This is a genomic window from Phormidesmis sp. 146-33 (assembly GCF_052939515.1).
This window is the reverse complement of record NZ_JBJPHU010000032.1, coordinates 11,645-67,994: the sequence shown is the minus strand read 5'-3', so window position 1 is coordinate 67,994 and position 56,350 is coordinate 11,645. Positions and strand designations below refer to the sequence as shown.

At 49.3% G+C, this 56,350-nt stretch carries 57 protein-coding genes and 1 tRNA gene; 23 read left to right on the top strand and 35 right to left on the bottom strand.

Features of this window, described 5'->3' with window-relative positions; translation table 11 throughout:
* Nucleotides 1–41: 41 nt before the first annotated feature.
* The 3 genes from ACJ2PR_RS15105 to ACJ2PR_RS15095 all read right to left on the bottom strand — a co-directional run bounded on the left by ACJ2PR_RS15105 (nt 42) and on the right by ACJ2PR_RS15095 (nt 1,847).
* Complete coding sequence (locus ACJ2PR_RS15105; RefSeq protein WP_446877593.1) at nt 42–623, bottom strand: Uma2 family endonuclease; 582 nt, start codon at nt 621–623, stop codon at nt 42–44.
* 65 nt (nt 624–688) lie between these two features.
* Nucleotides 689–1,459, bottom strand: coding sequence for a Uma2 family endonuclease (locus ACJ2PR_RS15100; RefSeq protein WP_446877592.1), 771 nt, complete (start codon nt 1,457–1,459; stop codon nt 689–691).
* A 193-nt stretch (nt 1,460–1,652) separates the two neighbouring features.
* Entirely contained in the window at nt 1,653–1,847 is a 195-nt protein-coding gene (locus ACJ2PR_RS15095) for a type II toxin-antitoxin system VapB family antitoxin (RefSeq protein WP_446871008.1), read from the bottom strand.
* Nucleotides 1,848–2,672: 825 nt separating this feature from the next.
* Between ACJ2PR_RS15095 and ACJ2PR_RS15090 the strand changes: the two genes are divergently transcribed.
* The 3 genes from ACJ2PR_RS15090 (at nt 2,673) to ACJ2PR_RS15080 (ending at nt 4,594) form a co-directional block, all read left to right on the top strand.
* A complete protein-coding gene (locus tag ACJ2PR_RS15090) occupies nt 2,673–3,800 on the top strand; it encodes a M12 family metallopeptidase (RefSeq protein ID WP_446877591.1) in 1,128 nt (375 codons plus the stop codon).
* 246 nt (nt 3,801–4,046) lie between these two features.
* Nucleotides 4,047–4,310 (top strand): hypothetical protein, encoded by a 264-nt coding sequence (locus tag ACJ2PR_RS15085; RefSeq protein ID WP_446871010.1) that lies wholly within the window; start codon nt 4,047–4,049, stop codon nt 4,308–4,310.
* Nucleotides 4,307–4,594 carry a type II toxin-antitoxin system RelE/ParE family toxin gene (locus tag ACJ2PR_RS15080; RefSeq protein ID WP_446871011.1) on the top strand — a complete coding sequence of 96 codons (288 nt, stop codon included), beginning with the start codon at nt 4,307–4,309 and terminating at the stop codon, nt 4,592–4,594. Before ACJ2PR_RS15085 ends, ACJ2PR_RS15080 begins: the two co-directional genes overlap by 4 nt.
* A gap of 62 nt (nt 4,595–4,656) precedes the next feature.
* Here ACJ2PR_RS15080 and ACJ2PR_RS15075 read toward each other — a convergent pair whose 3' ends face one another.
* The gene (locus ACJ2PR_RS15075) at nt 4,657–4,881 is read right to left on the bottom strand and encodes a DUF4926 domain-containing protein (RefSeq protein WP_446871012.1); all 225 of its coding nucleotides are present in this window, start codon (nt 4,879–4,881) and stop codon (nt 4,657–4,659) included.
* 10 nt (nt 4,882–4,891) lie between these two features.
* Entirely contained in the window at nt 4,892–5,203 is a 312-nt protein-coding gene (locus tag ACJ2PR_RS15070; RefSeq protein ID WP_446871013.1) for a DUF6883 domain-containing protein, read from the bottom strand.
* A 322-nt stretch (nt 5,204–5,525) separates the two neighbouring features.
* On the opposite strand from ACJ2PR_RS15070, the gene ACJ2PR_RS15065 reads away from it, so the two are divergent.
* The 3 genes from ACJ2PR_RS15065 (at nt 5,526) to psb30 (ending at nt 6,564) form a co-directional block, all read left to right on the top strand.
* Nucleotides 5,526–5,855, top strand: coding sequence for a hypothetical protein (locus ACJ2PR_RS15065; RefSeq protein ID WP_446859575.1), 330 nt, complete (start codon nt 5,526–5,528; stop codon nt 5,853–5,855).
* Entirely contained in the window at nt 5,848–6,252 is a 405-nt protein-coding gene (locus ACJ2PR_RS15060; RefSeq protein WP_446859576.1) for a hypothetical protein, read from the top strand. Before ACJ2PR_RS15065 ends, ACJ2PR_RS15060 begins: the two co-directional genes overlap by 8 nt.
* Before the next feature lie 192 nt (nt 6,253–6,444).
* Nucleotides 6,445–6,564 (top strand): photosystem II reaction center protein Ycf12/Psb30, encoded by a 120-nt coding sequence (gene psb30, locus ACJ2PR_RS15055; protein ID WP_446859577.1) that lies wholly within the window; start codon nt 6,445–6,447, stop codon nt 6,562–6,564.
* A 145-nt stretch (nt 6,565–6,709) separates the two neighbouring features.
* On the opposite strand, the gene ACJ2PR_RS15050 is transcribed toward psb30, so the two are convergent.
* From ACJ2PR_RS15050 to ACJ2PR_RS15015, 8 genes are all read right to left on the bottom strand, one after another.
* Nucleotides 6,710–7,546, bottom strand: a complete 837-nt coding sequence (locus ACJ2PR_RS15050; protein ID WP_446877590.1) for an alpha/beta hydrolase — start codon at nt 7,544–7,546, stop codon at nt 6,710–6,712.
* A gap of 21 nt (nt 7,547–7,567) precedes the next feature.
* Nucleotides 7,568–9,586, bottom strand: a complete 2,019-nt coding sequence (recJ, locus tag ACJ2PR_RS15045) for a single-stranded-DNA-specific exonuclease RecJ (protein ID WP_446877589.1) — start codon at nt 9,584–9,586, stop codon at nt 7,568–7,570.
* 49 nt (nt 9,587–9,635) lie between these two features.
* Nucleotides 9,636–10,064, bottom strand: a complete 429-nt coding sequence (locus ACJ2PR_RS15040; protein WP_446877588.1) for a hypothetical protein — start codon at nt 10,062–10,064, stop codon at nt 9,636–9,638.
* A gap of 140 nt (nt 10,065–10,204) precedes the next feature.
* Entirely contained in the window at nt 10,205–10,618 is a 414-nt protein-coding gene (locus ACJ2PR_RS15035; RefSeq protein WP_446877587.1) for a PIN domain-containing protein, read from the bottom strand.
* Nucleotides 10,619–10,620: 2 nt separating this feature from the next.
* Nucleotides 10,621–10,899, bottom strand: a complete 279-nt coding sequence (locus ACJ2PR_RS15030) for a hypothetical protein (protein ID WP_446877586.1) — start codon at nt 10,897–10,899, stop codon at nt 10,621–10,623.
* Between the two features lie 42 nt (nt 10,900–10,941).
* Nucleotides 10,942–12,048: a reverse transcriptase domain-containing protein gene (locus tag ACJ2PR_RS15025; protein ID WP_446877585.1), complete on the bottom strand. Its 1,107-nt coding sequence runs from the start codon at nt 12,046–12,048 to the stop codon at nt 10,942–10,944.
* A gap of 246 nt (nt 12,049–12,294) precedes the next feature.
* Complete coding sequence (locus ACJ2PR_RS15020) at nt 12,295–12,792, bottom strand: tetratricopeptide repeat protein (RefSeq protein ID WP_446877596.1); 498 nt, start codon at nt 12,790–12,792, stop codon at nt 12,295–12,297.
* 495 nt (nt 12,793–13,287) lie between these two features.
* Entirely contained in the window at nt 13,288–14,028 is a 741-nt protein-coding gene (locus ACJ2PR_RS15015; RefSeq protein ID WP_446877584.1) for a hypothetical protein, read from the bottom strand.
* Nucleotides 14,029–14,216: 188 nt separating this feature from the next.
* Between ACJ2PR_RS15015 and ACJ2PR_RS15010 the strand changes: the two genes are divergently transcribed.
* Nucleotides 14,217–14,471, top strand: a complete 255-nt coding sequence (locus ACJ2PR_RS15010; RefSeq protein ID WP_446877583.1) for a hypothetical protein — start codon at nt 14,217–14,219, stop codon at nt 14,469–14,471.
* Between the two features lie 84 nt (nt 14,472–14,555).
* Here the strand turns inward: ACJ2PR_RS15010 and ACJ2PR_RS15005 are convergent, their stop codons facing one another.
* Nucleotides 14,556–15,029 carry a CRR6 family NdhI maturation factor gene (locus ACJ2PR_RS15005; RefSeq protein ID WP_446870850.1) on the bottom strand — a complete coding sequence of 158 codons (474 nt, stop codon included), beginning with the start codon at nt 15,027–15,029 and terminating at the stop codon, nt 14,556–14,558.
* 62 nt (nt 15,030–15,091) lie between these two features.
* Nucleotides 15,092–16,579 carry an ATP-binding protein gene (locus ACJ2PR_RS15000; protein ID WP_446877582.1) on the bottom strand — a complete coding sequence of 496 codons (1,488 nt, stop codon included), beginning with the start codon at nt 16,577–16,579 and terminating at the stop codon, nt 15,092–15,094.
* A gap of 639 nt (nt 16,580–17,218) precedes the next feature.
* Here ACJ2PR_RS15000 and ACJ2PR_RS14995 point away from each other — a divergent pair.
* Both ACJ2PR_RS14995 and ACJ2PR_RS14990 read left to right on the top strand, forming a co-directional pair.
* Nucleotides 17,219–17,449, top strand: a complete 231-nt coding sequence (locus ACJ2PR_RS14995; protein WP_446859593.1) for a hypothetical protein — start codon at nt 17,219–17,221, stop codon at nt 17,447–17,449.
* 32 nt (nt 17,450–17,481) lie between these two features.
* Nucleotides 17,482–17,739, top strand: coding sequence for a hypothetical protein (locus ACJ2PR_RS14990; protein ID WP_446877581.1), 258 nt, complete (start codon nt 17,482–17,484; stop codon nt 17,737–17,739).
* Between the two features lie 69 nt (nt 17,740–17,808).
* On the opposite strand, the gene ACJ2PR_RS14985 is transcribed toward ACJ2PR_RS14990, so the two are convergent.
* The 3 genes from ACJ2PR_RS14985 to ACJ2PR_RS14975 form a co-directional block, all read right to left on the bottom strand.
* A complete protein-coding gene (locus ACJ2PR_RS14985) occupies nt 17,809–18,894 on the bottom strand; it encodes a tetratricopeptide repeat protein (RefSeq protein ID WP_446877580.1) in 1,086 nt (361 codons plus the stop codon).
* A gap of 221 nt (nt 18,895–19,115) precedes the next feature.
* Nucleotides 19,116–20,006 (bottom strand): alpha/beta fold hydrolase, encoded by an 891-nt coding sequence (locus ACJ2PR_RS14980; RefSeq protein WP_446870845.1) that lies wholly within the window; start codon nt 20,004–20,006, stop codon nt 19,116–19,118.
* 91 nt (nt 20,007–20,097) lie between these two features.
* The gene (locus tag ACJ2PR_RS14975) at nt 20,098–20,595 is read right to left on the bottom strand and encodes a hypothetical protein (RefSeq protein ID WP_446870844.1); all 498 of its coding nucleotides are present in this window, start codon (nt 20,593–20,595) and stop codon (nt 20,098–20,100) included.
* Nucleotides 20,596–20,749: 154 nt separating this feature from the next.
* Here ACJ2PR_RS14975 and ACJ2PR_RS14970 point away from each other — a divergent pair.
* Both ACJ2PR_RS14970 and ntcA read left to right on the top strand, forming a co-directional pair.
* Nucleotides 20,750–20,821: transfer RNA gene (locus tag ACJ2PR_RS14970), tRNA-Gly, on the top strand.
* Nucleotides 20,822–21,336: 515 nt separating this feature from the next.
* The gene (ntcA, locus tag ACJ2PR_RS14965) at nt 21,337–22,008 is read left to right on the top strand and encodes a global nitrogen regulator NtcA (RefSeq protein WP_446859598.1); all 672 of its coding nucleotides are present in this window, start codon (nt 21,337–21,339) and stop codon (nt 22,006–22,008) included.
* Nucleotides 22,009–22,067: 59 nt separating this feature from the next.
* Here the strand turns inward: ntcA and ACJ2PR_RS14960 are convergent, their stop codons facing one another.
* On the bottom strand, nt 22,068–22,541 hold the full coding sequence (locus ACJ2PR_RS14960; RefSeq protein ID WP_446859599.1) for a hypothetical protein: 474 nt from the start codon (nt 22,539–22,541) through the stop codon (nt 22,068–22,070).
* 379 nt (nt 22,542–22,920) lie between these two features.
* Between ACJ2PR_RS14960 and ACJ2PR_RS14955 the strand changes: the two genes are divergently transcribed.
* From ACJ2PR_RS14955 to murI, 5 genes are all read left to right on the top strand, one after another.
* Nucleotides 22,921–23,082 (top strand): hypothetical protein, encoded by a 162-nt coding sequence (locus tag ACJ2PR_RS14955; RefSeq protein ID WP_446859600.1) that lies wholly within the window; start codon nt 22,921–22,923, stop codon nt 23,080–23,082.
* A 177-nt stretch (nt 23,083–23,259) separates the two neighbouring features.
* Nucleotides 23,260–24,072: a carbon-nitrogen hydrolase family protein gene (locus ACJ2PR_RS14950; protein WP_446877579.1), complete on the top strand. Its 813-nt coding sequence runs from the start codon at nt 23,260–23,262 to the stop codon at nt 24,070–24,072.
* Between the two features lie 183 nt (nt 24,073–24,255).
* A complete protein-coding gene (locus ACJ2PR_RS14945; protein ID WP_446877578.1) occupies nt 24,256–25,701 on the top strand; it encodes a cation:proton antiporter in 1,446 nt (481 codons plus the stop codon).
* A gap of 684 nt (nt 25,702–26,385) precedes the next feature.
* The gene (locus tag ACJ2PR_RS14940; protein ID WP_446877577.1) at nt 26,386–28,155 is read left to right on the top strand and encodes an N-acetylmuramoyl-L-alanine amidase; all 1,770 of its coding nucleotides are present in this window, start codon (nt 26,386–26,388) and stop codon (nt 28,153–28,155) included.
* 31 nt (nt 28,156–28,186) lie between these two features.
* Nucleotides 28,187–29,110, top strand: a complete 924-nt coding sequence (gene murI, locus ACJ2PR_RS14935; protein WP_446877576.1) for a glutamate racemase — start codon at nt 28,187–28,189, stop codon at nt 29,108–29,110.
* A 116-nt stretch (nt 29,111–29,226) separates the two neighbouring features.
* Here the strand turns inward: murI and ACJ2PR_RS14930 are convergent, their stop codons facing one another.
* The 6 genes from ACJ2PR_RS14930 to ACJ2PR_RS14905 form a co-directional block, all read right to left on the bottom strand.
* Nucleotides 29,227–29,406 (bottom strand): hypothetical protein, encoded by a 180-nt coding sequence (locus tag ACJ2PR_RS14930; protein ID WP_446877575.1) that lies wholly within the window; start codon nt 29,404–29,406, stop codon nt 29,227–29,229.
* A gap of 161 nt (nt 29,407–29,567) precedes the next feature.
* Nucleotides 29,568–31,631 (bottom strand): cation:proton antiporter domain-containing protein, encoded by a 2,064-nt coding sequence (locus ACJ2PR_RS14925; RefSeq protein WP_446877574.1) that lies wholly within the window; start codon nt 31,629–31,631, stop codon nt 29,568–29,570.
* 233 nt (nt 31,632–31,864) lie between these two features.
* Nucleotides 31,865–32,314, bottom strand: coding sequence for a tetratricopeptide repeat protein (locus ACJ2PR_RS14920; protein ID WP_446877573.1), 450 nt, complete (start codon nt 32,312–32,314; stop codon nt 31,865–31,867).
* Nucleotides 32,315–32,422: 108 nt separating this feature from the next.
* On the bottom strand, nt 32,423–33,379 hold the full coding sequence (locus tag ACJ2PR_RS14915; protein WP_446859608.1) for a DUF1517 domain-containing protein: 957 nt from the start codon (nt 33,377–33,379) through the stop codon (nt 32,423–32,425).
* 312 nt (nt 33,380–33,691) lie between these two features.
* On the bottom strand, nt 33,692–33,898 hold the full coding sequence (thiS, locus tag ACJ2PR_RS14910) for a sulfur carrier protein ThiS (protein ID WP_446859609.1): 207 nt from the start codon (nt 33,896–33,898) through the stop codon (nt 33,692–33,694).
* A gap of 27 nt (nt 33,899–33,925) precedes the next feature.
* Nucleotides 33,926–35,029 (bottom strand): thiamine phosphate synthase, encoded by a 1,104-nt coding sequence (locus tag ACJ2PR_RS14905; RefSeq protein WP_446877572.1) that lies wholly within the window; start codon nt 35,027–35,029, stop codon nt 33,926–33,928.
* Nucleotides 35,030–35,343: 314 nt separating this feature from the next.
* Here ACJ2PR_RS14905 and ACJ2PR_RS14900 point away from each other — a divergent pair, with 314 nt between their 5' ends.
* Nucleotides 35,344–37,254, top strand: coding sequence for a DUF1565 domain-containing protein (locus ACJ2PR_RS14900; RefSeq protein ID WP_446877571.1), 1,911 nt, complete (start codon nt 35,344–35,346; stop codon nt 37,252–37,254).
* Between the two features lie 108 nt (nt 37,255–37,362).
* Entirely contained in the window at nt 37,363–37,926 is a 564-nt protein-coding gene (locus ACJ2PR_RS14895) for a phycobiliprotein lyase (RefSeq protein ID WP_446859612.1), read from the top strand.
* Between the two features lie 373 nt (nt 37,927–38,299).
* Here the strand turns inward: ACJ2PR_RS14895 and ACJ2PR_RS14890 are convergent, their stop codons facing one another.
* The 4 genes from ACJ2PR_RS14890 to ACJ2PR_RS14875 form a co-directional block, all read right to left on the bottom strand.
* Nucleotides 38,300–39,016 (bottom strand): hypothetical protein, encoded by a 717-nt coding sequence (locus tag ACJ2PR_RS14890; protein ID WP_446877570.1) that lies wholly within the window; start codon nt 39,014–39,016, stop codon nt 38,300–38,302.
* Nucleotides 39,017–39,132: 116 nt separating this feature from the next.
* Nucleotides 39,133–41,400, bottom strand: coding sequence for a DUF3769 domain-containing protein (locus ACJ2PR_RS14885; protein WP_446877569.1), 2,268 nt, complete (start codon nt 41,398–41,400; stop codon nt 39,133–39,135).
* Between the two features lie 107 nt (nt 41,401–41,507).
* The gene (locus tag ACJ2PR_RS14880) at nt 41,508–41,624 is read right to left on the bottom strand and encodes a photosystem II reaction center protein I (RefSeq protein ID WP_446859615.1); all 117 of its coding nucleotides are present in this window, start codon (nt 41,622–41,624) and stop codon (nt 41,508–41,510) included.
* Nucleotides 41,625–41,712: 88 nt separating this feature from the next.
* Nucleotides 41,713–43,269 (bottom strand): hypothetical protein, encoded by a 1,557-nt coding sequence (locus ACJ2PR_RS14875; protein WP_446877568.1) that lies wholly within the window; start codon nt 43,267–43,269, stop codon nt 41,713–41,715.
* 145 nt (nt 43,270–43,414) lie between these two features.
* On the opposite strand from ACJ2PR_RS14875, the gene ACJ2PR_RS14870 reads away from it, so the two are divergent.
* Nucleotides 43,415–46,465, top strand: coding sequence for an alpha-mannosidase (locus ACJ2PR_RS14870; protein ID WP_446877567.1), 3,051 nt, complete (start codon nt 43,415–43,417; stop codon nt 46,463–46,465).
* Nucleotides 46,466–46,496: 31 nt separating this feature from the next.
* On the opposite strand, the gene psbN is transcribed toward ACJ2PR_RS14870, so the two are convergent.
* Complete coding sequence (gene psbN / locus ACJ2PR_RS14865) at nt 46,497–46,628, bottom strand: photosystem II reaction center protein PsbN (protein WP_446859618.1); 132 nt, start codon at nt 46,626–46,628, stop codon at nt 46,497–46,499.
* 90 nt (nt 46,629–46,718) lie between these two features.
* Here psbN and psbH point away from each other — a divergent pair, with 90 nt between their 5' ends.
* The gene (gene psbH, locus ACJ2PR_RS14860; RefSeq protein ID WP_446859619.1) at nt 46,719–46,922 is read left to right on the top strand and encodes a photosystem II reaction center phosphoprotein PsbH; all 204 of its coding nucleotides are present in this window, start codon (nt 46,719–46,721) and stop codon (nt 46,920–46,922) included.
* A gap of 384 nt (nt 46,923–47,306) precedes the next feature.
* Here psbH and ACJ2PR_RS14855 read toward each other — a convergent pair whose 3' ends face one another.
* From ACJ2PR_RS14855 to ACJ2PR_RS14840, 4 genes are all read right to left on the bottom strand, one after another.
* The gene (locus ACJ2PR_RS14855; RefSeq protein WP_446877566.1) at nt 47,307–48,497 is read right to left on the bottom strand and encodes a BMP family ABC transporter substrate-binding protein; all 1,191 of its coding nucleotides are present in this window, start codon (nt 48,495–48,497) and stop codon (nt 47,307–47,309) included.
* Between the two features lie 127 nt (nt 48,498–48,624).
* The gene (locus ACJ2PR_RS14850) at nt 48,625–49,650 is read right to left on the bottom strand and encodes a formamidase (RefSeq protein ID WP_446877565.1); all 1,026 of its coding nucleotides are present in this window, start codon (nt 49,648–49,650) and stop codon (nt 48,625–48,627) included.
* A 205-nt stretch (nt 49,651–49,855) separates the two neighbouring features.
* A complete protein-coding gene (locus ACJ2PR_RS14845) occupies nt 49,856–51,955 on the bottom strand; it encodes a caspase, EACC1-associated type (RefSeq protein ID WP_446877564.1) in 2,100 nt (699 codons plus the stop codon).
* Between the two features lie 11 nt (nt 51,956–51,966).
* Complete coding sequence (locus ACJ2PR_RS14840) at nt 51,967–52,338, bottom strand: hypothetical protein (RefSeq protein WP_446877563.1); 372 nt, start codon at nt 52,336–52,338, stop codon at nt 51,967–51,969.
* Nucleotides 52,339–52,522: 184 nt separating this feature from the next.
* Here ACJ2PR_RS14840 and ACJ2PR_RS14835 point away from each other — a divergent pair, with 184 nt between their 5' ends.
* Complete coding sequence (locus ACJ2PR_RS14835; protein ID WP_446877562.1) at nt 52,523–52,897, top strand: hypothetical protein; 375 nt, start codon at nt 52,523–52,525, stop codon at nt 52,895–52,897.
* Nucleotides 52,898–53,200: 303 nt separating this feature from the next.
* Nucleotides 53,201–53,779, top strand: coding sequence for a Uma2 family endonuclease (locus ACJ2PR_RS14830; RefSeq protein ID WP_446877561.1), 579 nt, complete (start codon nt 53,201–53,203; stop codon nt 53,777–53,779).
* Here the strand turns inward: ACJ2PR_RS14830 and ACJ2PR_RS14825 are convergent.
* Complete coding sequence (locus ACJ2PR_RS14825) at nt 53,776–55,347, bottom strand: bifunctional pantoate--beta-alanine ligase/(d)CMP kinase (protein ID WP_446877560.1); 1,572 nt, start codon at nt 55,345–55,347, stop codon at nt 53,776–53,778. The two genes, ACJ2PR_RS14830 and ACJ2PR_RS14825, sit on opposite strands and share 4 nt — an antisense overlap.
* Nucleotides 55,348–55,525: 178 nt before the next feature.
* On the opposite strand from ACJ2PR_RS14825, the gene ACJ2PR_RS14820 reads away from it, so the two are divergent.
* Entirely contained in the window at nt 55,526–56,284 is a 759-nt protein-coding gene (locus ACJ2PR_RS14820) for a ferritin-like domain-containing protein (protein ID WP_446877559.1), read from the top strand.
* Nucleotides 56,285–56,350 lie beyond the last annotated feature (66 nt).

The window sequence follows — 56,350 nt, the reverse complement described above, 5'->3', positions numbered from 1 at the left end:
CGCACCTCTCGCGAATTGAACCTTTTAATTGCGATCGTCCGTTACTCACTTGCGCCTGCTTGTAGCACCTGTTCTGGAGTCAGATCTAAGTTTGGAAGGGTGGAAGAAATGAGACGATCGTTCCCCTTAAAAACCGCTTCCTCATACAATCCTGCAACCAGCGTCAAAACCGTAATCTGTGCCTGCTGCGGATCGACAATCCAATACTCGGCAATGCTGCGCGCTGCATATTCGGAACGCTTGTAACGGTAATCTCGCGCTTCGTTAGTCGTGCCAGGAGAAACGATTTCGACCACGAGGGCAGGCGGTGGCATATCCGGCATCACAACGCTGCGCTTTGCTCCAGTCAGGGCAGCCGCAAGGTCTTCGGTTAGCACCATCAGGTCAGGAATCCGCGTCGTGGTTCGATAGCCATTGACCACAACCTCAGTGCCCCGTCGCAGGAGCTTGGGGTTGACGAATTGGCCGATCGCAAAGAGTAGAATCATCGCAATCTCGTTGTTTAAGTCGCTTTCAGAAGGCACTTCAGCTAATTCCCCGTTCACTAATTCATAGCGAGTATCTGTCCCGTCGTCATAGTCCAGATATTCTTCTAAGGTCATGCGGCGCGTGGTGGTTTTCATGGCGATTTTTCCTGGTGATGTACAAGCGATCGCTGGCTTAAGCTGAGTGCAATCTCCACAAATTGCTAAATCAAATCTGGGTCAACCCCTAGTTCTCTCAACCGTTCAGCCAACCTAGCGGCTTTTGCCTCTGCGACGATCGCCCGTTCGCTACCCGTCAGAAGTAAATCGCCCTGCAAACTCCACCAGCGCAACCAGCGTTGATTTTGATTCTGATAAGCGCCTTCCCAGACACCAATTTCTATTTCCATTGGCGCGATCGGATAATGTCCACGATCGTTCGCAGTCATTCGTTGATATTGCCCCCCCACGAGTTCATACATCTCCAACTCACCACTGTTGATCAAGAAGATGCCGTAGAAAGGAATCCGCACAATTCGCTCATATACCCAAAATTTGCCAGGTCTGATAATTCCACTGTCTTCCGAATAGGAAAGCGGGGTTTGGTCGTGTTCTTCGCTGCCATCGCCAGAGGCAAACTCTAGCGCGATCGTCGGGGCAATAAATTCTCGCCATAACACATACGATCGCCGAATTTCCCCTTTCAGTCTGGGCGGAACGTTGGGCACATAAAACCAGTCCGGCGCTTCCGCTCCTTTTTCAGGTGGCTCCGTTTTGCGCCAGTAGATGCCGCAGTCTTGTCCGATCGCATATTGCCCGTCTGGATGAATTCGCTCTAAAGTTGTAGCGATCGAGTCCGTCAAGATTAAAGATTGGGGATGCTCCTGAAAATTCTTCACAAACGAACCATCCGACTCTGGGAGTTGTGTGTGGTCGGGAAACTGTGGCGGCAAATCATTGGGAGCCGCTGTTGTCTGAGTTAGGGTTTCAGCCATTCACATTTCACCCCATTTAATCTAGCTTTAGCATAGCGCAGCCTCTCATCCTCTCACTTTCAGATCAACAAGCTTTACCTGACAAAAGTGTTGACTGCTAAGGGTTGTGTGTTTGGCAATTGATCGAGTCGATCGACCTGTGGTGTCGTTTGACCGTTGAAGTAATCAATCCACACACTGGAATCTACCAAAATCATTCGTTCGTTCTCAGGGTTTCTAGATCGCCGTCCCACGGTAGCTGACCTCGAAAGGAGCGAATCGCTTCCTGCCGCTTGATCTGAATCAGGGTTTTCAGGGCGAGTTCGATAACTTCCTGTTGAGCTGTTAACCCAGTCGCTTTGAGGGCATCTGCAACTAAAGCATCATCAATCTCTACGTTAGTTTTCATGACTTTAGCTGAATGGGAACTTGTCTCGATTATTTCATTATTCTTATCTGGAAGGCAATCGCTTTACCTCTCTTGAAATGCAAAGGCATGATCGTCTTTTCATCGTTGGTGCCTGGGCGGTCGCATCTCTCGCAATTCAGGTTGAATCTTCCAACCGCGATCGCCCAATCTAATCTGGATTTAGCATAGCGCAACCTGCTCATCATCTACTTTCAGGCAAACAAGCTTTACCCGACGAAAATTTTGAGAAAAGTGCAATATTTTGCGATCAAGTTTTCATTAAGACGATTAGAGGGGAGAAATTTCCTTTCAAACGATCGACAACAATTTCGATAGATTTAGCAAGATTGTGTTGGGCGATCGCAAGAAAATGTGCGACTGAATTTGAAAGGGCAGGCTAGATTAAGACCCAGACCGTAAACATCTTTGACGTAACCCTCGCAATTTCTTAGAAAAATCGTGAAATACCCATTACAGCGTTCTGTTATCGCTTTTCTTATCGCTTTCCTTCTCGCTCTCACCTGTTCAGGAATTCTACAAAGTGTCCTGGCACAAGAAATTGCAATAAGAAGACAACCGCTTAACATTGCATCAAAAACAATCTGGACAGAACCAGTTCCTGTTTGCTGGGAAACGTCAGGCTCTGATACTGAGAAAGCGTGGGTGCGTTCTTCAGTTGGAGATACGTGGGAAAGGATATCTGGAATTCGCTTCACTGGCTGAGGTGCATGTCCATCTACGTCAAATGGAATTCGTATTCGCATTGCTGATGAGGGCCCTCATACAAAAGGTTTAGGAAAGCGATTAGATGGACTAACCCCCGGTATGGTGTTAAATTTCACCTTTAATAATTGGGAAAAAAGCAACTGTAGCGCTGGTTCTAATAGAGAAAGATGTATTCGGTCAATTGCTGTACACGAGTTTGGTCATGCAATGGGTTTTGCTCATGAGCAAAACCGTTCTGATAAGCCATCATCTTGTAAAGAACCTAAACAAGGCAGCGACGGTGACACAAACGTAGGTGTATGGGATATAAGTTCTGTCATGAACTACTGCAATCCTACTTGGAACAATGGTGGACGATTGAGTGCAACAGATATACAAGGAGCAAAGCTATTCTACGGAAACGCATGGAGTGATTGGGAAAACTTAGGTGGGCAATTAGCTTCTGCTCCTACAGCAGTTTCGTGGGCATCAAACCGCATTGATGTTTTTGCTCAAGGTAAGAATAATCGTTTGTGGCATAAAGTTTGGGATGGAACCCGTTGGGGCGATTGGATGGAAGATCCTACAGGTGTTATGTCTTCTGCACCTGCGGTTACTTCTTGGAGAGCCAATCGACTTGATGTTTTTGTCCGTGGCGAGACAGGAGAACTATGGCATAAGGCATGGGGTGAATCCAAGTGGAGTGACTGGGAGAACTTAGGTGGGCAATTAGCCTCTGCGCCTGCGGCGGTTTCATGGGCACCGAACCGACTTGATGTTTTTGCTCAGGGTAAGAATAATCGTTTGTGGCATAAGGTTTGGGATGGAGCCCGTTGGGGCGATTGGATGGAAGATCCTACAGGTGTTATGTCTGATGCGCCTGCGGTTACTTCTTGGGGAGCCAATCGACTTGATGTTTTTGTCCGTGGCGATGATGATCAGTTGTGGCACAAGGCATGGGGTGAATCTAAGTGGAGTGACTGGGAGAACTTAGGTGGGCAATTAGCCTCTGCTCCTGCGGCAGTTTCGTGGGCACCTAACCGCATTGATGTGTTTACTCAGGGTAAGAATAATCGTCTGTGGCACAAGGTGTACTCTGAAAACCAATGGGGCGCTTGGATGGAAGATCCTAAGGGTGTGATGTCTTCTGCTCCTGGAGTAGCCTCTTGGAGAGCTAATCGGCTTGATGTTTTTGTCCGTGGTGATGGTGAAGAACTATGGCACAAAGCATGGGATGAATCTCAGTAGCTTCTTTATAGCAATGTTTGAGATGCAAAGGCGTGATTGCTTCCTCGTCATTAGTCATTATGCAATCGAACCCGGCTTGACCGTCATTAGCGGCACCAATCACATCGTCAGTTCTAGTCTGAAACACGATCGCTCCACCCCTTTTGAAACACCAAGGCACGATCGTTGTTCATTGTTGAGTTGAGCGATCGCGTTTCTGTTTGAATAATCTAGACGCAGAAAGCGCGATCGCTAACAACAAACATTATGATGAGAGTGACCGTCTTCACTCACTTGTCTAAATCTATGGCGGATGCCCTACGAAACTCTCGACTTCAGCAAGCGATCGAGGTTGCAGAAGCTCTATCGCTAGAAGAGCGTCAACTGTTGCTGGAGATTTTAGCGAAACGGCTGCGGCGACAACAGAGTCAACAACTGCTAGAAGAAATTCAAGAAGTTCGCCAAGATGTTGCAGAAGGTCGCATTCAGTACGGCTCTGTAAAAGACTTTCTAGCGGAGCTAGATGCTTGAGACAAATTGCCTGGAGTCCAAAATCTCTACGTGCGTTTAAGCGTATGGTGCGCCAAAACCCTCAACTGCGCCCCATGATTGAAGAAACCCTGGAACAACTTGCTGACGATCCCTTCCATCCCACATTAAAAACTCATAAGCTGTCGGGTGAGTTTGCTGGAATTTGGGCTTGCTCGATCGACTATAGCTATCGCATCCTCTTTGAGTTTGTAGCAAACCCAGGAGAAAGCGAGGAAGATGGAATTTTGTTGCTAAATCTTGGCGATCATGATGATGTGTATTAGCGATCGCTCCACACCTTTTGAAACACCAAGGCACGATCGTTGTTGAATTGAGTGATCGCGGTTTATCTTGCGGCACGAACAGTTGAAATCGAGGATGCGATCGCTTCAATTTGAGACTCAGAAACCTCAACCGTATCTTGAGGAATTAAACCTTCCAAACTGTATCCATTTTCTTGTTTATCTGAGCCTGAATAGCATTCCACGATCGTCCCAATGCTCCCCTTCATTAAATTCAGTGCAGGAATATCTTCCCGCAAAGCAACCTGAGAAAAAAGTTGAAATTTCATACCGAACCTCCTATGCCGGGAACAACGTCACAAATTGAGTCGCTTCACCTGTATCAATCCAGATTGTTTTAACTCGAATCGTAACCCCATTAGGGCTACTCAACTCTCCAGTAATTGCATACTTCTGTTCATATCGAGTTTGAACGGTTGGTATTGCTTCCAGTGAAAGAATCTGCTCTCTCAAATCTCGTTCAAGCTGTTGCCAGTTCTTGATGGTATAGCCAGCTTGAGCTAAAAACTGTGACTTATCATCCTTAGCTGACTTATCATCCTTAGCTAATGGAACCAATAGATACTCCGTCAGCTTTGCTTTTGCAACCACAGCATTTGGATCAAGCGTTGCTATAGAAGGTTAGAGAGCTTATTCCAAGCGTAACAAAAACAACGATCGTCTTTGTCATTGAGATGGTTTTTATGTAATGAACGACGATCGCTCTCCCAATCTTGACTGGGCGATCGCTCCACACCTGTTGAAACATAAAGGCGCGATCGCTTTCTCATTGTTGGTCATTGAGCGCTCTACATCTCTTGGCTGCTGAGGGGCGATCTTGTTTCCCTATTCTTTCACAGTGCGATCGCTCAATCATTTCGCAATTCGGGTAAATTGAGATGCCTTGCTACGATAAAAGACTCTGAAAAGACTAATGCCGGATCTGTACGTGGTGATTCGCAATCAAGATGATGTTGCTATGTCCTCTATTGAAGGAGAATTACTCACGGTCTTTTTGCTTCAAGATGAGATTCTCCTGCACATTCAACCTGTTGATTTATTCCTGGCAGAAGTCCTCTTCTTCAATTTACCCATTGGCAGATATCAGGTAATGGCAAGGCATCCGTTAGTGAATCCTACTCAGGCTCAACAACCTGTTCAGATTGAGCCACAAACTGCTGTAATAGGCGTAAGATTTATCTACAGCGAACCAGAACGGCAGCTTTTGAGGGTTGAATTAAGGGAGTTTAGAGTGAATGAATAATCAGTCAATCCAGGTTGGTGATCCTCGCTCTTTACGAGCTTGCCAAGTCCGGGTGGTTAGCTTAACCAAGTTTTTAGAACATGATTGGCATCAAGAGAGCGCTATCTGGTTGATGAACAGCACGCTTCAACTAGCTGAAGCAACCGCAATATTGGCAATGAAAGAGGTAGAAGCCGCTGCTGCTTTAGGACTTCCCCCACAATTTCACAATCAAGTTTCTCAAGTAGGCAGATCTTCAGAAGCTTATAGAGACAGAATAACAGCCTTAACAAGGCAGCTCTGGCAAGAACAACGAACTGAGCGCCGAGCGAGTTTAGCCCTAGAATTGGCTGAAGCTTCGGCAACGCTGGCACGGTTGATAGGCGCGGACGTGGCGCGAAGTATCGCAATAGGTTAAAGCCTTTGAAGAACGATTAACCATCATTGGAAGCGAGATCGCACCTTGATTGGCTGTCATAAAGAATCATTTTGCTCATCGTTTGAGTTTCTTTAAGTTCTGTAAATTTCCTTAAAAAGGATACGATCGACCGATAGAATATCAACTATTGCAGGATTCAATTAGACGTTATCAGGCTTGTTGGGAGGGCAGATGGAGTTTTTAAGTAACATCAACTTTGAGGCGATCGCTCAGTTGAGTTTGTTAGCGGCGATTGTAATTGCGGGGCCAGTCGTGATTTTTGTGTTGGCGTTTCGTGGCGGTGATCTCTAAAGAGATTTCAGTCATATCTACAGCTTGATGAGTGTTTCAGACAGGTTAGCAATAAGTTTTTAGTTTTAAGAGAGAGTAGCTCTACAGCCCGGTTATTACGATCGGGCTTTTTCGTGTCTTTTTGGATTTTGAACACAGCAGGCTTCTAGTCTTCTGTCTCAGGTCTCTTCTGAATCAGAGTGACGAAATTTTGCAGCGCTTTGAAGTAGGATTCGCCCGCGACTTCTGCCACATCATTGTGATCGGCTCCTGAGACCGCAAAAAATTGTTTGGGTTGATTGGCTGCATCGTAAAGAGCCTGACCATGCCAAAAAAGAATGACCTGATCGTTCTCACCGTGAATCACCAAAACGGGACAGCGCACTAGTTTGAGACGATCGCGATTGGGGAATTTGTCAAACGGAAAAATCGGAATCGGCAACACGACGCGAAATGCACTAGTGAATCCACTTTCGATGATCAGTGCGGCGATCGGCTTTTGGGTCGCGAGATGGATGGTTGGCCCGTTGCCCACTGATCGCCCAAAGGCAATGATGCGATCGCTCCTCACGCCCAGTTTTGTCGTCAGATAAGAGTAAGCCGTTTCAATATCGCGATAGGATTTTTGCTCTGAAGGCTTGCCCTGACTCGTTCCGTAGCCCCGATAATCATAGGCAAACACCGAAAATCCAACCGTACGAAGGTCTTCTAAAGTGGGGCGAATGTCACCCAGATCCTCGGCGTTACCGTGACTGTAGAGCAATGTGTAAGTTGCCCTAGGGTTGGGCAGATAAAGGGCCGAAAGCTGGATGCGATCAGGCGTTTCTAGCTTGAGAATGTCGGGACTGTCTTGATAGCTGGTGGGCTGAGGTTGAAAAATTAGACGTTCTGAGAAAAAGTAAGCAAAGATGCCCAGCGCCAGGTAGATAAAGAGCAGCGATCGCGCCAACCGTTCCAGTGTAAAATCTCCCCATAGCAAGCGATTTAGCGTTCTTTTGTTCATGGTGCGATCGCCTGTAGAAGATCAATCCTTGGAACTTTCTAATGCTTGAAGTGCGGCTTTGATCAGATGATAATACTGCGGTTGCGACACATCGACTTGTTTGGCGGCTTGCTGTGTTTTGCCCAGCGTTCCGATGCGCTGCCCTTTTTGAATTGAGAGAATTTCACCTTTGAAATTGCGAATTCTCAACTCTTTGGTGTCGCCTCGCTCCAATAATGTGCAGGTGTAATGACGCTGACTGTAAGAAAACTCAACCGCCGACTTTGCACTGGGCAACCGCACGCCCACCACTTCTAGCTGAACTGAAACCTCATCATTCCATTCATTAGTTCTGACGCGATAGGCAATATCCAGATATTTTGGCAAGGGATAATATTCGCCCCACCGCCACGCGATCGCCGTCAACTTTTGACTCGGCATCAAGACTTCTGCATCCAAATCTTCCTGGCTCACCATCATTTTTAGATGACCTTTGCCAATCAGTTTTTGGTCGCTAATTCGGACATTGGGTGTCCAAAAAACCGGATCAGGATTTTCCATGCCGCAGGGCTGAAGGGCATCAATTTGTTGATAAAAGCTCAGATCAATTTGACTCAAACTTGCTTGAGCATCGACGGTGACCAGCGGTTTGAGGTGTTCGGGTTCGAGCGAACTGTGGGCAAACGTGCGAAGGCGCGATCGAATGGCTTCTAATTGATTTGCCTCAAACGAAAACCCGCCTGCCGCCTTGTGTCCACCACATTTAAGCATCAGATCTTTACAGCATTCCAACGCTTCAAACACATGAAACTCTGGAATACTCCGCGCCGATCCGCGAATGTGTTGTTTCAATTCATCTTCGTATGTGCCGATGAATACCGGAACGCCGTATCGTTCGACTAATCGAGATGCCACAATGCCAATCACACCATGATGCCAATCCGGTTGTACCAGCAACATCACGCGATCGTCCTTCGCATTCACTGATCCTTGTTCGTAAGCGTCGATCGCATCTCGTTCAATTTGTTCGCAGAGTTGCTGACGCTGTTGATTGATCTGTTCGCATTTCATTGCCTGCTCTAAGGCGACTCCAGGATCGTCGGTGATCAACAACTCAATCACAATTTGGGGATCTGCCAATCGTCCTACTGCATTGATCCGAGGCCCCAAGCGGAACCCGATCGCTTCTGGTTTGAGATTTTTTTCCCCGCTCAAGCCCGCCACCTGGATCAGCGCCTGAACGCCTTCTAGCCTGGATTTGGGCAACAGTTGTAAGCCACGTTTCACCCAGCGACGATTGACTCCGGTGAGCGGGGCGAGGTCAGCGATTGTGCCCAGCGTAAAAAGCTCTAACAACACGTCCCGCAGTTCTCTCGCTTTACCAAAACTTTTGGCCAACGACAGCGCCAAAATATAAGCGACTCCCACCCCTGCCATCGTGCGATAGGGCGACGCTTCATCAATTAATTTGGGATTGAGAATCGCATTGGCATCGGGAAGGGTCGGCGGCAGATCATGGTGATCCGTCACGATAATCACGAGTCCGAGTTCTCTGGCTCTGGCGATCGGCTTGTGGGCGGCAATTCCGTTATCGACCGTGAGAATCACCGACACGCCATCTTCGTGAAAGTCTTCGACAATGCGCTCATTGATGCCGTAGCCTTCATTCATGCGGCTGGGAATCGCGTAATCGACTCTGGCACCCAAAAAACGCAGCGATCGCAGCAACAGAGCCGTACTCGTCATGCCGTCTGCGTCGTAGTCTCCACAGATTGCAATTCGCTGGTTTTGATTAATGGCATTGATTAGCAATTCTAGACTGATCGGCAAATCTGGAAAATCCTCCATCGGCGAAGGCAAATCCAGCTTGTCAGGGTCGATAAATCCTTGAATCTCTTCGGGGGTCGAAAGCCCGCGATTGAGCAAGACTTGCGCCAATAAAGGAGAAAGATTTGTCCTTTGTGCAAGCTGTTTGGCTTGTTCGACCTGAGCCGGAAAAATATTCCAGCGTTGATCAGGAATTTTGGTGCGTATCGATTGGGAAGTCGGCAACTCTAACACAGGCGATCGCTCAAAAAGATTAGCTCATCTTACAAGAGAGTTGGGAGATTCAAAACACTTCAACTCGTCCATCGTTGCGAATGTAGACGGAGCGATCGCCTGGCGGATATCGTTTTTCGGATTGCAATTCGATCAATAGAAGATCGGGTTTGGGTTTTGAGACACGGGATTTTAGCGCCAGAGAAGTCATATCCCAAAAAACGACTGACAGATTGGGTTCGCTACTGCCGCCTCGCGCAAATTCGATCTGTTGTCCCTGATTAATCAGTGCAGGATCGGTGCCAAACACTTTCTCGATCTGGACGGGATTCTCCGATCGATTGATCACCTGTACTCGAATCTTTTGCCCTGGTGTAAATTGCAGAACAGGCGGCGGGCAATTACTGGCGCACGATCGAGCCGACACTTGACCAGAATGCAGCGCTTGAGTCGAGAAAATCGTCATTCCTGCGAGAACAATCAACCATTTAGAAGCCATATCAAACACTCCAAGAGGTGTCCGCAAAACCAGACAGTTTGATTATCACGTAGAATGAGTGCTAAGCAAACCAAGTTAACCTGATCGGGGCTACTGTGATCGCAAAAAATGTCTTGTGTCATCCAGCGATCACTGCAAAATCATTCAAACCAGTTCTCGATCGCTAACCCTGAGAAATTAGAATAATCAGAAATATTTCTAGTAACGAGAATAAGATTGTGAACAGCGACGACTGCTGCAATTTGTCCGTCTGCATACGAAGGCATTCGTCCTGTTCCAGCTAGCCTTGCCCGCTCAATTGCAAACCACTCTGCTTCAACCTCACCATAGTCCAGGATTGAAACGTTGGGGCGGATGATTTGACGCAAGAAAAAGCCCAATTCTTCGTTTTTTCGAGAAGTCGGTAAACGATGAAAGCCGTAAAGTAGCTCATGCCATGTCACAGATGCGATCGCAATATCATCGATATTTTGTGCGTATTTTGTCTCAATGGCTAAGTTGGGCTGGAGCCTAAACAGTTCTGAGATCGTGTTGGTGTCAAGCAGAAAGCGCAAGTCTACCACCTCGGATTTTTAGGAGCAGGCGTGCGATCTCTGACATCCCTAAAAATCTCGTCAGGGTCAAGGTCAATCCCTTCAGCAAGCATCTCTTCTCGAAATTTGGCTAGAGATTCCAGAAAATCTTTTCCCCGATCCGATCTCACTTCCGGCTGCGGTGGTACAACTTGGGCAACGGGTGTTCCTGCTTGCAACACGACAAAGCTTTCTCCCGCCTGAACGCGCTGTAGATAGGCAGGCAAATCTTCTGAGATTTCCTCGATCGTGATTTCAATCATGATTCACCTCGAAAAACGTTTAGGGTTAGCTTGCACACACAATTACTTCGTCAATTCTCTCCTTGAAAGCTCATGAAACCATTTTGAGTACGTACAATAAATTTCGTTGTCCTTGCCTCTAACCATACCGAGAAAATTAATTTTTCCTCGCAGCACCTCCTTAAATGAAGGAATCTCTTTAAATGGAGGAGGTTTATGACCAGATCTATCAATGTCCTGAGCATATTTGTCATGGTATCTCTGCTCCGTTGATTCCAATCCAAATTTATCCCAAGCATAAAGCATGGAGCTAATTTCGCGTACAAAACTCCGTTTTACATTAGGAAATCTGTTGACAGTTAATCCTGTAACTTCCTGATGGTTACTTTTGTGTTGCAGTCTGATTTTATTATCATTGATTTCAAAGCCATTGCCTTGAATTATTAACTTCAGTTTCTCTCCCAAAACAACTTTCGATATCTCTGCATCATTTTCCAGATGTGCTAGTTCATTTGGAAAATTCAGTAAAGTTGTAGAGAAGGTTATATCGTCAGCATATCTTGTATATGTACATTTATATTCCTTCGCTAGCTTTCGCAGTTCGCTATCCATGCGTACGCAGATCATGTTAGAAACGATCGGCGATGTTGGGGCACCTTGCGGTAGCCTTTCTAGATGACAACAAATTTTAGCCAAAGTCGTAGAGACTTCTCTGGAAAGATTGTAAGGGGGCTTCATAAATATCCCCTGAACTCGCCAAAAGCGAATGCTATGAAAAAAGTCTTTCAGATCAATATTCAATATGAATCTTTTATGTACATGCTGTTCTGCATTTGTCAAAATACTTCTAGTAGGCACAAAACCATGCACAGCCGCTTTTGGTTCGTAGACGCTATAAAGAACTTGACTCAGCTTTCTCTGTAAAATTTTCAATGGTGTGCAAGGAGCGGATATTATTCGAGCCTGTCCCGACTTCTTGGGAATTGAAAAATCTACATACCTCTTATTTTCAGGAAATATTGAGATATGATACCTCAACCGACCATAAGAAACCTCTAGGAGATCAGCCACGTCACTTGGTTCTTTGAGCGCTAAAAAAAGTTCTTTCAGCTCATCACAACTCTGATACAAGAATAGCGTTGATTTGGCTTCAGAATTGTAAATGTACATTGTCAAAACTAATCAGAGATGTTTTGCAAAGAGTTGTTGAATGATGCTTGCTCGCAAGAAGTAGAACATCTGTAGAGCAATATTTACGTCTTCCGCCCAAGTCGTACATACACAAACTGTACAAAGGTAGTGTAAGGGTAAAGTAAGGGGCTATAGTTAGCTCCGGAATACACCATCGCAATTAGTCAATGGAAATTAATATCTCTACAGATGTTCTGTTTCAAATAATAACCTAAAACGTAGGTATTACCGCTTTCTGGCATAGATTTTCTTATATGCCTGCTTCTTATCATAATTGGCAATGCGATAATTGGGCTGTAAGCACAGTGATGTTTGGTACAGCAATATATCTTGATAAAATTGCTCCAGTTTGCCTAAAGCATTGCCGTATTCTCTACAGATTACATAATCATCTGGTGAAGGCGGCAGAAGCGAGAGAGCATTTTTGTAACATTCTCCAGCTTCCATGTCTCTTCCAAGTTCGACAAGCGTTTTAGCCTTCTTCCACCAAACTTCGTAGTCTTTCTCGTCCAGCTCAAGGGCTTTGCCATAAGCAGCATCTGCTTTCTCATGCTCTTCTAGCTGCTCTAAAGCGTCACCCTGTCGAACTCGAATGCTAGGGTTTTTAGGAGCGAGTAAAGATGCTTTTTCATAGGCATCATTTGCTTCGTCTACACGACCTAAATCTGTCGATATGTCGGCTTTCCGCTTCCAGAGTTGTACATTGTTCGGATCTTGCTCTATCTGCTTAAGGCAAGTATCTAACTCTTTTTCTAAATCTCTACGTCTTACCTCATCATGTTTAGTGAAAAGTTGGGGTAAGACAGATTCTTCAGAACAACCTTCTCTTTGAATAAGGTTATAACCGAGACGATACGAATCCTTTATTTCTCGACCTGAGGCTAGCTGATAATAGAATTCATTCAGAAATTTGACAGCATGTACTTCTTCGAGGTCAGCAGTAATCCCAATTACAAAGTTAATATGCTGGACAATTTCTCTAGTTTGTTCTTCTAGGTAGCAGCCGCTCAGAATAATGCAATCTATTTCTATTTCCTTTGCGTGTTCCCTGAACAGATCACCTATCAGTTCCTTTTGGCTACTATTGCCAATATTTTGATCAGTATCTTTGAGGAATAGCCTCTCAACTCCATCTACACATCCAGAAATGTGAATAACAAAAGGTGTGAGCTTCGTTAACTCCTCAGACAGATCGGATGATCCTACATAAGGTCTTTCTTATACTTCAAATCTCCCATCGTTTTTAGCTCTGTCTATCGCGCCTCTAATTTTTACGAGTTCTTCTCTCCATCGTGGCTTTGCAGTACTTTCAGGGCTAGCTGGCAACATCAAAATTGTCTTTTCAGAAGTGTCAGCCCTACGTTCACGTAGATTTGTGTTTACTACTGGATTGGCACCGACGATGATTGGTGCTTCTGCGTTGTTGAGCTGGGTTCCCTGCCCATCGCCTGATACATTCTGTTGATTTTTGAGCGGGGGCGACTCAAGCTTGGGGGATTCAGGAATGGCTTCTGAGACAGATCTTTGGCTAGTTTCCGGGGTGGGCGTGGGTTTAGATCTGGGCGATCGCTTACTTTCCCAAAGCTCATCAAACTCGTTCAGATTGCGCTGAATATCTTGACTCCGAAGCGAGAGCGTAAAATTCCACTTCGCCTCACCCTTCGTTTTCACGCGATGGTCTTGCAGAATTCCTAGAAAATCCCGCATCGACACCAATGCTTCTCGCACATGCGTCGTCGTCACGGCTGCTTGTCCGTCTTGATTAGTAACGTGCATCAAAGTTTGCAGCGTCGTCTCGATCGTCACTTTCTGGCTTCCTGCTTCTTCCTGCCAGCGAAACTGCAACTTTTTTGGATCACTGCCTTCCCCTGCTTTTGTTGCTTCCAAAATCCCTTTCAACACTCGGCAGGCGCGAGTTTGCACAATTGAACCATAGGATTTTTTCTGAGAGCTAGGCATAGTTAGGGCAGTCTTCAAACATCAAAAAGTTTGGGGGAAGTTTGGGGGATAGCAAGCAAATTTCACTCCCCCAATGTAACCAACCCTAATCATTTCAGTCGCTTTCGAGGATTATTTTTTGCTCTTGCCTTGGGAGATCCCCCAAATCTTTTACTAGATTCATCAACCCAATACGAGGCAACTCAACCATGATGAATCTTCAATCCACCCAGCCTATCCAATCGATCGAGCCTCAACTCCCAACGTCCTTACCTCAAATTCCGATTGACCCAACCAATCCGCTCTCTTGGGTGCTTGTCCTGACTCTGTTTCTCGGCACCACCGAAAAGCCCATCAACGCTACCGCGAGTCTGATTCGTGCGATCGCAGCACTTCGAGTCACGATCGCTAAAACTCAGCGTGCTGCCAAGCAGATACCACAAGAGTCGCGTCGAAGAAAATAACCTATGCGGTTGGGGTCAGCAAGCCACAATCTATCCAGGTATCAAGCTATCAAACCCAGCTAATGCTGATCCCCACAAATATTCTTACTGTCCAGACAGCAGATCAAAAAAGCCGTCGTCAATGTCGTAGCCCAGCATTTGAGTCATTGCTTTGAGTCGAGAATTGCCCTCAATCCCCTGTTGTTTGAGCCAGTTGAGCAATACAAAGGTTTTATGCATCACATAGATTTCCAGTGCTTCAGGATTGTACTGAATGCCATCTTTGGGATGAAACTGATGCGGCACCAGCATGGCCGTATAGCGCACAAACTCACCCGCCTTCCAGTCCAACAAAAACGGCAACCACGGATAAAGCGCATCCAACCCAATAAACCAGAGACGAATTTCGGGCACTTCGGGTAGCTCTCTAGGATCTCCGGCTTCTAGCGGATAGTCGATCGCAAACTGCACCGTCTGCTCATGAGCGCTCACCTCAGACAACATCGGCTCGATCGCTTGAATCGCAGGAGAAAGATCGATCGTATTGATCTGATCAGCATTGAGATGAATAACAGGCATAAAAACGTTTTGCAGTCAGACAACTTAACCCATTATCCTACGGGACATCCGTTCTAGACGACTCAAAACTCCTCAACCTCGGACTGTGGGCGAAAAATTGGCAACAACACATTAAACGTCGAACCCTCACTCAGTCTGCTCTTAACCGAAATCGAACCGCCACAGTGCAGCAAGAGTTGTTGAACGATCGTCAGCCCCAACCCCGCTCCCCCCGAATCTTCTTCTACCGCTTGTCTGGCTCGATAAAAGCGATCGAAGATCTTGGGAATCTCGCTCGGCGCAATCCCAATGCCCGTATCGCGAAACTCAAGCTGCACATAGTCACCCTGCTGCTTGGCCCGCACCCAAACCTGACCGCCTCTCGGCGTAAACTTGATGCCGTTGTGCAATAAATTGATCACAATCTGCTTGAGCCACGTATTCAGACAAGAGACAGGCGGCAACTCTTCGGGCACGGTGTAAGCCAGCCGAACCCCCTTTTCTTCTGCCAATGGTTGATAAGTGCTGACCACTCCTGGCACCACATCGCTGAGTCGAAGCGCTTGAATGGTGGTTTGTTCTGCCATTTGATCCAGACTCACCAGATCGAGCAGGCTGGTAATCAGAGAACTTTGGCGATCGCACTCCTTCACCAGCAGATCCATATATCGCTGCTTTTGGGGCGGTTTGAGACTGGGCGAATTGAGGAGCGTCAAGGCGGTTTTCATGTTGGTGAGCGGCGTTCTCAACTCTTGCCCCACATTATTGAGAAACTCATCCTTCAGCCGAATCGCATTCAAAAGCTCCTCATTTTGCAATTGCAGCAGGTGCGCCATTTCGGCCTGTTTGCGATAAGTGGTCGCCCGCTGCCAGAGGTCTTCTTGACGCTGAATCTGCTTCGTGAATAATTGCCCGACCAGACCCGGATTCAAGCTAGAAGGCTGAGACGTTGCGATTAGCGTTTCCCAGACTGCCGCATCCGAACTGTCTACAAACTGAGTCAGGCGATCGAGAAACTCGCGAATCGTCTGTGGCTCCATCGATAGCAACACAGACAACGACTGCTTTTTCTCCGTCGGTTCTTCTTGCGCCGTGTCAAACAAACCTGCCTCAACGCCCTCCACTCGAATGGATTGAGGTCTTGAGCGATAAGCCACCAGCAGACCACAAAACTGTTTTGACCAGATCAGTAAAAAATAATCTCGCTTAAGCTGACTCTCAGAAAGCGATCGCCACAACGCCGGATGCTCGTGAGTCACACGGCCCGCATCGTCTGCCATAGGGCTATCCGCAATTTCTTCAGCAGCGTCTTCTTTTTGATTTCTAAATAAGTAAACAGCTTCGGGTGGCGTTGCCGATTCACGATAGCGATCGATTTCAGCTTGCCAAGCTTCCCCACGAGGCATCTTTGCCCAAATTGAAGCCGAAATCTGCTGCTCGACTAGCAAATCAATCAGGCTGCTCACCAATGACTTAAAGGTGACCGGGCTGGTCTGTAGCACAAACGGCGTTTGCTCAGAACTGGCTGCCAATTCGTAAAGGGAAATCTCTGGAGTCACGAAGGAGGTCATAGGGACATTTGGGAGAAGAATCGGTATTGAATCGGTAAAATTGACTACTGTGATTCGGCAGCCGTTGACGGCGATCTGACCCCTTATATCTAGCCGCAATCTGCCAAAATTGCTAGTTTCTGAACGTTTTTCCGTAACATCCCTGAGACAAGGGTAAAACCACGTAATAGAAGAAATGAGGTCAGCGATCGGGGCAGTCTCGATTTAAGTAGGGAGGGATTCCTATGTCTAGAGGTTACCCTGATGACCAACGCAAAATTAACATTTTTGGTAAATTCCCTCAGCGCTTTTTCGGGGATCGGCTCATGATGAAGAAAATTTCAGAAAGTCAACCGTTACCCGTTGAGATAAAGCCGCTTGCCTGGTTGACGGATTGCTCACACCGTCCAATCCAAGGTGCTTGCGGGTAACTCGAAAAGATCGCCTCTCTCTTCAGAAGAATGAAGATATCTGCATAAGTCTGCCTATCTATCAATGAGCTTTAATAAAGAGTTACATACTCTAGGCGTAACGGGATAGCAAACCTGTGAAGTTCTTCTCAGCGCTCCCGTTAGACCCAACTTGGACGAAACTCAACCTTCTATAGACGGCTATGGACAGCAGACAGTTTCCTCTAGTCTGACGAAATTGGTGACCCCCATGAACAATCAACCCACACCCGAAGTGAGTGAATTGCTGACCAGCTTAAAGCGGTGGATCTGGATTTTGTGTATTCCTGCTTGGTTGTTTGGCGCGATCGAGCGAGGCGCAACCGCTTTCTCTCATCCCTGGGTGACCCCTCTGGATCTGCTCCAGATTTTGACGGCGGCGTTCTTTCTCACAAGCTGGCTGCTACTAAAGCCCAGACGCTCTGACGAGCCGACAGCGTGAGATGACAAATATACCTGTAAGGAGAAACTAATATGACTGGACAAATGTGCTGGCTGGCAGGCTTTGGGTCAGGAAACAAAATCTTACATCTGAGAGAACAGCCCCTCAAGCCCTGGATGCCTTACACTGCCTTTCCGCAATACCGCGTCCCAGATCTACAAGTCCCTGGTGCGTCAAAAGGTTGGACAACTTACCAAAGGCTAAGACAGGCAGGTTGGGCGTTGATTCCGACAGCAGAGGCCTACACAAAAGTTGCGCCATCAGAAGTCCAATTGCTCGTCGGTCAATAAATTCGTCTTCTAAATGTCAAGAACAACGTCAAGAAAACTGTGCTAAGGATTGCCACTCCCGAAATTCTTTCATCTCTCTTCACTCTGACGAAGAACTAGCAGCGCCGATCGCTCTTCGGTGTACTGATTCGCTTTTGCATAGTCGCCCTGAGCATAGTAAGCCACCTTCAGCGTTCCTAAGATCTGTTCTTGGAGGCGAGGGTCTTGAAGCTTGCGAGCGATCGTCAGCCGCTGTTCGTGATAGGTGACGGCTTGAGTGCTTTCACCCAGCGCATCCCAAGAAACGCCCAAACTGCCCAAAGCTTGCTCTTCTGCTCGGAGATCGCCCACTTCTTGCGCCAGACAGAGCCGCTGTTGATTGTAAAAAATTGCGTTTTTGTGATCGCCTGCTGCATAAAAGGCATTGCCCAAATTTCTGAGAACCTGACCTTCTAGACGACGATCGTCAATCTCTTGCGCCAGTCTCAATCGCTGTTTGTAGTAGTCGATCGCCTGGTCATAATTTCCCAGCGCATAGTGGGCATTTCCCAGATTTTTGAGAATTTGCCCTTCGACGTGCCGATCTGCAAGTTCTTGAGCGATCAGTAATGCTTGCTGCTCACAGTCGATCGCACCTTGATGATCACCAGATGCTTTGTAAGCCAGCCCCAAATTGTTGAGCGCAGCCATCTCTCCGCGTCGATCGTGAATTTCTCGCGCCAGGGTCAGACTTTGCTGCTGATATTCAACCGCCTTGGGGTGATCTGCCAGGTGACGATAGGCATTGCCCAGCGTACCCAACACTTTGACGCTACTGAGGTAGCTTTTGATTTTTTGAGCCAAGCCCAGACTGCGTTGAGAATAATCGATCGCCTCAGCATAGTCTCCCACGCTATAGCAAGCCATTCCCAAACTGCCCAAAGCCTTCTCAACGCCCTGCTGATCATCAATCTCCAAATAAATCGCTTGGGCCTGCTGGAGTCGCTGAAGCGCGAGTTGAAACTGTCCCGCTTGATGCTGCTCGATGCCCTCTCTGAGCAAGCGATCGGCTTCTGATTTACGAACGTCTGCTGATTGAATCAGGGTCGCATCGCAAGGCTGAATGTCTGGAGAAATGGTTTCGCGATCGTCTCCCACATTCTCCACTTGACCGTGTGCTTGATTCCGGTCACTCATAAGTACACGCCTCTAAACTCGCTTTGCTGAATTCTTCCAACAAGACTGAGGGTTCAGCAGATCGAATGTTGCAGGGTCAGAGATGCGTCTCGTCTGCCCCAGCCTGCAATCTCAAATCTGATCAGCCTATCGGTTCCGAGGCTAACTTTTTTTCTGACAAGGCTAATCCGTAAATACGCTCACCTCCCGCATCCGTCTTTATAAAGTTCTCAGTGTCGTCCTCAGAGTTTTTTCTGGGCCAACCATTCCAACACTTGGGCATTCACGACTTCGGGGCGTTCGTCATGGGGACAGTGCCCCGTATCTGGGATGCCGACAAATTGCACATCATGGGTGTCAGTGAGCGATCGATAAATCTCAGCGCCTGCGATCGGTGTCCAGGGATCAGCTTCGCCCCACAACACCAACAGCGGCACCTTAATTTTAGGAAACAATTCCGTTGGTCGAGGGCCAGCCGGAGCCGAGAGAATCGACGCAAACACTTTTTGGGCACCCGGATCGCAAGACGGCTCGTGCAGCAGATCGACTAACTCGTCTGTAATTGCATCAGGATCGCGATAAACCTGCTTGAGACTGTTGCGAATTCGAGCTTTTTGACGGACGCGATCGAAGAGCCATGGCCCAAACGCTTGAGAACTCACAACTTTTGAGAAAGTACCCATGATCATCCGCAATGGCAGATTTAACTCTTCAGGTCGGTGATTGAGTCCTCCAGCAGGATTGAGCAACACGCCCCCAGCCGAGATTTCGGGATGTTCGGCTAACAGCATCAGACAGAGCAAGCCGCCGATCGAGTTACCGACAAATACGGTAGGCTGCTGAATCTTGGCGGCCCAAAAGTCGCGGATCAACTCGACCCAAAGCTCCAGGTTATAGTCCAATTCAGGCTTTGAGGAACCGCCAAACCCCAGCAGATCGAGAGCAAACACCTGGTAGCCAGCCTCAGCGAGAACGGGAATATTTTTGCGCCAGTGTCCGATTGAGGCCCCAAATCCATGAATTAATACCAAAGGCTGGCCTGTCCCCATAGACACATAGCGAATCTGATGCCCTTGCCATTCCCAAGTTTGTCGCTCAAAAGTTGCTGGAGTCGGAAGTTGCTCTACTGTCACGGTTCGTTTTGTGAAGTTTTCTTAAGACTTCTCCATCATAATATTTCACGTCTAAATTTTCAGCGTCCAGCGCGTTCTGAGTTAAAGCCACCTACTTTCCTGATTTCTTTAGCTCTGATGGCGACTGGAGCGCCTGGTCAAGAACAACGCGAGCGGTCTCGGCTTGAGAACGAGCTTCTCGGTAGCGCATGTTGGTCTGAGCATAGGTTTTGAGAACCTTGAAGCCTTCTTTGAGGCTGTTGATTTCTTCTTCGCTGACTAGCTCATCCGTAAAGAGAATGTCGATTTGTTCGCGAACTTGCAGCGCTTCAGAGCGTGATTCTTGAGCCTTGAGTTTGAGGGTTGCCAGACTGCTAAGAACCTGAACGGCTTGATTGAGGGCATCTTCATCACTGGAAGCGATCGCGCCTTGATCTTTAATTTCGATAAAGTGCTGCGGCCCAAAGCCATCCGTTAGCTCGGTGGGCAGTTTGCCGTCATCCATTAGTTCCATCAGTTGATCCATTGCCTTCTCGCGAGCTTTGGCAGAATCCTTACCAGAGACCGTGAGAATGACTTCGGGACTTTGAGCAAGCGTGTATTGAACCATAAAAAGTAGGAGGTAAGGAGTATGGATGTTCTTTTTTCATCCTTCTACATCCTATATGCTGAGAAGCGATGCGATTTCCTGATTTCCGGCTTTTTGGTTTTTCAGGCTTGACATCTCTATGAGTATCTGCAATAGTAGAACTTGTCCGAATTTTGCGGGTATAGCTCAGTGGTAGAGCGTCACCTTGCCAAGGTGAATGTCGCGCGTTCGAATCGCGTTACCCGCTTTTTAATTAAAAATTTTTTAATCCCAGATTGATGAATTCTCAATGCAAGAGTTGAATGTCTTCGACTAAAAGGCAGCACCCTAAAAGTCTCTAGAGCTTTCGGTAAATTAAGCTCCTTGACGCTGGGTAATACCGCTCTTCAACACGGTCATCGTTCTGAAATCTTCAACTCACAACGTACTTTTTGACAAGCTTATTACTGAATTGATCTTTGAATCGATCTATTGATTAATCTATTGACTTCCAGCCTGATTAAGATGGGTAACAGATCTTAAAAATCTTCAGATGAACGACGAATTTAAGCTCAAACCTTAAGCAATTGTTAGAGACTTAGCTCAATCCCTGCAAAAATTCAACTACCTGGCAGAATAGTGTAGTATCGAGCACAAAAACTGCTTGAAGAGTAAGTTTAAGTGTTCTAAAGTCATCAATCTCTTACAGATCATCTGACAGCCAAGTAAAAACCGTTGCCAGGTCAATCAAGAGAGTTTAAGAGCACGAGTTCGACAAGGAACATGGTAGTGACCAAAGAGCGACCACTTGCAGCATTATTTCGCCAGATTGGGGGCGGTGCCTTTCCACCTGTCGTTGAGACGTTTGAGCGAGGCAAAACGATCTTCTTTCCAGGCGACCCCGCAGAACGAGTTTATTTTTTAGTCAAAGGTGCCGTCAAGCTTTCGAGAGTTTATGAGGCGGGTGAGGAGATTACGGTTGCCTTACTGCGAGAAAACAGCGTGTTTGGGGTACTGTCACTGATCACCGGGCAACGCGCCGATCGCTTTTATCATGCGGTTGCGTTCACATCGGTTGAGTTGCTGTCTGTTCAAATTGAGCAGGTTGAAAAAGCACTCAAAGACAACCCCGAACTCTGTCTGCTAATGCTGCGAGGGCTGTCGTCTCGAATTCTACAAACCGAAATGATGATCGAAACGTTGGCGCATCGAGATATGGGGTCGCGTCTGGTGAGTTTCTTGCTGATTCTCTGTCGCGATTTTGGCCTGCCCAGTCAAGAAGGGATCACGATCGACCTCAAGCTGTCTCATCAAGCCATTGCAGAAGCGATCGGCTCAACGCGGGTGACCGTGACTCGTCTGCTGGGAGACTTGCGACAGGACAAAATGATCTCTATTCACAAAAAGAAGATCACTGTCCACAATCCAGTCACCTTGAGTCAGCAGTTTACCTGATCGCTAGCCAGTCGGCGAAGCCTGAAGGCGTACAAATTTCAGGCTTCACACCTCGCCTATTACCAATCGTCTTCTCTAAATAGAAATTGACCTTCTGAATTGAGGTAGGGTGACTTCCAGCGGGTCAATTCTTTATCAGGGCAGATGTCTAGTCCTTCTCCCACGCCGTAGGGGTGCATTCCGCAGACTAGCACGTTGCCGTTGTAGGCTTGCCCATGATAGTGACGACAGCCGACACAGATGGGGTGTTGGTTGAGCAGCGGTTCTACAGTTTGCATCATCGGTTGGGCAGCTTCTCCGACCATGCCTTCAAACCCAAAATAGGCTTCTAAAACGGGGTTGACTAGCTCATTAATGTATTGGTCAATCTCATCTGTAAAGGTATTTTGTGCCTGTGCCGAAAGCTCGTCAGAAAGCTCTACAAACACGTTGACCACTTCTGTCACTTCTCTCGACACTTCAACAAAGAAGCCTTCGATGTGATCCGCGATCGTTTCTAACAGTTCAGAAAAATCTTTTTGCCACTCTTCCATAGGGTTCTCACCGGGGTTGCGTTCCAAAAGGGATGGATGATTGAGCGTTGATTCCCTTGTGTGAGGCTGCGCTAGATGGCTAAAGATTCCTACCATCAAAGGGTTCTATCCAAGGGAATAGCTTCGCTATCATAGCGCAAACTTTTATGGTTCAATCTGGTCAAAAAGAAGGCAATCGCTTTCTGATTTTGCGATTCTCACTAGCCCAAACGCCTTGAGAAGATTCAGTGATTTCAGAAGATTTGCAAAAGACTATAAATCAAAAAGTTTCTTCATATGTTCACAACAATTACGCGACAGAAATGCTGCTATCGCTAGAGGCATTGAGTTAGCTCTCTTGATTAAACTGAACCTGATTCTAAATTGGGAGACGCTCGTTGTGAACAATTCGATCGTGATGATTTTACTCTTGGGGCTGCTGCTGATGATGCTGATTGCTCCTTTTTCAGCGCTGTCTCTGGTGATGCTGGTAGTGTTGGTTTCAGCGATCGGCTGGACAGGTTGGCAACTAATCCGGACGTTGGTCAAAGGAGACGCTTAACTCAAAACAAAAAGCAGGGATCAATGGGTTTTCTGTGGCTTTAAAGTATGAGTAGGTCGAGAGTCTCGATCGCCTGATGCTTTTGTTAGATGACATCTGCAAAATTTTATTGCAATTAGGGGACGGCTCAAGATTTAAAATGCTTTTTCTACCTACCCGCTATTTTGAGCTAAACCCATGAAGTCTTACCTGGCTGCTGCAATTCAAATGAATAGTCTGCCCGATTTACACAAGAATCTGGCGCAGGCAGAAGAACTAATCGATCTCGCGGTGCGTCGAGGAGCGGAACTGGTTGGGTTGCCAGAAAACTTTTCTTTTTTGGGAGACGAGCAGGCAAAACTAGCCCAGTCTGAGGAAATTGCTCAAGAGAGCGAAAAGTTTCTCAAAACAATGGCGCAGCGTTTTCAAGTCACGATTTTGGGCGGCGGTTACCCTGTCCCGGTTGGCAACGGTAAAGTCTACAACACCGCCCTGCTGGTCGCCCCCAATGGTCAGGAAATTGCTCGCTATGAAAAAGTACATCTTTTTGATGTCAATTTGCCCGACGGCAACACGTACCGCGAATCGTCGATGGTCGTTGCTGGCTTGAAAATGCCGCCCGTCTACCCGACCAAAGAGCTAGGCAACCTGGGGCTGTCAGTCTGCTATGACGTGCGATTTCCAGAAATATATCGTCAACTATCACAGATGGGAGCAGAGGTGTTGTTTGTCCCCGCAGCGTTTACGGCACACACGGGCAAAGATCATTGGCAGGTTTTGCTACAGGCGAGAGCGATCGAGAATACCTGTTATGTGATTGCCCCCGCTCAAACCGGACGACACAATACGCTGCGTCAATCCCACGGTCACGCCATGATTGTTGACCCCTGGGGCGTGATTTTGGCAGATGCAGGCGACACACCAGGAGTGGCGATCGCGGCGATCGAACCCGCCCGTCTCGAACAAGTCCGCCGCCAAATGCCCTCTCTCCAACACCGAGTCTTTGTCTAGAGCAGTAAGGACTTTTGAATGAGTTCTGAATGGGTTTTGACTTGTCTCACTCACTCCTCAGTCCTCAGTCCTCACTCCTCAGTCCACACTCCTGACTCCACACTCCTGACTCCACACTCCTGACTCCACACTCCACAATGTAAAGAAGCTTGTACCATTGGAAGGGACGATTTTGAGTGAACCATGATCGATCCCTTCGCCTGGATAACGGCTTCTATTTACGATTCTGTTTTTGTCATCCCTCCGATTTTGGCGACTGCCGCCGAGACTGAAAATCCTTCTCTCGTGCTGGCAGGCGTGCTGTTGAGTTTGGTCGCTGTCTATCTAGCCAGCAAACTTGGGGGAGAAATTTGCGCCCGCATTGATCTGCCTCCGGTGTTGGGAGAGTTGGTCGGAGGAGTCGCGATCGGGGTTTCTGCCCTCCATCTTTTAGTGTTTTCAACCGGAGGAAGCAACGCGAGTGGATCTCTGATCATGCAAATGCTTCAGATGTCGGCTCACGTCAGTCCTGCTGAGTTAAATGCTACCTTTGCTGCCCAGAGTGAAGTAATTTCGGTGTTGGCAGAGATTGGCGTTGTGATTTTGCTGTTTGAGATTGGGCTAGAGTCAGATCTCAAAGAATTGCTGAGAGTTGGCCCACAGGCGGCGATCGTGGCCTGCGTTGGGGTGGCGCTGCCGTTTGCGATGGGGACAGCGGGATTGATGACGATTTTTGCGGTTCCAGCAGTTCCAGCGATTTTTGCGGGGGCGGCTCTGACGGCGACCAGCATTGGCATTACAGCGAGAGTCTTGTCCGAGCTTCAGCGGCTCAGTTCTAAAGAAGGTCAAATCATTGTTGGGGCGGCTGTCTTAGACGATGTGCTAGGGATTATTGTGCTGGCGGTGGTTGCAGGATTAGCTAAAACAGGCGAAGTGCAGGTAGGCAACATTGTCTATCTGATTATCAGTGCAGCAGTTTTTTTGGTCGGGAGTCTCTGGCTGGGACTGTTGCTCAATCCGTTTTTGATCTCGCTGGTCAACGAATTGAGAACTCGTGGACAGTTGTTAATTGTCTCCCTGGTTTTTGCGTTTTTGCTGTCTTACATTGCAGTCGTGATTCAGCTTGAGGCGATTTTGGGCGCGTTTGCGGCGGGGCTGATTTTAGCGGACACCGAGAAGCGTAAAGAACTGAGAGAACAGATCGAGCCGATCGCCGATATGTTGGTGCCAATCTTCTTTGTTGTCGTCGGTGCCCGCACGGATGTGAGCGTCTTGAATCCGTTTGTCGCCAGCAATCGGGAAGGCTTGATCATGGCGACCTTTCTCATCATCGTGGCGATCGCAGGCAAGGTCGTGACGGGCTTTACGCTGTGGGGTCAGCCAGACTTAAACAAACTGGCGATCGGCGTGGGGATGATTCCGCGAGGCGAAGTGGGGCTAGTGTTTGCGGCGATTGGGGCGACTAGCGGCGTGTTGTCGGAGTCATTGCAGGCGGCGATCGTGGTCATGGTGATTTTCACCACATTTATTGCACCTCCCCTGCTGCGCGTCGTGTTTTCTAAAGAAGCGTCTTCAGAAGGTTTGACGGGCGAAGTTTCGGCGGTTGAAGGGCTGATCGAAGACGCGGTGGGTGATCGTCCACAGTCCTGATATGTGAAACTAGTCGGCGATCGCTTGCGTAAAGATACGGACAGGCGATCGCCGAAAAAATATATTCCAAAGAAGGCAACTATATTAGAATGCTGTAGCCTAAATCTAAGTTCACAAACGAGATAGATGGGCGGTCATACTAACTGGCAGGCGTTTAAAAATTTCATGCTGAAGGATTACTCTGCTCAAAATTCTATAAATACTTTCCGAAACTTGAGAACTGAGATCTGCGTCTGCCAAATTCAAGGGTGCAAAAGATTCTACTGAATAAAGCAGAATTTTCCAGAAAAGAGGGGACGATCGGAGAAGACTAAATAGGCAACGACGGCAAAATAGAAGTCAAAAAGATTGGGCTTTAGATCTGATTGGATGTTTACTATCGAACTTCTTTGCGAAATGATCCAAAACCTCAAGCGGTTGGTCTAAAGTCCAGTGTCTAATGTTTAATAGTCTGCGTCTGATGGTGATTCAATTTAACGGCGGGGTTAAGGTTTTTTCTGACCCGGCCCTTTCTTGTCTGCTTGAAAATGTGCTTAATCATAGGAACTGTGGTGATTTTCTAACCCGATCGCGATGCGCGGCAAACAAGGAGCGATGACTTTGAAACGCAACGTATTTGAACAGGAAATAGAAAATAGGAACCTAAAAAAAGGAAGGCTAAATTTCTACTTTTTTTTCTACCTTTTGCCTTTTGTTCTATTTCTATTTCCTTCGGCTGCTGAGGCCGCAAGGTTACAGTTTTGGCGGTTTGATTCGAGTCAAAATCGCTTAGAGTTTACAACTGATAATGGGGTGCAGCCCAGGGCCCAACTGATTGCAAATCCGACTCGATTGGTGATTGATTTACCAGGGGTCATACTGGGTCGCCCCGCCGTCACAGAATCTTACAGTGGGGCGATCAAGTCGGTGCGGGTGGGTCAGTTCGATCGCGGCACGACGCGGATTGTCGTTGAGATGGCATCGGGCTATACGATCGACCCCAGCCAGGTCAAATTTCGCGGGGCCACACCTCAACAGTGGAGCGTCCAGTTACCCACGCCGCAAGTAGACAGGACTGCCAGCGCGCCTGACAATTCTGTGACGGTTCCCACTCAGTCGCCTATTTCTTCTAGTCCCGGTGTTAGCACCCGATCGTTTATTCAAAACGTGCAGCCGACTCCGGATGGGTTTTTTATCCGCATGACGGGGGGCACTCCACAAGTGCGATCGATCAGAAGCAGCGATCGGCGACAGATGTTTATTGATCTATACGGGTCAGCCCTTTCGCCGAATCTGACTTCTCGCAACTTTATCAGCGATCGCAATGGGGCAAGTCGGCTTCAAGTGTCTCAGCTTCAGGCTTCTGTGGTGCGTTTGACGCTGACCGTTTCGCCCAATAGCGCTGATTGGCAGGCAACTCCCAGCGGGACAAATGGCTTAGTGTTGTTGCCCCAGTTGGGGACGGCCTCCACGCCTCAACCGAGCAATCCGCCAAACAGTCCGCCACCCATCGCTCAAAATCAGGGCGGCGTGGCTACCATTCAAGCGGTCGAATTGGATGAGGGCAGTCGCCAACTTCTGATTCGGGCTGATCGTCCCATCACCTATACCTCTGGATGGGATCGGGCTTCTAGTTCTTACCGCATCACCGTTCCGTCGGCTCAGTTGGATCGATCGGTGCGCGGGCCGAGCCTTTCTGCCAACAGTCCTTTATTACAGGTGCGGCTGAGACAAGAAGATGCCCGTACGGTGGCGATTTTGTTGTCTCCAGCGGCCGGGGTACAAATTGGCGATATCAATCAACCGAGTCGGCAACTGCTTGCCCTACAACTACGGCGATCGGGGCTATTTGCGGTTTCACCTCCGAGCAGTTCACCGGGTTCTACGATTCCTGTGCCGCCTGCGACCAATCCGATTCCAACGGTGCCACGAGTGCCCAACGGACGGCGGGTTGTGGTGATCGATCCAGGTCATGGCGGCCCTGATCCGGGAGCCGTGGGAATTGGAGGCTTGCAGGAAAAAGAAATCGTTACGGACATCAGCAGACAAGTCGCCGCGATTTTAGAACAGCAGGGCGTGCAGGCAGTTTTGACGCGATCGAACGATATTGATCTCGATCTAGAACCTCGCGTCGCTCTGGCCGAAAGAGTTAACGCCACTCTATTTGTCAGCATTCACGCCAACGCAATCAGCATGAGCCGACCGGATATCAGCGGGCTTGAAACCTACTACTTTGATAGCGGGTTGGGGTTGGCTCAATCGATTCACAGCAGTGTGTTGCAGGGTACAGGTGTCCGAGATCGCGGCGTTCGCAAGGCTCGATTTTATGTGTTGAGAAAAACCTCGATGCCGTCGGTGCTGGTTGAAGTCGGATTTGTGACAGGACGCGACGATGCTGCTAAATTATCGACAGCAAGTTATCGCAGACAGATGGCAGAAGCGATCGCTCGCGGTATTCTACAGTACATGCGTTAATTTGCTTGGCGATAGATTAAGGAGTGTGTGTGTGAGGAGTCAAAATTCAACAATGGGACAGTCCGGTCATTCAAACAAAGATTTAAATTCAAGCAGACCAGCCAATTTTAATTTAGACCCAAAACCTTCCAGTAACGCCCCCATTGGCATCTTTGATAGCGGTGTCGGGGGCTTAACTGTGTTGAGAGAGCTTTACCGTCAGTTGCCTCTTGAGTCGGTGCTTTATTTTGGCGATACGGCGCGGTTGCCCTACGGGACAAAATCTCCCAGTCAAATCGTGCAGTATGTGCGGGAGATTCTCACCTGGATGACGCACAAAGGCGTAAAAATGGTGATCGTGGCTTGCAATACCAGTTCTGCGTTGGCGATCGAGCAGGTGCGCTCTGAGTTTCCAGATTTACCGATCGTTTGTTTGATTTTGCCGGGGGCAAGAGCGGCGGTTCAAGTTGGGAAGCGAATTGGGGTGATTGCGACGCCTGCGACGGCAGCCAGTAATGCTTATCGTCAAGCAATTTTAGAAGTCGATCCGACCGCAGAAGTTTGGCAAGTGGGCTGTCCCGAATTTGTGCCCTTGATCGAACAAAATCGGATTGACGAACCCTACACCTATCACATTGCTCAAACCTATCTAGCGCCATTACTCGAACAGCAAATCGATACGCTGATTTATGGCTGCACCCACTATCCGCATTTGGCTCCCGTGTTAAAGGCCATTTTGCCGCGATCGATTCAGTTAATTGATCCGGCGGTTCACGTCATCGCTGCGGCGGCCCAAGAATTAGATTTATTAGGACTGAAACACACTCGCCCTGCGATGCCCACTCAGTTTTGCGTCAGCGGTTCGCCCAAGCCTTTTGTGGAAATTTCTCGTCAGTGGTTGGGCTGTACGCCGATCGTTGAGCAGATCAGTTTGCCAGAAGTGACTCGTCAGACGATGGTCAAGTCTGAGGTTTAACGTGAATTCGATGAGAGTTTTTGCTTCGTTGTTCACGGCTTCTGCCTCTCAAGCTGCCAATTCTGGGGGACTTTAAGAAAAGAATTCTGGTTCAAAGTCCCCGGCTCGTAGGGGATTTAGGAGATGCCTAGATTAACGTGAATTCGATAGAGTTTTTTCGCTTCGGTATTTAACGCTTCTGCCCCCCAACCCCCCAAATCTGGGGGACTTTCGGACAGGATTTCTTGCTCAAAGTCCCCCAAACTTGGGGGATTTAGGGGGCTGCCTGGAGTGATCGCCACAGCGAGGGATTTCATCGAATTCACGTTAGATTAACAACCGCAGTGAAAGATTTCATCGAACTCACATGAGGATGAGGGAGAACTTCGATGATCTGTTCCCCTTTGGGGGTAATCCGCTTCGCGAGGAGGGATGAGATGTATATCAAATTCCCTTTACTTTTTTCACATCTCACACCTCACTTCTTCAAAAGTGCTTTGAAGGCTCGATGCTCCTCGGTGGCTCCTACGACTAAAAATCGATCGCTGGCTTCTAAAATCGTTTCGCCTAATGGGTAGCGGTTGAGTTGATTGTGACGCTCGATCGCCATGATCGTGACTCCGGTGAGGCGGCGGATGTTGGCTTTGGCTAAACTAAGTCCGACTAAGGGCGAGTCTGTCGGTAGCGTGTACCAGTGCTTCTCTAAACCTTCGATCGCTGCGTCAAAATCACCGCCGCCCCAATACTCGGCTCGTTCTGGCAAAATGTCACGATAGCGGCCGGAGCGATAGCGGTTGACAACTTGCTGGACAGCATAGGCAGAATTTCCTAACTTCAACAGCATGTGTGCACCTAATTCGAGGGCGGCTTCAAATTCGGGTTGCACGACTTCTTGAGCGCCGAGTTGATAGAGAACATCAAATTCATCGTTGACATGGGCACGAACTGTAATATCGAGGTCTGGTGCAAGGCTGAGGGCCCGCTGCAAGGTTAAGCGAGTCGCCATTGGGTCAGGAAGCGCGATCGCCATCGATTTTGCACGAGATAAATTGGCTTTTTCTAACACTAACGGACTGGATGCATCTCCAAATAAATAAGGAATGCCCTGCTCCCGTAAGGTTTGTAGAGAAGCTTCGTTGTTGTCTAAGACTAGAATTTTGTGTCCTTGAAAGTAGAGCATCCGCACGAGCGTTTGGCCGACCCTGCCGTATCCCGCTACGACAACGTGATCGCTGAGGTCTTCCTCAAGTCCGACGATGTGCGCGGGCTTACCCGATCGGATTTTCGCCCCAATGCCTGGAATTCGTTCTAATGCAAGCAGCAAGGCGGGTGTTGTCTTGAGCAAAAAGGGCGTGATGAGTAGCGTGACTGCGGTTGTGCCAACGGTGAGTCCGTAGAGCCTTGATGAAAAAAGCCCTTGACTTTGAGCCACGCCCGCCAACACAAAAGAGAATTCTCCAATTTGATTAATTCCAAGCCCCACTGTCAACGCAGTCTTGAGCGGATAGCGGAATAGCGCCACGATCGCTGTCACAACCACCGCTTTGCCAACCATTGCGATCGCCACCAGTCCAATCACAATCCAAACATTAGCGATGAGAAAGCCTGGATCAATTAGCAGCCCGATCGACGCAAAGAAAACAGTCGCAAACACATCCCGCATTGGCAAGACGCGATCGAGGGCATGGTCAGCATAATCGACGTTAGAAATCATTAATCCGGCGACAAATGCGCCCATCTCGATACTCAGCCCAATCCTGGAAGTGAGGAGGGCAATTCCCAGGCAAATCACTAAGATTCCTAACAGAAATAGCTCCTGCGATCGCGTCTGAACCAGCAGTTTGATCAAAAATGGAATCACCCAAATCCCAGCCAGAACTGCGCCGCCCATAAATAATAAGGCTTTGACGATCGCACTGAGAACAGCAAGTCCGATCGCGTTTCCTGGTTGAGTTAAGGCAGGCAAAACGGCGAGCATGAGTCCCAGCCCAAGGTCTTGTACGACCAGGATTGCCAGCATGATCTGCCCGTGAGCCGTCTGCACCTCATTGCGCTCAATCAAACTTTTAAGAACAACGGCAGTCGAAGAGAGCGACAGCACCGCACCCAGAAACACCGCTTTGGGCATCGTATCAACCCAACCCGTGAGATAGGCAACGCCTCCCCCGATCGCCATCGTCAGCAAGATTTGTAGGGTTCCTCCACCGAGAGCGATTGCTCGAACTCGCAGAAGTTCCTTTAAAGAAAACTCGACCCCTAACGCAAAGAGCAGCAGGGCGACTCCCACCGTCGAAAGTACCTGAATATCACTTTCTGTTGTGATCAATTTCAACCCTGTCGGGCCAACCAACATGCCGCTGAGTAGGTAGCCCAACAACACAGGCTGTCCCAAGCGACTAGCAATATATCCTCCAGTGGTGGCGGCTCCGAGTACTGTCACCAGGTCAGTAACGAGCGTTAACTCTCCAGCCATTGAGACTCCTTTACGATCGCTGTCGATCTGAATGGGACTTTGGACTCTAGACTTCAGACAGGGAAGCATTTTAAGTCTAAGGTCTAAAGCTTAAAGTCTCTGCCACGTAGGTAGCCGAAGTCTGGCAAACGAGATTAATGTGACGTGAATTTACTGAACCCCCTTAAGGTAATCTATCCAAAATTTTCCACAAGAAGAAAGCTTTTGCACCAGAAACCTGGTCTGATCTCTCAGAATTGGCAGTTTGGGAGGGCAGAAGTGCTGAACAATGCATCGAGAAACTTTATCGAATTAAAGTGAAATTAACCCTTCTGCTTGGCTTTCTCTCTCGCTAGTTTTCTGGCTTTTAGGGCTTCCAGGTTTTGTTTGATGACGCTGACAGAAGCTCGATCGCCGCGCTCCAAATACAATTCGCTCGCCTTGACTAAGTTGATCGTGGCATCATCATCTCGTCGCAAATTTGCCCAGGTCAGACCTCGATTGTGAAAGGCTTCGGCAAACGTTGGGTTAAGTTGGATGGCTTGACTAAAGGAGTCGATCGCTGCCTGATATCGTCCCGACTGATAGTTCAAACAGCCTTGCTGAAATGCTTTTGAGGACTCTGTCTCAGGTGACAAGTCGATCGCGATCGGTTCCGAAAACAGCACTTGACGACTGCCTGACCCGACATACGCCCAGACCATCGAGCCAATGCCAAAACCAGCCACAATCGCCACAACCCCCAACACAGCCAATAAGTTTACGGTTTCCATAACGTGCCAAAAAAGAATCGGGCCAAACGCAGACCTTTCGTTAGTCTACATTCAGCCCGTCATCGGTTTTCTAGTCTACGTGTTAGACCATTGGGTTAAATCATTGGGTTAAACCATTTTGAGATCAGGATATTCGGTGAGCAGATCATCGCGAGTCAAGACATCGCCTTCGGCTTGGGGGGCCCATAGCACTTCGAGAGCCATTAGCCGATCGCTCGACACACTCCCTAACTGACTCAATGCCTTTCGCAGATCTTCAGAACTGTTAATTTTGGGAAGTTCCAATTTGCCTTGAGTCGCAACCAGCAGCGTTACCACAATGTATTCACCGGGGTCTTGTTCTGCCAGTGCGCCTTTCTCCGCCACCGTCAACGCGCTACTTTGCTTAAGCTGATTGTTGACGTTAGACAGGGTTTCGGCTGTAAATTTGCTGCGTTCAGACAGTGCCAGACGATTGAACTGATTTTCGGCCGCTTCTAACCGAAGTTGTTGAGACTCTTCGCCACCGTAGGCCCAGTATTCAGGGTGACGCAACAGCGAAAGTGTCGTTTCTTGTAAAACTTGAGCCAACCCTTCAGAAGAATCGGTGTTTGCTTTTTGGGCAATGCGATCGAGATCTGTTTGTAGATTTCGAGCTTCTGACAGCAGACCGACCTGGACACGAGCGATCGACACAGCAGGATTGGTGTAGTTCAACTCATCGGCATCTTCACGATTTTGTCGGAAGCTACGGACGAGGAAGCTGGCGATCGCAAAGAAGATCAGCAGCGAAAACAGCCCGCCACCGCCGCCACCCAAGAAGGGCAAATAGACGAAGGGCAGCCCAAATCCACCGCCACCGGGATAATAACCGCCACCATAACCACCTCCGACTGGAGGGGCATAAGTCCGGCTAGGAGGCGCATAAGTTCGGCTGGGTGCCCGGAATGAGCCACCCCCGATTCGTCCACCGCTTCTAGCAGCCAGAGCGCCATCGGCATGACCTAGCGCGATCGTAAGAATGAGGGCGATCGCAATCAGGGGTTTCAATAGTTTTTTAATCAACGGAGAGACTTTTTGGTTCATAGCTCTGTACCTATCAAGCTTGTTTCAACGCAGACAGGCTGGTTGAGCGGTTCGCAGATTTCTGAGCGTTCTGTTAAGAGTTCTAAAGCCTGCTTACTTTTCTACTTTATCGCCTTCCTCTGGGGTTGGAAATGCCTGGAAGGGGGAGTTAACCGTATAGATAAGGAGGGATGAGGGATGAGGGATGAAAAAGTTTTTAGGTTTGGGCGTTGAATGTCGGGGAAGCAAGGAGTTTGAAAGGTTGTAAACTCGACAAAGCAGAAAATCTCAATTAAGAAAAGCTTCTACCGACACCATCCCTCATCCCTCCTTCTACCCTCCCCCAACGATCGTCACGACTTCTAGCCGATCGCCCTCTGCTATCTCAGTTTCTGTCCAAAATTGGCGATGGAGAATTTCACCGTTGTATTCAATGGCGATCAGACGGGGGTTGAGTCCGAGTTGTTCGAGTAGGCTGGGAAGCGGAGTGTGAGGAGGACAGGTGTGAAGCTCCCCGTTGACTTGAAGCGTGATAGACATGGACGGCTAACAATGTTTCTGTAGTTTCTACTGTCCATTGTCCCAAGGATCTTCGCTGGTTTGTCCGTTGTGGGCGATCGGTATGCGATTTTTCTGATTTAGCTGTGCCAAGAAGTATTGGGTGGCGAGCGTTGGCTGCTCGGCTTGCATCACGGCCCGAACGACAGAAGCTCGTTGTGCCCCGGCTGAGAGAATGTCGTGAATATTGGTACTGTCGATACCGCCGATCGCAAACCACGGCACCGGAGAATGATCGGCAGCGTAGCGCACATACTCTAAGCCAGCGGCAGCCTTTCCTGCTTTGGTCGGCGTTTCGTATACTGGCCCGACCCCAATGTAGTCAGCTCCTTCTGCAATGGCGCGGTGCAATTCATCAGGATTGGTCGTCGATCGTCCGATAATTTTCTGCGGCCCCAACAGTTGACGCGCTAACTCAGTAGGAATGTCTTGCTGTCCGAGGTGAACGCCATCAGCATTGACAGCCAGGGCAATATCAGGACGATCGTTGACGATAAATAGCGCCCCATAGTCATGACAGATTTGACACAGCTTTTGAGCAGTGGTCAGTCGCATCTCATCATCCGCTTGCTTATCGCGATATTGAACGAGGGTCAGCCCGCCTTGTAGCGCCGCCTCCACGATCGCAAACAAATTGTCAGAAGGAGCCGTCACCAGATACAACAGGGATTGCCGTAGGCGTTGATGCTTTTGGTAAGACATCAGGCTGCTTTCGATTGTATAGACGTGATAGCGCACTTGTTTAACCGCCGTCGCCATCTCGCTGCTGTAGACCTTGCCATACTCTTCTAAGACCCGCAGGGCTTCTTCGACGCGACAGAAGTTTACCTGTAGGACATCCTCAATGCTGTTTCGGGACGCTTCTTGGGGGTGGGTGAGGTCAGTACCGGGGTCGTCGGGGGTGTTGCGGGCGGCGCGAAGTTCGGAGGTGTGCCACTGAGCTAACGTTTGCCGCAAATGCTTACACTGCTCGGTCAGGCGCGAATGATTTAACCCAAATCGACACCATTCTTCGATGACTCGCAGTCCTTCACGGGCGCGATCGAGGTTAGCATCAAGAATCCGGTAAAGTGCAGGTTGTGCAAACTGGCTGCGGCTGTCTGTATTGCCCATTGGAACAAACCCATTAATTTTCAATCGTATCAGTCAGAGGAGAGCGAGGAGATTTTTTTGAGTGGCCTTGTCCAGTTGTGACCTCATGCTTGACTCAACTTCCAATTCTATTTGTGAAATTTTGTAACGTTTGTCACGTTCAACAAATCTATAGACAAAATTGAAGGATTGTTTTTCAAGCTTGTGAAGAATGAGGGAGTAGTCGGCGTGGAGTTGAGTTTGAGGCTTTGCTGACTGAAATCTAACCTATCTCACAATCGTCGTCACCTTTACTTTTCAACTGTCATCCTGAAGCCGTGTCTAGGAGAAAAATTGTGAGTCCGATTCCCACTCGTCGCGCTGGCCGTTGCAGCACTGTTTGCCTGACCCAAGATTTTGTCCCTGAGTGGGGAATGTTTACCCTGTCTGCATTGTGCGTTTCGGGACTGGTGGTTGCTGGGGCGCAGGGAGCGATCTCTTCGAGTTACCCGCAAGGGGTCGCTTCGAGTTACCCGCAAGGGGTTGCTCAAGTTCCTAACGTTGTCACGGTTGCTCAAAGCCCCTCAAATTCTCAGCAAACCAGCGTTTTGTTTGTCAATCCTGCCTCTGGCAATGATAGGGGTAGCGGTAGCGAACAGGCACCCCTTAAAACCATTACTCAAGCGCTGCGAGTTGTGCAACCGGGCACCATTATTATGCTGGCTCCGGGAACCTATAGCGCCAAAACCGGGGAAACCTTTCCGCTTTATCTCAAACCGGGCACCACGATTAAAGGAGAGCCACGCGATCGCGGTCAAAGCATCATCATTCAGGGCGGCGGATTTTTTCTCAGTCGCACCTTTGCTCGACAGAATGTGGCGATCGTTGGCGCAAATCAAGCCGGGCTGACCGGAGTGACGGTAACCAACGCCAACCCTCAAGGCTATGGGCTATGGGTCGAATCGACGAGTCCTGTGATTTCTGACAACACGTTTACGGGCAGCGGTCATGATGGGGCTTCTGTCGTCGACAGCAGCGCTCCTATTTTACGCAACAATTATTTCTATCAAAATGGGGCAAACGGCATCACGATCTACGGATCGTCGCGTCCAGAGCTTCAGGAAAATATTTTTGAGAAAACAGGCTTTGGCATCAATATCGCCCAAAATGCGGCTCCCCGACTCACCGGAAATCGCGTCACACAAAACAAAGACGGCATTGTGATCCAGGGCAGGGCCAGACCGATTTTGCGGGGCAATGTGGTAGACAGCAACAGTCGAGACGGCATCGTTGCGATCGCTCAGTCTCGTCCCAATCTCGGCACCTCGGCTGACCCCGGCAACAACACTTTTATCAGCAACGGTCAGTTTGATATCAACGCCAAAACCAGTAGTGAAACGATCGCTGCCTTTGGCAATCAACTCTCTTCCAAAGCCAACGGCAAACTCGATTTTTCAGGAACGGTCAATGTGGCAGATATCTCCGTTGCGCCGACAAACGTTGCGTCTACGGTTCCGTTTGGGCAAGAAGTGGCGCGTCCGTCACCCAAAGTCAGCGCGCCTCCGCCTGTTGCTCCGATCGCTGCGATTCCGGTGCCCGCTCCGGTGAATGTACCGCGTTTAGTCAGTCCGCCAGAGGCTCCCAAAGCGCCTATTTTTTCGCGCCCTGCGGCTACAAGTTTAAGGCGGCTTCCTGTTCCCAAGGCGACGGCTCCTCAAATTCAAGTTGCGCCTCCGACTCCCCAAGCGGTTCCTCAGATTCAAATTGCGCCGCCTGTGACGGCTCCAGCGCCCCTTTTACGGCGACCTGCGTTGTTTAGCCGTCCAACAGCGACGAGCGGCGCGATCGAGATCCCCGTTCCTGCCCCCGAATCAAGTGCCGCGCCTGCAAATGTGAACCCTGCTGTGAATCCGCCGTCTACCCTAGCGGTCGCTCCGGGTCAAAGCATTCTCCCGGTGCCGAGTGCAGATGCGCCCCTGGGCAATGTGGGCAATATGTCGTCTGTTCCGATTTGGCGCAACTCTGGACAGCGATCGCAGGGCAGTTCTTTGAGTGCAGCCGCAAATTTACGCTTTCGAGTCGTTGTAGAAGCTGATAGCGACAGCCAGCAGTCTCAGGTCAAAGCGATCGTTCCCGATGCCTTCCCCGTTTCTCTGAGAGGTCGTACGTTAATGCAGGCGGGAGCTTTTGGCGATCGATCCAAAGCCGACGAGCTTCTACAATCCTTGTTAAATCAGGGTCTCAAAGCAACGATCGAGCAACTGTAACCGACCCAAACAAAACAGTTCTTCTCCTCACTCCCCACTTCTCCCACCTCACCCATTTGCCTTTAAAATAAAAGTGATTAGAATCACGGCTAAAACAGGATCTTATTCATGAATATTGTGGAGTTTTTTGCCCAGAGTGCAGGTAAATGGTCTTCGTTGAGAACCAGCCACCATCTGGCTTTTAAGCAACAAGAAGGCGGTAAGTCAGAACTTCAAATCGAACTGCTCGATAAGACCGATCCGGCAGTGATTCAACTCTGTGCGCTCTACGAGGTCGATCCTGAAACAGCGCTGTGTGGGGCCCGCGTCACCTGGGACGGCACGATGGAGTGGGACGAAGAAAAGCATGAGGGCTCGACGGTGTTGGTGCCGATCGCAGACCCCGAAAAGCCCAATGAAGGCAGTCTACTTCGAGAAATGGGCTACGCCGAAAAAGCACCTGTTGCGGGACGCTATGAGATGGGCAGCAATGACGAACTCGTTTTGATCACAGAGTACGAAACCATGTACTCCAAAGAGCGGCTCTGGTTTGAGAGTCCCAATGTGCGGTTGCGTCACAGCATTCTCAAACGATTTGGCGGCTTTAGCATGGCTTCTTTCTGCTCCGAAGTCCGCATGGGTGGCGCAAAACCTCAAGAAAGTGAGACCGACACCGCGGCCAGTTCTTCTTGAGAATTGGGGGGATCAGTCGATCGTAAAGTGATGTCGTGCTGGCGATCGTTGAGTCTTGATTGTTTGAATTCTCCTCGCTCAAAGTTCAAGATCTTAGAGATCCCCCAACCCCTCTCTCAAAAAGAGGAGAATTCGGCGAAATCTTGACTGTAAATATCAATTCGGACAGCCTCTAAATCTCCCAAAATTAACGTCAGTTCGAGGAACGCTTCGCTTCTAGATCCAGGAACGCCCCCTAAATCTCCCACAAGTGAGGGACTTTGAACCAGAATTCCTCTCTGAAAGTCCCCTAAAATCGGGGGTTGGGGCAGAAGCCGTGAACAACGAAGCGAAAAAACTTCATCCAGTTCAAGTCAAACGAACCCCCTTTCCCTCACGCTTTGTCGCCATTTTGGTCAGCCACGGCTTTTAGTTTGGCGTAAAAATCAGACCCCGCATTGGTTGGCGTAAATTGATGGATTGGAGGTTGATGATCTTCTAGCGGCTCATCGGCTTGAACATTACCATTAGTCACCTCATCGGCAGTTGGCTCAAAGCTGGCGCGATCGATCAGGGTCTCCATCTTGGCTAAAGAACTGGTCGCGATGTCTGGAAGCGGCTCAACTGCCTTCTCCGGGACTTGTAAAGTAACTGGACTGACCTCAACGGGAGCAGATTGGATTTGTTCGGCTAGCGCAATCCAGGCAGGTTCTGGCTCCTCAATTCCTGTGGAACTCTCAGCGATCAACGGCACTTCGACCACAAAGCTAGACGACTTGACCTGTCGCCGCTCTGAAGTTGTGGCATTCAAATTTTTGGGGAATTTGTTGCAAACTAGCCGCTCAAACTCATAGTTAAAGTGATAGCAGGGATTGTTGCGTCGCTTCCAAAGCTGGAGAATTTGATCGACCGAAATCGCTTTGTAGCGTCCTTGATAGAGCGCCTCAATCACAGCCCAGCGCACCCAACCCGCAGGAAACTCCTTCAGCCACTGCTGCGTAAGCTGGCTGACGGTTTGATAACCCAGATCAAAACTGTAGTGTGTTAACAGATCTGCTGCATGGGCGATCGCGGTTTTATCATCTGGAAGACCTTTTACCAATTGTGTCATCAACCCTCATCACAGAAAGGCTTCCTCGCAAGGACAGGAAAGCCAGGGAGGTATCCCTAGAATCAGGAATCTCTGGGGAAGCTGTACCGAGTTTAGATTAAATCCACTGCACAAGTCTATTCGGGCAGACGCTGAACGCCACCTTGAACCGGACTCACACCACTGCCCTCAAAGGGTTCGCTGCCCCCTGACCAATTAAAGTCGCTGATTCGCAGCCCGATCGACCCCAGTTCCAAAATTGGATTGTAGCGTACCGATACACTGTAGCTGCGACGGCTATATTCCAACACGTAGTCGGTACTAATTTCGCGACCTGTTTGAATATTGTAAGCCGTCTGAAAGCCAAAGCGAATCGGGCCGTAAATCTGCTGAGTAATCCCTGCATAGAGAATCCGATCATCCGCCACGCGATCGAACAAAAAGGGCGACAACCCATCCCGCAAAACTTGAGTGTAGGTGATGTTGAACGCGGTATAGTCCAAAAATGGCTTGGTAAAGTTGCCAATCTGACCCGAAATTCCCACAGTGGCATTGAGGTTTCGCTGATAATCGCCATTGCTGTAGGCGTTGCCAACCCCCGTCAGACCTAGACCCAACGAAAGATAAGGCGTGATTGGGGTGGGAGAGTAGCGCAAGCCTGCTTCTGGAGTTGCGGGAGCCGCTTTGCCCTGCCAGAGAATAAATCCTCGATTGATCGCCGCACTTCCTTGAAAGCGACCGAGACTGATGCGATTATTTTTGCGAACTGGCTCTAATAGATCGGCGCGATCGGTGTCTGCATTCACAAACTGATAGCCGGCCTGATAGCTGAGATTGATGCCCGTGTTGCCCAAGACAATGTTGGGTGAGAAAAACAACGCCCCAATGCTGCTTTGAATATCCTGAAAGCCTAAAGAATTGTTAAACAGGCGATCGCGATAGCTGGCTTCTAAACTCAGGGTGTGGGTTCCGACGAGCTGTTGGGCCCGCAAACTTGCCCGCAAATTGTCTTCTACGTCGCCCAAATCGAGACTGGTGAGAACTGCCGTGCCTCTAACCAGCGTGCGAGGACTCAAAGGAACGGTCAATCGGCTCTTTACGCCAAAGTTTTCTGGACGAAATGGATTGCCCCCATTCGTAATCGCCTTCTGCACCAAAATCTGTGGCGTAATTGTAAACCGGGCCGCCCCCGGAGGCAGCACATCGATTTGGCGCTCAATAAACAACCCGCCGCGATCGGTCGCATCAAACCCAAAGTTAAATAAAGCAGGCTGACGCTCATTGCGATCTAAAATGACTCGATTTCGCAACAGAGGGAGCGAAAAACCGCGATCGAAGACCACACGAGGACGAGAAGCCACCACTTCATCGCGCAAAGGAGAAAGCCGTCTCAGTTGGGCTTCTTCTGCTCTTAGCTCTAACTCTGGTGGCGAAAAGGGGTCATTGGTAATTCTGACTTTCTTAGCTCGCCATCCTTCGGGATAAAACTCGATCTGATCCGCCTCAAAGCGCAATCGTCTGACCTGCCCACCAATGCGGGGGACAACCTGCGCCCCACTGGGGTTTCTACCTGAACCAAGAATCAGGTTGGCACTTCCAGGACTGGTGACTTGCTGGGGCTGATTGGCAAAGACGCGATCGCCCACCGTTCCGCCAGGGACAGTTCCCGAAGTCACGTCGGTAGGCAGGTTGGGATTAAAGTCAGTCGCAGTGGTCGGCAGAAAGATCTCTCCACCCGCCTGCTCGATCGTGCCTTCTTCTTGAATCAGGTTGTAGCGAAACCGTTGTCCTCGAAGGGTTTGATCGCCCCTGGTCAAGACGACGTTTCCTTCGGCAATGGTCAGCCGATTGACTAAATTCACCTGAAAGCGATCGCCCGTAATCAACGCGCCTCGAAACTTGAGAGACACCCTGCCTTCTGCGGTAAAGATTTGTCGCTGTACGTCGTAGTCCTGGCGATCGGCTTTCAGTTCTAAAATTCCTTCGCTACCCAACTTCTGAACGGGGATGGGAGCGGGTGCAGGGGTAACGGTTGGAGGCGGCGCTACGGGTGGGGGGGCAGCAGGCGCGATCGGAGCAGGGGGAGCGTTGGTAGGAGGAGCGGGAGTGTCAGGGAGCGCGGGCGGTTGAGCAAGAGTTGGCGCATCCTCAGTCGTCACTGTTCCACCCAACGCATCGGCACCCTGCAAATCGGAAGGTTCCCGGAGGTCTGCAAGCTCTGGAGGTAACGTTTCGGGAGGAGAGGGCTTGGCCAGAGCGGTGGCCGAAGCGAGGAGCGCGTTGCCCGATCTGCTTTGCAGATATTTGAACGATCGCACCGTCTCAAGGGTTGATGGAACTGCTGGCTCAAGCCTGGAAGGGGCGACAAGAGATGGCGGTTCGGGTGGGGGAACCGGATAAGGCATACATTAAGCTACTCGATCGAAACGCCCGACAGATACACCGCGTCAGTATACAGAGAAGGAGGACAGCATCATACCGCCTCCTTGTCTGACGGGCCAGTTCTCTAGATTTATTCCATATCTCTCCGCTTGGGGTTCCGAGACGGGTCGTTAGAGAGGAATCCAAAGAAAAACAAGCCTACGAAAAATGCAACCACAATGTAAACAACCACTTTCAGCGTCAACATGCTGATATCTCCAGAATTATGAAGGGCTAAAAAAGTTCCGTTGGGACGGGATGGTTTTTCTATCTTACTGGATGCTGGGCCGCAAATCTTAGCGACGGGTGAGCCATCTCCAAAAAGCGATCAGGGCGGACTCGATCGCCACCATGCCTCGATCGAGCCAGCCGAGAATCCGCTGTAACGGCGATTTGACGTAGCCGACGGGGGTGGCTTTGGTTTCGATCCAGTCGGAGGTGTGTTTGAGGGTGGGATCTGAGTCAGGCGTTGTAGGCTGGGGGCTGGCGTTGGGCCGTCGGGTGATTTTTCCAGGCTTTGCGGTGGAGGTGAGGCGGTTGGATTGGGTCTTGGCGAGGTTTGAGGGGCGGCGGGGAGGTTTGTGGGCAAAGCGATCGATCCAACTTTGCAGCGCGTTCCCAAACTGAACTTTTTGCTGAAAGGGTAAGGCTAACGTTGCAGAATCACCCGGCTGAATTTCTTGAGCACTCACCTGGGCACCCAGATGGGCAGTCGGACGGAAAGAGCGAGCCATCTGCTCTCTAGATTGTTTCTGGAAATTCGTCTCACCCTGCAAAGCTGACGTGGTGTTTCCAAATATTTCAGACGAGGTAAGCCACGGGTCAGCGTCGGTAGGAGCAACCCTCTGCGGGTATCTCGAAGAGAGCAAAGAATGATCTCGACTGCCAAAGAAATAGTGAACGGCTGCCCAAATCAATGCTTCTACATCGCCCAAGGTAGGAAGTTGTCGAATTAGCGTTTTGAAATCTTGTGTCGTTGGCACTGTGAGCGGCATCGGGGCAACGTGAAACGTCAGGCTCACGTCTGGACTAAACCAGGCTAACTCCGAAGGTTGCTCAACCAGAGCAGATTCTTGAAACAGATTGGTCGCGATCGCCACTGGACTACTTTGCACCCAACTCATTAGCTGATGAAAAATCCGCACTGGAGGGAGAGAATTGGGTCGATCAACGATCGCCAGCGAAGCGGTTGAATTCAAAACGCTTTGCCGACAGTAACGCCAATAGTTGGCCATTTCCCAGATGATGCGCTGACGCAGGCTTTCTTGCTGCTCGATCGTCAGAATGTCCATGATCTGATTGTCTGTCGTCACCAAAACTAGCTTGCCAGTGGGGATTAGCGAGGCGATGCCTTGGAGGGGACAGGGGGGAGAAGGCGTGAGGACTGAGGCGTGAGGACTGAGGCGTGAAGTGGGGTGTGGCTTGAAGCGGGCGACCCCTTGCGGGTAACTCAAAGAGATCGCACGTTGAAAAAAACGTTGAAAAAAACTAAGTTGGATAGCTTCGGTTTCTGGTTCTTTGTCAGCTTCGGTGAGTTGAATTGCGCTGAGAACTCGCTGAATGGGGGTGTCTGAGGCCAGTTCTGATTCGGTTTCTGTCGTCTGGGTGAGTTGGAGAAACGACCCCTTGCGGGCAACTCGAAGAGATCGCTGGACGGTTTGCCCGATTTGCTGTCCGAGCAGGCGAGTCGATTGAAACACCGCATAGACGGGGTAGAGCAAGATTTGGGTTGTCCAAATCAACGCCACTTTGGTGTGTCGCAAGGCGGTTGTGGTTTTGTCTACCAGCTTTTGGGTCTGTCGGGCGACAAAATTAAACAGATGACTTTGAAAGCGACCAGAGGAGGAAGACATAGACTCAGAAGGACGGATGAACGTCGGTGTAGCGATTCTGTGGCTCTAGACCCAATCCTTTTGAGAAAGGCGATCGTCCCAAGTTTATCGTCTAAAGTCCGTCTCTGTTAGTCTACTGTGAGCGATCGTTTCTTTCGAGTGTGTCATGGCTGATTCTGCGCTGATTTTGGATACGATTTCTCGACTTCGCCAGTTGACTCAGGTAGATGTGCAGTCTCAGTGGCGCTGCTGCTTTGACGATCGTTTGCCGACAAGTGAAATAGGTGGAGCGATCGCCGACCTGAACGCCAAAGGTCACGTTGCCTGGTCAAAAGGTCGCCAAGTTGTTTGGCTTTATCAGAAGTTCGTTTGGCCGGAGCATTTGAAGCATTATCCGCTAGAGGGTTTGACAGTGCGGTTGGCGTTGACCTGGTGGGCAGAAGTTGCGGAGGTGTATGTCAATGGTCAGCTTGTCCAGGAAGGCGATTTGTTTGACCATTCGGCGCGGGTGGTTTTGGGTCAGGTGGTGCCAAGAACGGCGGTAGAAGTGGCGATTCGGTTAGTGAGTCCGGGTCATGATGATGGGGCATTGATGCGATCGCGCCTAATTTACGAATCTAATTACGATGAAATTGATCCAGGATTTGTCGCCGATGAGTTAGAAGTCATTCAAAGCTATATTGATGCGTTTGAGCTAGAACAAATTGAGATTAATTTAGACTGGAAAATTCAAGATCGTGTTCAGTTTAATGAATCTTTGAAAGCACTTCGCAACTCTCTTTTACCATTCAGTTTTCTGATTAAAAAGCACACAATCTTTTTGTTAGGTCACGCTCATTTAGATATGGCATGGCTTTGGGATGTAGAAGAAACCTGGAAAGCCGCAGAACGTACCTTTACTTCAGTTCTCGACCTACAAAGAGACTTTCCTGAGCTAACGTTTTGTCATACAACGCCTGCTTTATACGACTGGATCGAACACCATCGACCCGAAATCTTTGCTCAAATTCAAACTCAGGTCAAAGCCGGAAAATGGGAAGTTGTTGGCGGCATGTGGGTCGAGCCAGAGATGAATTTGATTACTGGAGAATCGATCGCTCGTCACCTCTTATATGGTCAGCATTACTGTCAAGAAAAGTTTGGCAAAATTTGTCGAGTTGCTTGGCTTCCTGATACGTTTGGATTTAACAGTCAAACGCCTCAATTTCTAAAACAAGCCGGAATTGATTATTTCGTCACGCAAAAACTTCGCTGGAATGACACGACTCAGTTTCCTGACGATTGGTTCAATTGGCAAGCACCCGATGGAAGTCAAGTTAAGAGTCTGATGTCGTCACCGATCGGAGAAGCGATCGACCCGATCAAAATGGCAAACTTCACCTGGGATTGGGTTAAGAAAACAGGACAACCGAACTCACTTTGGCTGTTTGGCGTGGGCGATCATGGCGGCGGGCCGACTCGCGATATGTTGGAAGTGGCTCAACGATGGCAGCGATCGCCCTTCTTTCCCAAATTAGAATTCACGACCGCAATCAAGTATTTAAAAAGTTTAGAGTCTCCCAAAAATACCTGGGCTGACGAACTTTATCTAGAGTTTCATCGCGGCTGCTACACAACTCATGCTGACCAAAAGAAACAAAATCGTGACTGCGAAACATTACTTTATCAAACAGAATTATGGGCATCTCTGGCAACTATTTCTACCCAAAAACTCTATCCAAAAGCTGAACTAGAAATCGCCTGGAAAAAAGTTTTATTTAATCAATTTCACGACATTTTGCCAGGGTCTTCGATTCCTCAAGTTTTTGTCGATGCTACCCGAAACTGGAAAGAAGTCGATCGTATTCTTTCAGAGATTAAACTTCAATCCTTGAAAGCGATCGCTAATCAAATTTCTTTACCCTCACCGCCTCACTCTGAAGCGAGAGCGATCGTCGTGTTCAATTCACTCAACTGGCAGCATTCTCAAGTTGTCACACTGTTTGAAGAAGGCGACCAAAATTGGCAAATCTACACCCTTGAAGGACAGGAGATTGCAACTGAATCGATTTGCTATAGTCAGCCTCAAAAGACGTTTTCTCTGACTTCATTTTTGGCAGAGGTGCCTGCGATCGGCTATCGCTGTTATTGGCTGTGTCCCTCCGAAACAAATGCGTCTTCAAATCAGCTTAAAGAACCCTACGTTTTAGAAAATGCGTTTTTGCGAGTTGCGATCGACTCCAAAACAGGCAACTTATCGAGTGTGTTTGACAAGGGGGCGCAGCGCGAAGTTCTCAACGGACAGGGCAACCAGCTTCAGGCTTTTCGAGACGAGGGACAATACTGGGATGCGTGGAATATTGACCCCAACTACGCCAGCCATCCCCTTCCACCAGCCGAACTAGTTTTGATCGCAGGTTCTCAACAGCGCTTTCAATCCAGTATTTCTCTACAGCGAAAAATCGGGCGATCGGTTTTTTACGAACGCTACAGCCTGGAGCCAAATTCTGCTGTTCTCAAGATGTTTACGCTGGTCGATTGGCAAGAACGCCACGTCTTAGTCAAAGCCGCCTTTCCGTTGAATCTGGACGCTGACGTTGCAACTTACGAAATCGCCTGCGGAGCCATTCAAAGGACGACGAAACCAGAGAACGATCGTGACCAAGCCAAATGGGAAGTGTCTGCGATCGGCTGGGCTGATTTGAGTCAGGCAGATTACGGCGTAAGCGTTTTGAGCGACTGCAAACAGGGATACGATTGCCAACCGGGTCAAATTCGCCTGACGCTGCTGCGCGGTTCAGAATTTCCTGATCCAGAAGCCGACTTGGGACTGCACACCTTCACCTACGCCCTCTATCCCCACGCTGGCAACTGGCAAATCGCCCAAACCGATCGCCAAAGCCGAGAACTCAACCAACCGTTGACCGTTTTGAAGCTTGATCGTTCTAATCCAGACGGCACCCTGGCGGCGATCGCGTCGCTTCTAAATCTCCAATCCAAAAATCTAATTCTCAGCGCATTCAAGCAGTCTGAAGCGAACCCAGAAGAATACATCCTCCGGTGCTATGAATGTCACGGACAACCCGCAGAACTGAATTTACACAGTGATTTGGGTCTGACAATCTTTAACGAAGTAACGCTTTTAGAGGAGTTTGTTTCACCCGATTCAAACCCAATCGAACCCTGGAAAATCAAAAGCTTCTCAGTCAAGACATCTCAAAAGGGAGACAGGGAATGAGAAGCCGTTGATCGATCGACATCAAACTTAATTAGTCTTCATGATCCTCAAACGGGTCATCCAACTCTTTAGCGGGGGGGCCAAAGGCAGTGTAGATGGCGTATCCGGTGAGACTGACGATCGCAGCACAGATCGAAATGTTAAGAGCTATTGCGGGTTCCATAGTCAGATTCAAATTATGAGAAGGATTCCTCTATACTATTACAAAGAATTTACACATTCTATCGAAACAATCAATTAAGTAAGGGGAGCTATGGCACAGCGGACTCGGTTGGGAGATATTCTAAAGCCCTTAAACTCTGAATACGGTAAGGTTGTTCCGGGATGGGGCACGACTCCCGTAATGGGAATTTTCATGGCGCTATTCTTGGTCTTCCTGCTCATCATCCTGCAAGTTTATAACTCGTCGCTGCTTCTCAATGATGTCAACGTCGATTGGAGAAGTCTGGGCGGCTAGATTTTCGCCTCGGTTTGAAATTTTGCTAGTGCATTCACATCCTCGGTCTATCCGGGGGTTTTTTTGACCAAATTTTGGAGAATGGGCAAGGTTAACGTCAGTTCGATGAGAGTGACTCGCTTCGTTGCGATCAGCTTCAGCCCCCTAAATCCCCCAAAATTGGGGGACTTTGACCCAGAGAAAGTTCCAGAGTTCAAAGAAATTATGCTGATTCAAAGTCCCTCAGAATGGGGGATTTAGGGGGCGAATCCCCTGGCAACGAAGCGAAAAAGTTTATCGAACTGACGTAAAGTTAATTCATCTCACCCTCAGTTTCGACGCTGACCGATCGACGATCGCCCATTCTCGAAGTGTTGGAGACTCAAAATGCAGGAGAAGGTTTGATCAGGACGTTTTGCCGACTACGCCTTCGACGAGCCAATTCATCGACTCAAGCTCGATCGCCGTCGTCTCGTAATCTTTGCCTTCTGGAACGATCGTTTTGCCTGTGTTGTCCTTGAGTCCGCCTTTGTAGATCACCAGCGTTCCGGCTTCCATTTTGGCTCTGGCAGCTTCTGCGTCTTTTTTGGCCACCTCAGTCACACTGGGGCCATAGGGCGAAATTTTTACAAAGCCATCTTTGTAGCCGCCTCTGAGCAGATGAGGAATGCCCCCACTCATCAAGGTTTTGCCTTCTCGAATTATCGTCACATAGTTGGTGTAGACCTTTGTCCAATCCCATTCTGCGCCCGTGAGATAGCCCTTGGGAGCCAGAGAAGATTGGTTGGCGTGATAGCCCGACGTATACACACCGCGCCTTTCGGCTGTCTCGATCACGACTCTGGGGCTGTCTACGTGACAGGTGATCACATCGGCTCCTTGATCGACGAGACTATTCGTGGCTTCGGCTTCCTTGACGGGCAGTGACCAATCTCCGGTAAAAACAACCTGAGTCGTAATCGTCGGCTTGATGCTGCGTGCGCCCAACGTAAAACTATTGATATTGCGAAGCACCTGGGGAATCGGTTTGGCGGCTACAAACCCCAATTTGCCCGTTTTGCTCATGTGACCAGCGACGACACCCGCGACATATTGCGCTTCGTCAATGTAGCCAAAGTAACTGCCGACATTTTTAGGGTGCTTGCTGGGATCGTAGAGACCGCCACAGTGAAAAAACTGCACTTCGGGATAGTCTGCGGCCAGCTTGAGAATGTGAGGGTCAAAATAGCCAAACGACGTGGGAAACAAAACCGTTGCTTTGTCTTGCTCGATCATGTTTCGCATCGCTTCCTGGACTTCGGTCGTTTCGGGAACGCTGGCTTGATCGACGGTGTTGACATCTAGACTTTTTAAGCCTTCTTTGCCCAGAGAATGGGCCTGGTTATAACCAAAGTCATCCTTGGGGCCGACATAAATGAAGCCCATGACCAGTTCTTTAGCGGCGGGGCTTGCCCCTGGAGATGGACTGGTTGCAGTATTGTTAGCAGCAGGCGCACAACCCCACAGTTTTGACGTGGTGCCAAAGGCTCCGATCGCCAACAGCCCTCTCATCACCTGACGACGAGACGGGCGGCTACGTAAATAATCGTGACTCAAAATACTCTCCTCACTACGGATGCTTCAGTGATTGAAGACGGTTTTTCTGCCCAAGATTGTATTCTCCAATACAGTCGATCGAAAGGTTAGCGTCTCGTTTTGCATCGTTTCATGGGTTCGCGTTAAATCAGCGACTAGCAAGGGATGGATCAGGTAACTCTTCGCCCCGGTACGATCGCGTGGGTGCCGCAAACCCGCAGGACGTACCATCTTTGTGAATTACGTTGTCTTCCCAGGGCAGGCGATAGGTTCCGTTGACCAAATCCTTCATGTAAGTGTAGGGACAATCCTGTGCGCCGCCCTGGACTGCTACATAACCGCGATGGCCAAACTGATAGATATTATTCTCAACGCTCCAGTGTTGACGAGCTTCGCGCACCAAATCGGGACGTACCTCAGCGGTAATGATCTCATCGGGACGGTGACTGCCCAGGACGATCGGCGTTCCGTCAAAGTTGACAAACATGCCTTCGCCCATCGAGTCAAACGTGCCGTCGGTGCCACACATACAGACCGAAGCGGTGTACATCAAATTACAAAACGCATTCGTTTGGTTGGTCACCTGCCAGCTATGCCGAATCGGAGCCGTATAGCCTGCGGTACGAATCATGATTTCTGCCCCTTTGTAAGCGCATTCTCTGGCCATCTCTGGAAACATGCCGTCGTGACAGATGATCAGGGCGATCGTGCTGCCGTTTGGCCCTTCACAGACGGGAATTCCCAGATTGCCCGGTTCCCACGGTTCGACAGGCACCCAGGGATGGAGTTTGCGGTAGTAGAGCTTCAATTCGCCGGTGTCGTCGATGATCAGTCCGCTATTGTAGGGATTGCCGTGGGGATTGTATTCCATGATCGAGAAGCAGCCCCAGATTCGGTGATCGCGGCAGGCACGCTGAAAGGCTTGCACCTCTGGGCCGTCTAGCCGACACATGATCTCAGGATTGGTATCCATCGACAGCCCGTGCAGTGCGTATTCTGGAAACACGACCAGATCCATTGTGGGCATGTTGCGGCGAGCTTTGGCGACGAGATGACAGATGCGATCGGTCTGCTTTGCCAGGTCGTCAGGTGTTACGACATTGGGAAGCTGTAACTGCACAAGCCCGACGACGACCCCGTTTGGAGATTTGTTTAATCCACCCAATCCGCTCATGATTTGACCTCAGCTTTCAGGTTTGCTGTCAGCTTCTATCATGTTTTTTTGGGTGTGATTCGTGTTTTGGGATACCGTTGGGCGGATCGGCTGTAGATTCTGATTTCCACAAGGTTGTTGGGTCAGGTCAGAAACGCAAAAATTTTGATGCGCTTCGCGCAAAAGAGAAGAAGGGTAAAGCGCAAAAGGGCAAGAGGGCAAAGGGCTAAAGAGTCCTCGGCGCAGAACAGACAACACGAAAACCGCTGTTGATGCCGCGAATCCCCGCCCCATTGTAGACGCGAGTCGCAGAACGGCAATCCCACGGAACGTCGTTCCAAGAACCGCCCCGCACTATGCGACTTGCATCCTTATCCTTATCCTTAGAGATCCAGGCACTATCATTTTGGGGCGCTCCTTTGTAGTTGTCATGCCAATGATCCTCACACCATTCCCAAACGTTTCCATGCATGTCGTACAGCCCAAATCCATTCGGCGAAAAACTGCCCACATCAGTTGTCTGTTGCCGATACTGCCCTTTTTGCCCAGAGCCATAGATTTTGGTTCCGTCATAATTCGCCAGATCGGTTGAGATTGTTTTGCCAAAGTGAAAAGGAGTTGTGGTGCCAGCACGACAGGCATATTCCCATTCCGCTTCGCTAGGTAAGCGATACAGCCCTGCAACTTTTTGGGAAAGGCGACCTTCTACAAAGCAATTCAGGCGATCGCAAAACTCCACCGCTTCAAACCAGGAAATCTGCTCAACGGGTCGATTCGCTCCTTTGAAGTGAGAAGGATTGGGATCGAGGTCTTGGTTGATTTTGGGCAGAGCGGCGATCGCTTTCCAGTGCTCCTGAGTAATGGCAAATTTGCCCATATAAAAAGGAGCGATCCTCACGAGATGTTGTGGATATTCAGTGGAACGTGTTTCTGCTTCAGCTTGGGCGGCGCCCATCTGAAACGAACCACCTGGAATGGAAACCATATCCAGAAAGACATTGTTGCCTAAAGCTTCTTGGAAATATTCGGCTTGACATGGGCGACGATCGCATTCCTGACCCTGAGCATCAACCGTGATCACCTCGAAGGAAAACGTAGATAAGTTCGCGCCTACTTCTTGGGGAAGAGTGTAAGATTCTCGATACTCAGCAACCTCCCAGTCCGAGGAAGGTATGGGTAAATCTGTTGTTATTAATGAGGTTTGAGGTGTGATTTCTAACGAAACAATTTCCTCAATCTGATCTAATTCAGCATTTAGTGATAACTCTGACAGGATTGCGGCTTCGACCGCTTGTACATCCTCATCCCGCAACCCTAAAACCTGTTGATAGTCTTGAAGCTCCGATCTCGTTTCTTCACTAATTGGATATTCAAGTTGAACAGCTTCTAAAAATGCCTCTCGATAGTTGTCGAGCTTTTGTTGAAGTTCTTGATAGGGCTTGAGTTCAGAGGCTTCAATTTCTTCGGCATCAGCAGTTGACACCCCTGTTTTACGAGCAATTTCCCTCAAAGTTCTAATGGTTAAACTAGAGAGCTTGCCGTTTTTGATGCGTTTCTGAACTTCTTTGCGATAGTTGCGTTTTGGGTCACTAATCGGCGCTTTGGCTAACAAGATCTTTTCGCCATCTTGAAACACATAACGCTCAGGCTGCATCGCGGGAGCCGCTTTCTTGACCTTTGCCTTGACATAATCGTGCAGTTCATTCACCGAAACCGCCCCATCGCCATCCAAATCCGCCGCCCCCGTGCGAATGCCCTCCACCAGATAACGAGTGTAAATCGCCAGATCTTCCCCGTCTCGCTCAAAGGAATATTCCGTCGCAGCCGAAGAAGTCAAGACAATCCGCCCACGCCCACCCAACTGTTGTTTGAGGTCGATCGTGCCTCCCACATCCCGCGCCTTCAAGTCTTCAGGAAACGCCCCACTGTGACAACAATCTAAAATGATCACCTGCCGCTCCGAATCGCAAGCGTCCATCAGACCATGCACAAAGCTGGCTTCGACGATCGTCGCCTTGTCGAGTCTGCCTCTTTTTTGAGTGTCCCGATTGGTGAAAAAGAACTTGCCGTATTCATCCGTCACCCCATGCCCCGAAAAGTAGAGCAAGACCAGATCATCCGTGTCTCGATCGCTAAACAACGCTGCGATCGCCTGCCTCATCTCCAACAATCGGGGATTTTTGAGCAGGATAATCTCGTCGAACATCCCAAAATCTGGATGCCGCAAAACCTCCTGCATCGCCTCAACATCTCTAACCGCCGCAGGCAAAGGATTTAATCCCGGTTCATATTCACTAACGCCAATCAACAAAGCAACTTTTGCCATCGATCCACTGCCTACTTGATCTGCGCCAATCGTTGGATCGTTTCCTCGGCCGCCAAAAGCTCGGCTCGGCTGCTGGCTTCAAACTCAAACTCTCGCCCATCCGGAAACTTAGCTTTGCCCTTGATCGGCTTGTCTCCCAAACGATCGCCCAAAAAACCAAACAGCGTCTTGACACTCTCGACACTCACCTCAGCCTGAAGCAAGCCCCACAAAAACGCCCCGATCGCCCGACTTCCATCTGGTGGATTGGGATCAGACACGCGATCGACCTTAACCCCCGGCATTTTTTTCATCTGCTCCCAGAGCGTTTGCGTCAGTTTTTCTTGTTTTTCAGCCTTGGTAGAATCTTGGAAATCGATCGTCAGTTCAATCTGCTCTGTCATAGCTGGCGTACGTGAGACTACTGAACTGAATTCTAACCTCTGACCATAGAAAGGCTGTGACACGCCCCCAAAAACAATCTGGGCCGCCTATTGCCAAAAACCGCGACATACAGTAGTCTCGTATCTCATAACCGAATAATTCCTTGATCAAAGCGTCACCTGAAGCTGCCGGAAACAGCAACAAGTGACTAACCCCCCAACTGTTAGAGGCAGTCCGGAGGCTAGAAGGCAGTTTATCACTCCACTAGCCACCCTGACTTGCAATGCAAAAAAGCAATCGGGGTGGCTTTGGTTTTGGGTCATTCACTACCCACCCATCTCCTCAGTGGAGGATAACACTGCCATGTCTTACAACTCTGACTTCCCCACCCTTGTGGGCAACACCGACCCACGATTTTTGACGATCGCCGTCATCGGACTGCCCGACTACGTAGAAGACTACATCCTGCAACAATACACCTACGGTTTTGCCCAACCCGACGAATGGAGCCAGCCCATGCCTGTGATCGGTCGTCCCGGTAAAGTCGTGACCGTCCTGAACCGCAACTGTTTTGGTTAAAGTTTCGAGCTAAAGTTTTGCAGGCGATCGCATTTGACTCCATGAATTGCGATCGTCCCGCTCTACGACGCACAACTTTGTTAACGTCAGCTCGATGAACGCTTCGCTTCGCTTTTAGATCCAGGAACGCCCCCTAAATCCCCCACGAGTGAGGGACTTTGAACCAGAATTCCTCCTGAAAGTCCCCCAAAATTGGGGGGTTGGGGGGCAGAAGCCGTGAACAGCGAAGCGGAAAACCTCTTATCGAATTCACGTTTTGTTAGGCTACGTTTGGCTACCCATCGCGTCACACCGAGGCAGACCATGACCGCACTCATTGTCAATTTGCGTCCGACGATCGACCTCACCGATGAACAGTTCTATCACCTGTGTCAAAACAATCCCGACCTCCGCTTTGAGCGCACCGCAAAAGGAGAACTGATCATCATGTCCCCTACAGGTGGAGAAACCGGAAAACGAAACTTTAGCCTGACCACCCAGCTTGGAATTTGGACAGAACAAGACGGCTCTGGTGTAGGCTTTGATTCTTCAACCGGATTCAAACTGCCGAATGGCGCAAACCGCTCTCCCGATGCCGCCTGGATTCTCAAAGATCGCTGGAATGCCCTCACCCCCGAACAGCAAGGGAAGTTTCCACCGATCGCCCCCGATTTCGTCATCGAACTGCGCTCCCAAACAGGCTCCTTAGAAACGCTAGAAGCCAAAATGCAGGAATACCTCGACAATGGCGTGCGACTCGGTTGGCTACTCGACCCCCAAACGCCCCAGGCAAAGATCTATCGCCCAGGGCAGCCTGTACAAACCCTGCTTTCTCCCACCACACTCTCTGGCGAAGACGTGCTTCCAGGCTGTGTGCTAGATGTGGAGCGAGTCTTGGGTTAGCCTCGATCGCATTTTTCTTGGTAAAGAGACACGATCGTTTTCACTACGTCGTCAATATTTAGATGATCGGTTTGCAGTTCGATCGCGTCCTCTGCTTTTCTCAAAGGTGAAATCGTGCGGGTGCTGTCTTTGCGATCGCGCTCGGCAATCAGTTGTTCTAGCTGTTTGAGATCGATGGCTTCTTTACCCTGATTTTTGAGGTCTTGCTGTCTGCGTCTGGCTCGTTCTTGCACTGAGGCGGTCAAAAAGATCTTGAGTTCTGCGTCAGGAAAAACGTTGGTGCCAATATCACGACCTTCGACGACGATGCCGCCCCGCTGACCAAACTGCTGTTGTTGTCTGACGAGAACTTTTCGCACGGCCGCTTGAGCCGCGATCGCCGACACCTGAGCCGTCACTTCCAAAGTGCGAATCGCCTCGGTGACATCTTGACCATTGATCAAAATCCGTGTGGAATCAGGCTGATTGACAAACTCGATCGAGCAGCGGCTCACCAACTCGGCAATTTCTGGCTCGTCGTCGATCGCCACCTCTGACTTCAAAACCAGCCAGGTCAACGCCCGATACATTGCTCCCGTGTCTAGATAGAGCAAGCCCAACGCCTGAGCGACCAGTTTGACAACGGTGGACTTTCCGGCACCGGCCGGGCCATCGATCGCCACGATCGGTTGACGAGTTTGCAGACGAATATTGTCAATCAAGCGTGTCGTACCCAGACGAGCCGCGATCGCCAACAGCCCTCTGTCTTTGACTTCATTCAAAGGTTCAAGAGTCGTTGGGTTGACCAATTCAACGTATTCGGGCTTCATATCGGGTACTTTCTCCAGTTCTGTCTTAACTGCCTGAATTAAATTAGCACTCAACCGCTCCCCAGATCGAAAAGCTTTCTCGGCTTGAGAGAGTCCTCGATATAAGGCGGTTGCTTGGTTCCTTTCTTCTAAACTCAAATACTGATTCCGGGAACTCAGCGCCAAACCACTCAATTCTCGAACAATTTCGCAGGGCACTATTTGAACAGGCAAATTCAAATCGGCCACCAATCGCTGAATAATCGCCAACTGCTGGGCATCTTTTTGACCAAAATAAGCGCGATCGGGCTGCACTAAGTTTAAGAATTTTGTCACAATTGTCGCCACTCCTTCAAAGTGCCCCGGCCGAAACACACCACACATCACTGACAGCATCGACGGCGGTGGCATCACTTGAGTAGGTTGCAAACGACTGACTCCAATCTCTTGCAGAGTCGGCGCAAAAACAACATCCACGCCCGCCTGTTCACAGAGTTGGCGATCGGCTTCTAGCGTGCGCGGGTAGCGATCAAAATCTTCATGAGGGCCAAACTGAAGCGGATTGACAAAAATCGTCACGACGACAATTTTGTTTTCTCGTCTCGCTCGTTGAATCAGGCTCAAATGCCCGACATGCAAAGCGCCCATTGTCGGAACTAACCCGATCGTCAGCGCCGGATTGCCCGACAAAATCTCTGTAAACTCATCCGATCGGGGCTGTTTGCCACGGCTGAGATCCAAAAAACAACGAAGTGCCGCAACAGTCGTAAACAAGCGCACCAGAAACCCCCAGAATGATCTCGCTTTGTAACTTTACTTAAGTGTATAGAATTCGCTTTAGAGGTGGCATTGAGAAAGAATGAAGGAGGAGGGATGAGGGAGGAGGGAGGAGGGAGGAAAGAAGCCTCTGTTTGCGTTGAAGCGTTAGAATTCCAGGAAGTAGGGGTTATAAAACTTTATGAACTTTTTCACTCAAATTCTGCACATTGTTGGATCTGGGGCAACGGCTTACATTTCGGCTCGGAGTATGCGCGATTTGCAGACGCGACCTGACGTTTTGGCAGCGTTTCAATTAGCGGAGTCTGGCTCAGTTCCCTTTTTGGAAGCCTTGCGCGATCGTGCTCAATCAGAAGGCAATGACTGGCTCGCCGAACGGCTCGATCGACACGCGGCGGATGAGCGTCGTCACGGACAGATCTTTGCTCACGCCCTCAAACAATTGAATAAACAGGTGATCGATTTCAAGAAGATGCCGCAAAAAGTGGTCGATGGCAGACCCGATGAGCGCAAACAAAGTCCTTTCTTTGGCGCTTACTTTGAAGGCTACTCGCAAGACGATCTCAAGCCCGCCAACATTCCCTGGACTGTATTCTTTGGCAGTACCTACATTCTGGAATTGGATGCGAGTCAAGACTTTTTGCGGATGGCTAACACTTTGCCCGAAGACGAACCTCGCAGCGCCAATCTCAAAAAGGGCATGATCAGCATCGCCCAAGACGAAACTGGCCACGCGGCTTATCTACGCGAAGCAATGGAACGCTACCTCGGTGAAAGCGCGACTCAAACGACGATCGACGAATGGCGCACCCGCAAAGTCAACGCCATGATAGCTATGGTGAGCAACTTCATTCAAAAGGCTGGCAAGATGCCCTCGATGGTGCAAGAAGGCGCACCCGTAGAGATGGAGCGTCAAGAGCCAGAAAAAGTGGCAGCGTAGAGGGGACAGAAGACAGAAGACAGAAGACAGAAGACAGAAGACAGAAGACAGAAGACAGAAGACAGA

Excerpts from the sequence above, each read along its gene's own strand:
- ACJ2PR_RS14915 (WP_446859608.1), bottom strand. The coding sequence starts at position 33,379 with ATGAACCAAAAAGTCTCTCCGTTGATTAAAAAACTATTGAAACCCCTG.
- ACJ2PR_RS15040 (WP_446877588.1), bottom strand. The coding sequence starts at position 10,064 with ATGGCTTCTAAATGGTTGATTGTTCTCGCAGGAATGACGATTTTCTCG.
- ACJ2PR_RS14930 (WP_446877575.1), bottom strand. The coding sequence starts at position 29,406 with ATGAAATCCCTCGCTGTGGCGATCACTCCAGGCAGCCCCCTAAATCCC.
- psb30 (WP_446859577.1), top strand. The coding sequence starts at position 6,445 with ATGGAGTTTTTAAGTAACATCAACTTTGAGGCGATCGCTCAGTTGAGT.
- ACJ2PR_RS15100 (WP_446877592.1), bottom strand. The coding sequence starts at position 1,459 with ATGGCTGAAACCCTAACTCAGACAACAGCGGCTCCCAATGATTTGCCG.
- ACJ2PR_RS14820 (WP_446877559.1), top strand. The coding sequence starts at position 55,526 with ATGAACTTTTTCACTCAAATTCTGCACATTGTTGGATCTGGGGCAACG.
- ACJ2PR_RS15090 (WP_446877591.1), top strand. The coding sequence starts at position 2,673 with ATGGTGTTAAATTTCACCTTTAATAATTGGGAAAAAAGCAACTGTAGC.
- ACJ2PR_RS14870 (WP_446877567.1), top strand. The coding sequence starts at position 43,415 with ATGGCTGATTCTGCGCTGATTTTGGATACGATTTCTCGACTTCGCCAG.
- ACJ2PR_RS15050 (WP_446877590.1), bottom strand. The coding sequence starts at position 7,546 with ATGAACAAAAGAACGCTAAATCGCTTGCTATGGGGAGATTTTACACTG.
- ACJ2PR_RS14830 (WP_446877561.1), top strand. The coding sequence starts at position 53,201 with ATGACCGCACTCATTGTCAATTTGCGTCCGACGATCGACCTCACCGAT.
- ntcA (WP_446859598.1), top strand. The coding sequence starts at position 21,337 with ATGGTAGTGACCAAAGAGCGACCACTTGCAGCATTATTTCGCCAGATT.
- ACJ2PR_RS14905 (WP_446877572.1), bottom strand. The coding sequence starts at position 35,029 with ATGGGCAATACAGACAGCCGCAGCCAGTTTGCACAACCTGCACTTTAC.
- ACJ2PR_RS15105 (WP_446877593.1), bottom strand. The coding sequence starts at position 623 with ATGAAAACCACCACGCGCCGCATGACCTTAGAAGAATATCTGGACTAT.
- ACJ2PR_RS14840 (WP_446877563.1), bottom strand. The coding sequence starts at position 52,338 with ATGACAGAGCAGATTGAACTGACGATCGATTTCCAAGATTCTACCAAG.
- ACJ2PR_RS14850 (WP_446877565.1), bottom strand. The coding sequence starts at position 49,650 with ATGAGCGGATTGGGTGGATTAAACAAATCTCCAAACGGGGTCGTCGTC.
- ACJ2PR_RS15030 (WP_446877586.1), bottom strand. The coding sequence starts at position 10,899 with ATGATTGAAATCACGATCGAGGAAATCTCAGAAGATTTGCCTGCCTAT.
- ACJ2PR_RS15010 (WP_446877583.1), top strand. The coding sequence starts at position 14,217 with ATGATGAATCTTCAATCCACCCAGCCTATCCAATCGATCGAGCCTCAA.
- ACJ2PR_RS14895 (WP_446859612.1), top strand. The coding sequence starts at position 37,363 with ATGAATATTGTGGAGTTTTTTGCCCAGAGTGCAGGTAAATGGTCTTCG.
- ACJ2PR_RS14990 (WP_446877581.1), top strand. The coding sequence starts at position 17,482 with ATGACTGGACAAATGTGCTGGCTGGCAGGCTTTGGGTCAGGAAACAAA.
- ACJ2PR_RS14995 (WP_446859593.1), top strand. The coding sequence starts at position 17,219 with ATGAACAATCAACCCACACCCGAAGTGAGTGAATTGCTGACCAGCTTA.
- ACJ2PR_RS14925 (WP_446877574.1), bottom strand. The coding sequence starts at position 31,631 with ATGCTTCCCTGTCTGAAGTCTAGAGTCCAAAGTCCCATTCAGATCGAC.
- ACJ2PR_RS14985 (WP_446877580.1), bottom strand. The coding sequence starts at position 18,894 with ATGAGTGACCGGAATCAAGCACACGGTCAAGTGGAGAATGTGGGAGAC.
- ACJ2PR_RS15075 (WP_446871012.1), bottom strand. The coding sequence starts at position 4,881 with ATGAAATTTCAACTTTTTTCTCAGGTTGCTTTGCGGGAAGATATTCCT.
- ACJ2PR_RS14975 (WP_446870844.1), bottom strand. The coding sequence starts at position 20,595 with ATGGTTCAATACACGCTTGCTCAAAGTCCCGAAGTCATTCTCACGGTC.
- psbN (WP_446859618.1), bottom strand. The coding sequence starts at position 46,628 with ATGGAACCCGCAATAGCTCTTAACATTTCGATCTGTGCTGCGATCGTC.
- ACJ2PR_RS14880 (WP_446859615.1), bottom strand. The coding sequence starts at position 41,624 with ATGTTGACGCTGAAAGTGGTTGTTTACATTGTGGTTGCATTTTTCGTA.
- ACJ2PR_RS15095 (WP_446871008.1), bottom strand. The coding sequence starts at position 1,847 with ATGAAAACTAACGTAGAGATTGATGATGCTTTAGTTGCAGATGCCCTC.
- ACJ2PR_RS15065 (WP_446859575.1), top strand. The coding sequence starts at position 5,526 with ATGCCGGATCTGTACGTGGTGATTCGCAATCAAGATGATGTTGCTATG.
- ACJ2PR_RS14845 (WP_446877564.1), bottom strand. The coding sequence starts at position 51,955 with ATGGCAAAAGTTGCTTTGTTGATTGGCGTTAGTGAATATGAACCGGGA.
- ACJ2PR_RS15005 (WP_446870850.1), bottom strand. The coding sequence starts at position 15,029 with ATGCCTGTTATTCATCTCAATGCTGATCAGATCAATACGATCGATCTT.
- ACJ2PR_RS15015 (WP_446877584.1), bottom strand. The coding sequence starts at position 14,028 with ATGCCTAGCTCTCAGAAAAAATCCTATGGTTCAATTGTGCAAACTCGC.
- ACJ2PR_RS14960 (WP_446859599.1), bottom strand. The coding sequence starts at position 22,541 with ATGGAAGAGTGGCAAAAAGATTTTTCTGAACTGTTAGAAACGATCGCG.
- ACJ2PR_RS14950 (WP_446877579.1), top strand. The coding sequence starts at position 23,260 with ATGAAGTCTTACCTGGCTGCTGCAATTCAAATGAATAGTCTGCCCGAT.
- ACJ2PR_RS15060 (WP_446859576.1), top strand. The coding sequence starts at position 5,848 with ATGAATAATCAGTCAATCCAGGTTGGTGATCCTCGCTCTTTACGAGCT.
- ACJ2PR_RS15025 (WP_446877585.1), bottom strand. The coding sequence starts at position 12,048 with ATGTACATTTACAATTCTGAAGCCAAATCAACGCTATTCTTGTATCAG.
- ACJ2PR_RS14875 (WP_446877568.1), bottom strand. The coding sequence starts at position 43,269 with ATGTCTTCCTCCTCTGGTCGCTTTCAAAGTCATCTGTTTAATTTTGTC.
- thiS (WP_446859609.1), bottom strand. The coding sequence starts at position 33,898 with ATGTCTATCACGCTTCAAGTCAACGGGGAGCTTCACACCTGTCCTCCT.
- ACJ2PR_RS15000 (WP_446877582.1), bottom strand. The coding sequence starts at position 16,579 with ATGACCTCCTTCGTGACTCCAGAGATTTCCCTTTACGAATTGGCAGCC.
- psbH (WP_446859619.1), top strand. The coding sequence starts at position 46,719 with ATGGCACAGCGGACTCGGTTGGGAGATATTCTAAAGCCCTTAAACTCT.
- ACJ2PR_RS14890 (WP_446877570.1), bottom strand. The coding sequence starts at position 39,016 with ATGACACAATTGGTAAAAGGTCTTCCAGATGATAAAACCGCGATCGCC.
- ACJ2PR_RS15085 (WP_446871010.1), top strand. The coding sequence starts at position 4,047 with ATGATGAGAGTGACCGTCTTCACTCACTTGTCTAAATCTATGGCGGAT.
- ACJ2PR_RS14920 (WP_446877573.1), bottom strand. The coding sequence starts at position 32,314 with ATGGAAACCGTAAACTTATTGGCTGTGTTGGGGGTTGTGGCGATTGTG.
- ACJ2PR_RS14885 (WP_446877569.1), bottom strand. The coding sequence starts at position 41,400 with ATGCCTTATCCGGTTCCCCCACCCGAACCGCCATCTCTTGTCGCCCCT.
- ACJ2PR_RS14945 (WP_446877578.1), top strand. The coding sequence starts at position 24,256 with ATGATCGATCCCTTCGCCTGGATAACGGCTTCTATTTACGATTCTGTT.